Genomic DNA, 54413 nt, shown 5'->3' with positions numbered 1-54413 from the left:
GGTGGCCATCATGCTCGGCTCGGATTTTTCGCGCGAGTCTTACGACAAGCTCTACCACGAGCTCGGGCTGGACCGGCCGCTGCCGGCGCAGTATGCACAGTGGCTGGGCCGTTTCGTGCAGGGCGACTGGGGCAGCTCGTATGTCAGCAAGCAGGACATCTTCGAGCAGGCGGTGCTGCAGGCGCTGCCGGTCACGCTGACGCTGGCCGCGTGTTCGCTGCTGATCGCGCTCTTGGTCGGCATCCCGCTCGGGGTGCTGGCCGCGGTCAGGCGCAACAGCTGGGTCGACCTCGCGGCGAGCGCGGTCGCGATTGGCGGCAACGCCTTCCCGAGCTTTTACCTCGGCGTGGTGCTGATCTGGGTGTTCAGTGTCTCGCTGGGCTGGTTCCCGAGCATGGGCTATGTTTCCCCGTGGAGCGATTTCGGCACCGGTCTGTGGCACCTGGCCCTGCCCGCGCTGACGCTGGGCGCCTGGTACGTGGGGCTGATCGCCACGGTCACGCGCTCGAGCCTGCTCGAGGTGCTGGAGCAACCCTACATGGCGGCGGCCCGCGCGCGCGGCGAGCCCGAGTGGCGCGTGATCCTGGTGCATGGCATGCGCAATGTGCTGATGCCGCTGGTCACTGTGATCGGCCTGCAGCTGGGCGGCATGCTGCGCGGCGCGGTCATGACCGAGGTGGTGTTCACGCTGCCCGGTCTCGGCATGATGATTACCAACGCCGTGCAGACGCGCGAGTACCTCGTGGTGCAGGCCGGCATCATGATGACCGCGCTGCTGTTTATCGCGGTCAACTTCACCGTTGATCAGACCTATTCCATTCTTGATCCAAGGCTGCGCAAACATGGCCGATGAGTTTTTTTCCACCGGCCTGAAAGCCATTGCGGACGAACGGCCACCGGGCCGGCTGCAGCGCGCCTGGAAGCTGCTGCGGCGCCAGCGCAAGGCGCTGGCCGGCGGCGGCATCGTGCTGTTCTTCCTGGTGGTGGCCGTGTTCGCGCCATGGCTGGCGCCTTATCCGCCGACGGAACAGAACTTCGTCGATGCCATGCAAGGGCCATCCGTGGCGCACTGGATGGGCACCGACTCCTATGGCCAGGACATTCTGTCGCGCCTGTTTTACGGCGCCCGCTCGGCGCTCTGGATAGGCTTTGCCTCGGTGGCGCTGGGGCTGCTGGTCGGCGTGCCGCTGGGCCTGTTCGCGGGGCTGCGCGGCGGGCGCATCGAATGGGCCGCGATGCGCCTGGTCGACGGGCTGCTGGCTTTTCCCGAGCTGATCATGGCCATGGCTTTCATGGCCGTGCTCGGTCTCGGCATGACCAACGTGATCTATGCGCTGGCGCTGTCCTTCGTCGGTCCGTTCGCGCGCACCGTGCGGGCCGATGTGCTGCAGGTCAAGTCGCGGCCCTTTGTCGAGGCGGCACGGCTCATGGGCGTGCCCGAGCGCGAGGTGATCCTGCGCCATGTGCTGCCCAACATCGCCTCGCCTATCCTGATCCAGGCCGGCATGCGGGTTTCGATTGCCATCCTGCTGGGTTCGGGCCTGTCCTTCCTGGGTCTCGGCGTGGTGCCGCCGACGCCGGACTGGGGGCTGATGATCAGCGAGGGCCGAGGCTTCATCAGCATGGCGCCGTGGATGTCCGGCATGCCGGGCATCGCGCTGGCCGTCCTGCTTGTCGGCCTGAACCTTCTGGCTGAGGGGCTGCGCGATGCGCTGGATCCGCGCACGCGGGGGGAGGGCGCATGAGCACAGACCTGATGTCCGTCGAACATTTCACGCTTCGGCGCAAGGGGGTGGCGGTGCTCGACGATGTGTCGCTGCGCCTGCCGGCCGGGCAGACACTTGCGCTGATCGGCGAGTCCGGCGCCGGCAAGTCCACACTGGCTTTTGCGGCGATGGGCCTGTTGCGCCCGCCCGAGGTCGCGCTCGAAGGCCGGCTGATGGTCGGTGACACCGATATTGCCAGCGCGCCCGAAAGCAAATTGCGCGGATTGCGCGGTACCCGCATGGGCATGATCTTCCAGGATGCCTCGGCTGCGCTGAACCCCTGCTTCACCGTACTCGATCACCTGTCGGAGCCGCTGCGCCGCCACCGCGGGCTATCACGCAGCGCCTGCCGCACGCGCGCTGTCGAACTGCTGGACAGCGTCGGCATTGCCGACCCGCAGGCGCGCCTGTCGGCCTTTCCGCACGAGCTGTCGGGCGGCATGCAGCAGCGCGTGATGATCGCGATCGCGATGGCCTGCGAGCCTGAGCTCCTGATTGCCGACGAGCCGACCAGCGCGCTCGACGTGACGATACAGGCCCAGATCATGAGCCTGCTGCTCGAGCGCGTGCGCGCGCTTGGCGCCTCGGCCATTTTTGTGTTGCACGACCTGGCGCTGGCGACCCAGGTTGCCGATCGCGTGGCCGTGATGTATGCGGGTCAGATCGTCGAGGAAGGTCCGGCATTCAAGGTATTGAACCACCCGGCCCACCCTTACACGCGTGGCCTGCGCGCCAGCGCGATAGAGTTTGGCGCCGAGCGGCTGGAGCCCATCGCCGGCGTGGTTCCGCCCTTGTCGGCCATGCCGGGCGGCTGCCGTTTTGCGCCGCGCTGTGCCTACGCCACGGCCCAATGCAGTGCTCAGCGGCCGCCACAAGTCACGCATGGCGAGGTGACCCTGGCCTGCTGGCATCTATGAGGAATTTATCCATGCCCCCTGAAGCCGCCAGCGGCGAGCTGCCGCTGTTTTCCCTGCTCGACGTCGAGAAATCCTTTCCGCTGGAGGGCGGGCGCCAGCTCAAGGCGCTGGACGGCATTCGCCTGACGCTGGCGCCCGGCGAATCGCTGGCGCTGGTGGGCGAAAGCGGCTCGGGCAAGTCCACGCTGGTGCGCGTGATGCTGGGCCTGGAGCCGGCCAGCAACGGCCGGGTGATGGTGGGTGCCGCCGACCTGTCGACCTTTGACGCGGCTCGCAAGCGGCAGTTCTCGCGGGAGGTGGCCTACATTTACCAGGACGCACGCGGCTCGCTGAACCCGCGCATGAATGTCGCCGGGCTGCTGGCCGAGCCGGTGCGCCTGCACCGGCTGCGCGACGAGCGCGAGATCCCGGGCCGGGTGGACGAACTGCTCGCGCAGGTCGGCCTGCCCCGGGCCTTGCGCTACAGTTACCCGTCCGAACTCTCGGGCGGGCAGGTGCGCCGCGTCGCGGTGGCGCGTGCGCTGGCCTGCGAGCCTCGGGTGATCGTGGCGGACGAATCGGTGGCCGGCCTCGATGTGTCGGTGCAGGCGCAGCTGCTCAACCTGCTGCGCGACCTGCAGCGCGACCAGGGCCTGGCCATGGTGTTTGTCACGCACGACCTCGGTGTGGCGAGTTACCTGTGCGAGAAAGTCGCGGTGATGTACCTGGGCCGCATTGTCGAGATGGGCGCCACGCGCGAGATCCTCGCAATGCCGCGCCATCCCTATACCCGCGGCCTGATGCAGGCCTTTCCCCGCTTTGATGCGCCGCTGTCGGTGAGCCTGCAAGGCGAGATACCGAGTCCCGCCAATCTTCCGGCGGGTTGCCGCTTCCGCTCGCGCTGCGCGTATGCGCGCGGCGACTGCGCGCAGATCGACCCGCCGCAGACCCTGCTGGACGGCAGGCGCTCCGTGGCCTGCCTGTATCCGCTGTACCTGGCCTGATGGCCGTTCCAAGGAGTACCTGACATGAACCACAACCCCAGCCCTGCGCGCGGCACCCGCGGCATGGTGACCGCGCCGCATGCGCTGGCCACGCAAAGCGCGATGGCCGTTCTGCGCGAGGGCGGTAACGCCATTGAGGCCATGATTGCCGCGGCCGCCACCATCGCCGTGGTCTACCCGCACATGAACAGCATCGGTGGCGACGGCTTCTGGTTGATCGCCCGCCCCGGCGAAGCGCCGCGCGGGCTCGAAGCCTGCGGCGCGGCGGCCGGGGCGGCCACGCGCGAGTCCTACCTCGAGCGCGGTCTCAGGCAGATCCCGTTTCGCGGCGGCGTGGCCGCCAACACGGTGGCCGGCACGATCTCCGGCTGGGATGCGGCATACAGCTGGTCACGCGAAGCGCTGGGCGGCCGCCTGCCGCTGAGTCGGCTGCTGGCTGACGCCATGGTGTATGCGCGTGACGGCATGCCGGTCACGCAAAGCCAGTCGCAGTGCACGGCCGGTCGCGTGCACGAACTTGCCGGCGTGAGCGGCTTTGCCGAGACCTTTCTGCCGGGCGGCCAGGCGCCGGCTGCAGGCGCGCTGTTTCGCCAGCCGCGGCTCGCGGACACGCTGGAGCAACTGGCGCGTGCCGGCCTGGCCGACTTTTACCAGGGCGATCTGGCGCTCAGCATGGCGCGTGACCTGGCCGCGGCCGGCAGCCCGGTGGCGCTGGCCGACCTGGCCGGGCACACGGCGGTCTGGAAGGAGCCCCTGGCCATGGCCCACTCGCTGGGAACGCTGTACAACATGCCGCCGCCGACCCAGGGTCTGGTGTCGCTGCTGATCCTCGGGCAGCTCGACCGGCTATTCGACGCGCAGCGCATGGATCCGCTGGGCGCGTCCTATGTGCATGCCTGCGTGGAGGCGACCAAGCAGGCCTTTAACATCCGCGACAACTTCATCACCGATCCGCGCTGGATGAAAGAGGTACCCGGCCACTGGCTGGGCAGTGCAGCCCTCGACGCCATGGCCGCCCGTATTTCACCCGACCACGTGGCGAACTGGGGTCAGGGCCAAGGCCCGGGCGACACGGTCTGGATGGGCGTCATCGACGGCGACGGCGTGGCGGTGAGTTTCATCCAGAGCATCTACCACGAGTTCGGCAGCGGCGTGGTGCTGGCGGAGTCGGGCGTGCAGTGGCAGAACCGGGGGTGCAGTTTTTCACTGGATGCGCAGGCGCTCAATCCCTTGACGCCCGGTCGCAAGCCCTTCCACACGCTGAACCCGGCGCTGGCCCGGCTGGACGACGGTCGCACGATGGTCTACGGCAACATGGGCGGCGACGGCCAGCCGCAGTCGCAGAGTGCGGTGTTCAGCCGCATCGCGCAGTTCGGCATGAACCCGCAGGCGGCGATCACCGCCCCGCGCTGGTTGCTGGGCCGCACCTGGGGACAGGACAGCGACTCGCTCAAGCTCGAGTCACGGTTTCCGCAGGCCACGGTGGAGCGGCTACGCGAACTCGGCCATGTGGTCGATGTGGTCCAGCCCTATGACGAGGTCATGGGCCACGCCGGCGCCATCATCCTTCATGCGGACGGCAGCTACGAAGGCGGCACGGACCCACGCAGTGACGGTGCCGCAGCCGGCTGGTAGGTCCCGCCTCCCCGCTTAGCGCGCGATCAGCACCGGCACCGGCGACTCGGCTGCCACCTTGGAGGCCACGCTGCCCAGCATGAGCCGGACGATGCCGGCGCGGCCGTGGGAGCCCATGACGACGAGGTCGGCGCCTTCGTCCTTGACCGTCTGGACAATGCCGCTGGCGGCCGATACGTTCTCGGCCATGCGCGCTTCGAGCTGGATCCCCGCGCCCGGCGCACCGCACAGCGCCGCGATCTTGGCATGGGCCTGCGCGGCGTGTTGCTGGGCCGCGGCCATGTAGGCCTGAACGCCCAGGGGGTTGGTCTCGCCGATGCTCAGGTAGGGGTAGGGGTCCACGACATACAGGGCGGTGAGTTTGGCGCCGTGGGTGCGCGCCAGGTTGACAGCCAGTTCGGCCGCGTGGGCAGAGGCTTCGGAACCGTCGGTCGCCAGAAGAATGTTCTTGAACATGGGAGCCTTGTCTGCTGATGATGAACAGGCCCTTATCTTGCGGTGGCGGGCGGCCGCTTTATTGATGTGCATCAAGCCAGACGCACAGGCGCCCCCCTATATTGGCCGCATGACAACCCATCCTGCCGCGCATGACCCGGGCCATTCCAGCGAGCCGCTGACCGGTTTTTCCCAGTGCCATCTGGGCATTCTTTCGAAGCTTCAGGCTTTCGAGGAATTGCCTGCGCTCCAGGCGGCTGCGGCCCAGGCGCGAACCATCGCCACCGACACGCTGGGCTTGTTCCACCACGCGGTGTACGAACATCATGCGGACGAGGAGCGCGAGCTGTTCCCCGCCGTGTTGCGCAGCGCCGGCCGGGGGCGGGAAGCCGATGAGGTCCAGGCCATGGTGCAGCGCCTGACTGCGGAGCACCGCCAGATCGAGGCGATGTGGAAAAAGCTGGAGCCCGCCGTCAAGGCCGTGGCAAAGTCGCAGTCTGTCGATCTGGATCTGGATGCCGTGGAGAAACTGGTTCACGCCTATTCCGCGCATGCGCGTTTCGAGGAGGAGTATTTCCTGCCCCTGGCCGAAACCATTCTCGGCCGCGACGGCAACCACATGGAGGCGCTGGGCCTGTCGCTTCACCTGCGGCACACCCCGCAGCCCGTCGGCCACATCTGAGCCTGTGTCCGGCTCTGCCTCCTGCGCGGGCTGCAGCCGATGCCGCGCCGGTTTACCGGGGGTCCTGCCCGCATCGCTGTACGATAGCCGGTGACGCTTGGGGCGATGGGCTCTGAGGCCGTTTTCCTCACATCGGTGCATTCCATGAAAAGTCATTCAAGCCCCGGCGGACTCGTTTATTCGACCGACGCGGGGCGCATGTGCCCGGCTTGCCGCAAGGCGCTGGCCCAGTGTGTGTGCCGCCAGACGCGGCCGCTGGCCCCGTCCGACGGCATTGTCCGGGTGTCGCGCGAGACCAAAGGTCGCGGGGGCAAAAGCGTGACCCTGGTCAAGGGGCTTGCGTTGCAGGACGCGGCGCTGGTTTTGGTCGGCAAACAGCTCAAGACGGCCTGCGGCTCCGGCGGCACGGTCAAGGACGGCGTGATCGAGGTGCAGGGCGACCATGCCGCGCTGGTGGTGGACTTGCTCACCAAACAGGGCTGGACCGTCAAGCGTGCGGGCGCATGAAGCCGGAAGACCTGCAACTGCTGGTGACGCGCGAGATGCCTTTTGGCAAGTACAAGGGGCGGCTGATCGCCGACCTGCCGGGCAACTATCTGGCGTGGTTTGCCCGGGAAGGTTTTCCCAGGAACGAGATCGGTCGCCTGCTGGCGCTGATGCTGGAAATCGACCACAACGGGCTGGGCGGCCTGCTGGAACCCTTGCGCCGGCGCTGACCCGGGGGCTTGTTTCCGGGCAGCGTCAGGCATACGATGAACAGGCCGCTGTGCGAAGGGCGCACCGCGGCAGTCTTGACGCAGCCGGGAGGCCTTATGCCGCAACTCATTGCATCGGTCGAGGGTGTCGAAATCAAACACGTCTACCTGCACAAGGACCGCACGACGCTGGGCCGGCGGCCGCACAACGACATTGTGTTCAACAACCTGGTGGTCAGCGGCGAGCACTGCGTGTTTGAACTGGAGGGCCTGGCCGACGTGTATGTCGAAGACCTGGGCAGCACCAACGGCACCTATATCAACGGCAAGATGATCAAGTCACGGCAATTGCTGCACGACAACGACATGATCGCCATTGGAAACTTCAGGATCCAGTACCTCTCGGCCTCGGAAGATACCGGCTACCACGAGACGGCGGCGATGAAGCTCGATGGCCACGCTGCGCCGGGGGGGAGTGGGACGTTGCACGCCAGCTTCAAGGTGCTCTCGGGCTCTTCGGCCGGACTGGAGGTGCCTGTGGTCAAGGCGGTGACCACTTTCGGCAAGCCCGATGTCAGCGTCGTGGCCGTCTCCCACCGGCGCTACGGCTACTACGTGGCCCACATGGAAGGCGGGGTCCCGCCGACGCTCAATGGCCAGCCAGTAGGTGCCGATGCGGTGCCGCTGGCCCACAACGACGTGCTGGAACTGGCGGGAACCAGCATGCAGTTTTTGCTCAAGGACAGTTAGCGTCGTGTCGCGGGCAGCTTCTTGGGGCATTCCATACATTTTGAAAATTAATACAAAGGATTAACAGGGTTTTGAGTGCCTTTTTTTATGTAATTCCATACCCAGATCCTCCAGCAATACCAAGAAGAATCAAGAAGAAGAACAGGCTACGCACAGAGCTTGTTTAAAAGGCGCCGCCCCGGCGCCGGTTTCAGGTCCTTTTCACGGTCACTTACCACCGAAGCCGCGTTCCGCAGGAGCGCTAAATTCTCTATCCAGAGACAAATTTTCTATCGAGGCGGAGGCCTAACCTATAGACTATGAGCGTTCATACATTAATCCGGGAAGGCCGCAAACGGCTGGCCATGAGCGAGCCGCAATTTGCTGACGCTGCAGGCGTCAGCCGCGGGGCCGTACAACAATGGGAAAGACCGGACGGCACCGCGCCAAAACGTTCCAACCAGCGCAGGGTGGCAGAACTGCTTGGCGTTTTCGTGGCCGAGTTGATGTCTGGTGGTTCCAACGTCCGCCCGGGTTTTGACGTGCGGGCTGAAGTGCCGCTGATCTCGGAAGTGCAGGCCGGAAACTACACGGTCATTGACAACTTCAATCCCAAGGACGGGCTGGAGAGGGTGCCGGTGACCATTGCCATCAAACGTCACACGTTTGCGTTGCGTGTTCAGGGAGACAGCATGGTTGGCGACAGCATCGATTCCTTCCCCGAAGGCTCTCTGCTGATCGTGGAGCCCGAAATGCAGGCCGTGCCGGGCGACTATGTGATCGCCCTCAACGGCGAGAACAAGACGACCTTCAAGCAGCTCATCATGGATGGTGGCGAGTTGTTTCTCAAGCCGCTCAATGTGCGCTACCCCATCCGTCCCCTGGGCACTGCCGAGATCATCGGTGTCGTGCGCGAATTCACCAAAAAATTCCGCTAGCCGGAACGAGTGACGCAGACCCGGATACCGGGCGCAGTGCGCCATGCGCCAGCCGGGGGTTGACGTATCGGAGACAAAAATAATTCTGTTTTAGATAGAAAAATTATCTTTTTTCCGGGATGTGGGTAGACTCCCCTAAAAAGAGGGAGGACACGTGCTCAATGACTTGACGGAGCGGGTGGGCTTGGGGGCTTTGCTGATGGTGTCTGCGGTGGGCGCCTGCAGCCTGCTTTACAGAAGTCATCTGCGACGTGCAGCCCTCCGCAGCATGAGTGCCCCCAGCCAGTGGCCGATCACGGCGCGCGAGCTGGTCGGCCCGGATGAACACGACGTCTGGCAGTGGTTGTGCGCGGTCTTTGCGGACTACCACGTCATGCTCAAGATCCCGCTGGTGCGCTACACCGCACCCACCACCCCCGCAGAAAGCAAGGTCTGGCACAAGCGCCTGAGCGGCGTCTACTGCACGTTCACGGTATGCGGCGCGGACGGAACCGTGATCGGCTGCGTGGATGTCGTGGGGGAGCGACAGGGCTCCTCACTGGTACGGAGCCAAAGCGCCTGGTCCGTGCCTTTCCGCTGGGGGGCGCCGTCAATTCCTGAGCGCCGGCCGCGCTGCTTCATTTGGTAACCGTTGCGGACGCCATGTTTTGACCGGCGGGGTGTTTGTGATTTATGCTGGCGGCCAGACGCGCGGTTGCATTGGGCAGCGTGCCCACACAAGAAGGAGATACCGTGAACCTATCCACATGGCTGATGACTGCGCTGGGCCTTTCGCTGGGCGTCGGCCTGGGGGTTCTGGCGCATTGGGGCTGGTCACGCCGCCGCGTCGAGCAGAAGTTGCGTTTGCCGGCGCGCTGGCTGCTCAACGCCCGCGGCCTGATGACCAGCGAGGAGCAGGAGGTGTGGAAGTGGCTGCGCACGGCTTTTGCGGATCATGCCGTGATGATCAAGGTGCCTGTCATGCGTTTCACGATTCCGAGCACGAAAAACCGGCCCGAAAACAAGGACCAGCATTGGCACGAACTGCTGGAGGGGGTTTACTGCAGCTTCAGCGTCTGCACCCTGGAGGGCAAGGTGGTCGGCTGTGTCGATGTGCCGGGAAAACGGGGCCTTCCCCGGGCGCAAAAGGACATGAAGGAGAGCCTGTTGCTGGAATGCGGTATTGGCTACACCACGGTGCGCAGTGGCAGCCTGCCCTCGGGCGGCGCCATGCGGGCGGCGTTTCTGGGCGAGGTCCCGATGGCCGAGGCCGAGGCCGAGGAGACCCGTGGCGGCGACAGCAGCTTTCATGCGGCGCTCGATGAGTTCACCAGCGAGAAAGTGCGCGCGGCCAAGGCCGCCGCCCTCAAGGAGATCAAGGACAAACAGGTTGCCGAGCCCGACCCCAGGGAAAAGAACCGCAACATCGGCTTCAACCCGGAGGGCACCGGCTCCTTCATGACCCGAGACAAGCCGGGCCGTTTCGCGACACAGTGGGAAGACTCCTTCACCATGCCGACCGACGGCCCGCGTGCCAGGTAGCACTGACGTTCCTACGGGCGGGGGCGGTCCCCCGAGCCTGTCCAGGCGGCCATGGCCGCCTTTTTTGTGGCCGCTGAAAGACCCGTCCTACAGACAGTCGCGTGCGTGGCGCTGCGCGGCGGGCGTGATATCCCTCAGGCCGGCCGTGTCCGCCTCCCTAGACTGGGGCATCTTTCACCGTTCAGGAGCACGACATGATCAAAACCACCCTCATTTTTCGCGCGCGCCACGCATGGGCCGGCTTGGGGCTGTCCCTGCTCATGGGGGCTGCGCTGGCGCAGGCGCCCATCACGGCAACCGGCACCACGGGCATTGATGCTTCGGGCAATACGCAAAAGGAGCGCGCCGCCTGTATGGAAGGCCGGTCCCAGCAGGACCAGGCCACCTGCCTCAGGGAAGTGAACAATGCCGCAGCCGAAAAACGCAGCGGCAAGCTTGACAACAGCGGCGCCCAGTTTGAGGCCAACGCCCGCCTGCGCTGCGAAGCGCTCACCGGCGAAGACCGCTCGGCCTGTGAGGCCCGTGTAATGGGTTACGGCAATGCCAGCGGCAGTGTCGCCGGTGGCGGGGTGATTCGCGAAGTCGAAACCGTGGTCGTGCCGGCTGGCGCCACGTCGGTTCGCATCGAGCCGCAGACCAATGCGCCGGTGCTGCTGGTACCGGTCCCGGTGCCGCAGAAATAAGTAAAGTACGGCATGGCAGGCCGCTAGGAGCCTGTCGGGCTTGGGGCGTCGAAAGCGAAAATCGGCCCCGGCGAGGACAGTTTTTGCCGGATGTGCAGGCCCATAGCCCAGCTATGGGACAAAAAGACGGTGAAAAATGGACCGCTGCGGTCGATTTGCAGCCGACGATTCCCAAGTCCGACAGGCTCCTAGGCTGGCCGCGCCGACATGACCACCGATGAAAGCAGGCGCCCTTGACTGACAAGACCAGACATTTCTCCATGCTCCGGGAGTTCCACCTCGCGGACTTCCTCACGCTGTGTAATGCGGCCTGCGGGGTCGCGGGTGTTTTTCTGGCCATGCTGTATGCGGTGGAGGGGGCCAAGGCCTGGTTTTATGCGGCGGCGGCGATGGCGCCTGCGGCCTTCATTTTTGACGTGCTCGACGGACGCGTGGCGCGCTGGCGCAGCCAGCATTCGGCGCTGGGGCGCGAACTCGATTCGCTGGCGGACATCATCTCTTTTGGGGTGGCGCCTGCGGCACTGGCGTTCGCGGCGGGTCTGCGTGGCGGCTGGGACTGGATTGCGCTGATCTACTTCGTCTGCTGCGGCGTGAGTCGGCTGGCTCGTTACAACGTCACGGCTGAAACGCTGTCGGCAGGCGCCGACAAGGTGGCCTATTTCGAGGGCACACCCATTCCCACCAGCGTGCTGTTGACCGCCTTGCTGGCGGTGGCGGCCTGGCAGGACCGCCTCGGTGATCAGCTTTACGGCGGTGTCTGGATGGCCGGCCCCTGGGCGCTGCATCCCCTGTCCCTGCTGTTTGTCCTGTCCGGCACCCTGATGCTGAGCAAGACGCTGCGTATTCCCAAGCTCTAAGCCGGGATTCCCGGGTCGGCAGCGCTAGTCATGAGGCTGGATTGGACCCCAGCCCTTGCGGTGATTGCGCTGGCTGCTATCAAAAAGAGAGTGATGGCTGTCGCGTGGTGATCACTGCATTTCACCTTGTCAGCCTTCGCTGACAGTTCCTTTCAGATTCCGCCTATGGCGGACGCCCAGCCGCCCATCAAAAATCACCCTATGTCCAGTCAACCAGATGCCAACCCTGTCCAGCCAGCCTGGCTGTCCAGCGCACCGCCCCGGCGTGTGCTGGGAGCGCTGATCGCTTATGTTTCGGCGGTGTCCGTGGGCATCGCCGCCGCTGCCGTCCTGGCCACTGCGGAGGTTCCGGTGGAAGCCTGGATCGCCCCGTTCTGACTCCTATGTCGTCCACCCATCGTCCCCATCCCTCCGAAAATGGTGAGCCTCTGTCGCCTGGCGGAAAAACCGTGCCGGCACCGGCTGAATTCCCTGTCGAACCTGACCTCGGTCCTGTGCCCCCGCCGGCCCATCCGGAAGAGCCCGGTACGGTTCAGCCCGCCATTTAAGGCCTGGCCATGTTTGTCCCCCTCTCCAAAGCCCAGCAGGCCCTGGCCGACTATGACGAGGCGCGGGCTGACTACATGCGCTTTCTGAGCATGGACCCGCCCGACTACAAGGCGGTCAACGACGCGATGGTGGCCATGGACGAAGCCCATATCCGCTTCAAGCTGGCGATGGGCGACTTCGACCCACCGACCCATCTGCGCCCGCTGTAGCGGTCCTGGCGGGCCGACGCCCACAACCGGTCCATCCAACCGGTCTTCGCCTGGGTGCCTACAATCGCGGCACCACGCCACGCCACGGCCGTCCGGCCATCTACTGAAAGACCCCTGTGCAAGACTGCTTTGACGACATTGCCAAATTCAAGGCAGTGCTGGCGGACCATGGGGTGCCCGGTGCGCTTGCCTTCCTGAACCGGCGCGCGCCGCACCGCTACACGGCCATCTACAAGCTCGACGGTGACGTGATGCTGAACGTGGGCATTCACGACCGGCTCGGCCAGGTGGCGTCCCCGTTGCCACCCACGCCCCGTGACCACTCGCTTTGCAGTTTTGTGCAGGCCGGCCAGGCCTTTGTCAGCGAGGATGTCCTGACCGACGCGCGCCTGGCCACCCATTTTCAGCGCGGGGTGATCAATGCCTATGTCGGCTTGCCTTTGTCGCGCGGCCCCCGGCATCTGTACGGCACGCTGTGCCAGATGGACCCCGAAGCCCGGCACCTGCCGGAAGGCGAATACCGTTTTCTGGAAATGATTGCGCCGCTGCTGCTCGAGCATCTGGACTGACGTGGTTGCCGCACCGGCGGCGGGTGGGTAGGTAGGTAGGTAATCTCCGACAGCCGGAGATTGAGTTGGCCTATGCCGCCAGCACGCCGGCTTGCCCACAATGGATGGCATCAAGGGGCCGGTGCAGCCGACCCTGCACTGTGGATCCACCAAGCCGGAGTTGAAATGCAGGCACACCTCACCAGCTGTCACATGCGCCCCACTGTGGCCCTGGCCGACTACGATTTCCTGCGGGCAACTTACGACATGCTGCTGCGAGCGCCGGTACCCGACCGGCGTGCCACCAACGCTGCCTTCGCCGCGCTGGACGCGGCCCACGCACGCCTGAAAGCGGCACACCTTCAGCAAGCGGTTGGCCTGCAACACCAGGATTTGTCGGCTGGCGACCCCTCATTCGCCGAGGATCCGCTTCCCGCCCACTGAGGCCCGCCAGTCCCAACGATCGCCAGCGCTGAAAACCAGAGACAGGAAAGTTCGTGGCACTCATTACCTATCTCGTCGAGGACAACCAGACCATCCTCGACAACCTGATCGAGACGTTGGAAGAGATCGCTTCGGTGATCGTGGTCGGTCATGCCACCACCGAATCGGAAGCCAGGCGCTGGCTCTCGCTGCATGATGGTCAGTGGCAACTGGCGGTCGTCGACATGTTCCTGCGCGAGGGCAGCGGCCTGGGCGTGCTGGCCGGCTGTCGCCAGCGTGAGCCTCACCAGAAGGTGGTGGTGCTGACCAATTTCGCCACGACCGATATTCGCCAGCGCAGCATGGCGCTGGGCGCCGATGCGGTGTTCGACAAATCCAACGAACTCGACGAGTTCTTCGCCTACTGCATTGCCGAAACCGCCCGCACCGTGCTGCTGCCGGAGGCCTGATGCCTGGGCGTCCGGGATGCAGCTCACCGTTGAATATTGAAAAGGCCACGCAGCCCTTTCCCTGCAAGCGCAAGCAGCTATCAAATAAATAGCATTCCGGCCTTGTCGACCCGGCAACGCCCGATTCAGGGGTTCAGCAGGATGGTGACCAACAGTGAGGCGGCCGTGGTGGCTTTCAGCGCATGTGGTTCGCCGCCGGGCAGAACCATCAGCTCGCCGGCACCCAGCGAGCGCGAAAGTCCGCGGGTGCTGACCACGGCTTCACCCTCCAGGCATTGGATGGTGATTTCGCCAGGGACCTGGTGTTCGGGCACGCTCTGGCCGGCCGCCAGTACCAGGCGCATCAACTGCAGCTTCCCGGTCTTGAGCAGGCTGTGGGTTTTGACTTCATGCAGTTTCCCGGCGAGGGGCTGGACATTGATGACATCGAGTGGATGCGCGTGGTCGAGGGCCATGGTGTTTCTCCGTTGGGTGGTTTTTCCTGTTTTTTCTACAGTACCCAGACTGGCCGCGATTGTCCAGCGTTCCCGCCGGGCCCGGCGCTGGATGTTGGGCCGGTTATTTGAGTACTTCAAGCAGGCGGTCAAGCCCGCCCTCGTTGATGGCGACCATGGCCTGTTCACGCACCTTCGGTTTGGCGTGGTAGGCCACGGAGAGGCCGGCCTCGCCCATCATCGGCAGGTCGTTGGCGCCGTCACCGATGGCGATGGCCTGGGTGGGCTGGATGTCGAGCATGGCGCAGGTTTCCAGCAGCATCTTTTTCTTTTCCTCGCCGTCGCAGATGTCGCCCCAGGGCTGGTCCACCATGCGGCCGGTCAGCAGGCCGTTCTCGACTTCCAGCACGTTCGAGCGCGTGTAGTCGATGCCGAGTTCATCACGCACACGGTCGGTGAAAAAGGTGAAACCGCCGCTGACCAGCAGCACCTTCAGGCCGGCCGCCTTGCAGGCATGCACCAGTTCGGCGGCGCCCGGGTTGAGCTTGAGCCGCTGGTGGTAGACCTCGTCCATGCTGTCCACGCTGACGCCCTTGAGCAGGGCCACGCGCCGGCGCAGGCTCTCCTTGTAGTCGGCGATTTCGCCGCGCATGGCCGCTTCGGTGATGGCGGACACTTCGGCCTTGCGGCCGGCGGCATCGGCGATTTCGTCGACACACTCGATGTTGATCAGCGTCGAGTCCATGTCGAAGGCAACCAGCTTGAAGTCGCTGAGTTTCAGGCCAGGCATGGGGCGTTTGACAGCAAGGCCGGGGAGGGTTTCAGCAAGGGTCATGCGGGCGTGGCTTCCGTGGTGGTTTTGGGTTGTCCGAGGGATTTCAATACATCGCGAACCATTTGCGCCCGGTCCTTGGGTTCCTTGAGTTCGCGTTCGATGCGCAGCTTGTCGTTGCCGGCCAGCTTGATGTGTTTGTTCTTCTGGATCAGATGCATGATCGCCATCGGATCGATGGGCGGGTCCTTCCTGAAGGTGATGTTGATCACGGTGGGCGCAGCATCGACCTTGACCACGCCGTAGGGTTTGGCGATCACGCGCAGGCGGTGCACGTCGATCAGCGTCTGCGCCTGCGCCGGCAGCTTGCCGAAGCGGTCCACGATTTCCTCGAGCAGGTTGTCGATCTGGTCGGTGTTCTTGGCGGTTGCGAGTTTTTTGTAGAAGCTCAGGCGCAGGTGCACGTCGCCGCAGTAGTCGCTCGGCAGCAGGGCCGGCGCATGCAGGTTGATCTCGGTGCTGACGTTGAGCGGGGCCAGCAGGTCGGGCTCGCGGCCGGCCTTGAGCGAAGCCACGGCTTCGTTGAGCATCTCGTTATAGAGCTGGAAGCCGATCTCCATCATGTTGCCGCTCTGGTTTTCGCCGAGTACCTCGCCGGTGCCGCGAATCTCCAGGTCGTGCATGGCCAGGTAAAAGCCCGAGCCGAGTTCTTCCATCTGCTGGATCGCTTCAAGCCGCTGGCTGGCCTGTTTGGTCAGGCCTTCGATGTCGGGCACCATCAGATACGCATAGGCTTGGTGGTGGCTGCGGCCCACGCGGCCGCGCAGCTGGTGCAGCTGCGCCAGGCCGAACTTGTCGGCGCGGCTCATCACGATGGTGTTGGCGCTGGGCACGTCGATGCCGGTCTCGATGATGGTCGAGCACAGCAGCAGGTTGTAGCGCTGCGCCACAAAGTCCTTCATGACTTTCTCGAGTTCGCGCTCCGGCATCTGGCCGTGCGCCACGGCAATGCGCGCCTCGGGCAGCAGGGCCTCGAGTTTTTCTCGGCGGTTCTGGATGGTCTCGACCTCGTTGTGCAGGAAGTAGACCTGGCCGCCGCGTTTCAGTTCGCGCAGCACCGCCTCGCGGATCACGCCGTTGCTTTCGCTGCGCACAAAGGTCTTGATGGCCAGGCGCCGCTGCGGCGCGGTAGCGATCACGCTGAGGTCACGCAGGCCTTCGAGGGCCATGCCCAGCGTGCGCGGGATCGGCGTGGCGGTCAGGGTCAGCACATCGACCTCGGCGCGCATGGCCTTCATCGCTTCCTTGTGGCGCACGCCGAAGCGGTGCTCCTCGTCGATGATGAGCAGGCCCAGGCGCTGGAACTTCACGTCCTGGCTCAGCAGCTTGTGCGTGCCGACCACGATGTCGATGCTGCCATCGGCGATGCCCTTGATGGCGGCGGTGATCTCCTTGCCCGAGCGGAAACGGCTCATCTCGGCGACCTTGATCGGCCATTTGGCAAAACGGTCCACCAGCGTCTGGTAGTGCTGCTCGGCCAGCAGGGTGGTGGGCGCCAGTAGCGCCACCTGCTTGCCGCCGGTGATGGCGATGAAGGCGGCGCGCAGGGCCACCTCGGTCTTGCCGAAGCCGACGTCGCCGCAGACCAGCCGGTCCATGGGGCGCGGGCTGATCATGTCCTGGATCACGGCGTGGATGGCGGCGCGCTGGTCGGCGGTTTCCTCGAAGCCGAAATCGTTGGCAAAGCTTTCATAGTCGTCGGGCGAATAGCGGAAGGCGTGGCCTTCGCGCGCGGCCCGGCGGGCGTAGATGTTGAGCAGCTCGGCGGCGGAGTCGCGCACCTGTTCGGCGGCCTTGCGTTTGGCCTTTTCCCACTGGCCGCTGCCCAGACGGTGCAGCGGCGCCTCGTCGGCGCTGACGCCGGTGTAACGGCTGATCTGCTGCAGCTGGCTGACCGGCACATACAGCGTCGCGTCGTCGGCGTACTGCAGGTGCAGGAACTCGGTGTTGCCCTGGCCCAGGTCCATGTTGACCAGGCCCTTGTAGCGGCCGATGCCGTGGGCACTGTGCACCACCGGGTCGCCGACATTGAGCTCGGAGAGGTCCTTGATCAGCGCCTCGACGTCGCTGACCTGTTCCTGCTTGCGGTTGCGCCGCCGGGTGACGACACCCGCGGCAAACAGCTCGGTTTCCGTGACGAAGTCAATGTCGCCGGCCAGCCAGCTGAAGCCGGTGTTCAGGGCCGCCGTCGCAATGCCGAGTTTTTCGCTGCTGGTCTGGAAGTCTTCCAGCGAATCAAAAGCCGGCGGACTGACGCTGCTGGCGCGCAGGAAATCGAGCAGGCTTTCGCGCCGGCCGTCGCTTTCGGCCAGCAGCAGCACCCGCTGCGGCGTGTTGCGGATGTGTGCCTTGAGGCGTGCCAGCGGGTCTTCTGCGCCGCGCACGACGGACATGGGCGGTAGTGAATTGAATTCGGCGTAGGGGGAGCCCTCACCCCTGCCCTCTCCCAGAGGGAGAGGGAGTAAATCCCCGGTAATCCCCTCTCCCTCTGGGAGAGGGCTAGGGTGAGGGCTTCGCGCCTTCAACGCCAGCTGCGCATAGTCGTTGGCACGTGCGTAAAACTGCTCGGTGCCGAGGAACAGCGCTTCCGGCGGCAGGGCGGGGCGGTCCGGCGCGCCCTGCACCAGGCGGTAGCGGTCCTTGGTGTCCTGCCAGAAACGCTGGAAGGCCGGCTCCAGGTCGCCGTGCAGCACCACGGTGGCGTCGGTGCCGAGGTAGTCAAACACGGTCGCAGTGTCGTCGAAGAACAGGGGCAGGTAATACTCGATGCCGGCCGTCGCCACGCCGTTGCCGATGTCCTTGTAGATGCGGCTTTTGGTCGGGTCGCCGTCCAGCAGTTCGCGCCAGCGGTTCCTGAACTTGGCACGCGCGTCATCGTCCATCGGGAACTCGCGGCCCGGCAGCAGGCGCACTTCAGGCACCGGGTACAGGCTGCGCTGGCTGTCGGGGTCGAAGGTGCGGATGGAGTCGATCTCGTCGTCGAACAGGTCCACGCGGTAGGGCACGGCCGAGCCCATGGGGAACAGGTCGATCAGTCCGCCGCGCACCGCGTATTCGCCGGGGCTGACGACCTGCGAGACATGGGTGTAGCCGGCCAGGGTCAGCTGGCTCTTGAGTCTGGCCTCATCGAGCTTTTGCTTGACCTTGAAGTGAAAGGTGTAGCCGGCCAGGAAGGACGGCGGCGCCAGGCGGTACAGCGCCGTGGTGGCCGGTACGATGACCACGTCGGCGCCGGTCTCCTTGTCGTGCTGGCTGATGCGCCACAAGGTGGCCAGCCGCTCGCTGATCAGGTCCTGGTGGGGCGAGAAGGTGTCGTAGGGCAGGGTTTCCCAGTCGGGAAACAGCGCGCAGCGCAGGGCCGGTGCAAAAAAGGCCAGCTCGTCGAGCAGGCGTTGCGCCGTGGCCGCGTCCGCCGTGACGATGGCCGTGAGCCGGCCGGCGGCTTTTTCCCTCAGGCCCAGCTGCGCCAGCAACAGGGCGTCGGCAGAGCCGGCGGGTTGCGGCAGGGTGTAGCGTTTGCCAGGGAGCAGTTTGGGTAAATCCATGAAACAGTCGGAATAAGGTGACAGGAAAGCGGCGGAAAAAAGGAAAACACCCCAAACGGTGCAGAGTGGGGTGTGAACGGCCCTGGCTGGCCTTTGAAGCCCCGATTTTAGAATCTATGATCAAGCCATGACGCCGATCCCGCCGAAATCCCTGGTTCCCCGCTTTTTTGCGCTGATTCCGTGTGCGGGCCAGGGCATGCGCGCCATGGGTGACAACGCGGCGCAGGGCGCGGCCTTGCCCAAGCAGTACCAGCCGATCGCCGGCGTGCCCATGGTGCAGCACACGCTGCAGGCTTTTGCCGGGGTGGCTCGCATTGATTCCTGCCTCGTGGTGGTGGCCCCCGGTGACGATTTTTTCAGCGGGCCAGCCCAGGCCGGCTATGAGGTGGCGCCCTGCGGCGGTGCCACACGGGCCGCCAGCGTGCTCAATGGCCTGCAGCAGCTGGCTGCCAGCGGCGCCGAACCCGATGACTGGGTGCTGGTCCACGATGCGGCGCGTTGCCTGGTCACGCCCGCGCTGATCGAGCGCCTGATCGATGCCTGCCACTGCGACCCGGTGGGCGGCCTGCTGGCCCAGCCGGTGCCCGACACGCTCAAGCAGGGTCGGGACGAACGCGTGGTCGCCACCGTGGACCGCTCGGACAAATGGCTGGCCCAAACACCGCAGATGTTCCGCCTGGGCGCCCTGATGCAGGCCCTGAAGATGGCGCAAATCCTGGGTGAGCCGGTGACCGACGAAGCCAGTGCCATGGAAGCGGCCGGCGTGGCGCCGCAGCTGGTGCGCGGCAGTGCCCACAACTTCAAGGTCACCTACCCGGAAGATTTTTTGCTGGCCGAGGCCCTGATCAAAAGCCGGGCCAAGCCGCGTGCCCGCAAGGCTGCCGCCCCAAAAACAGCGCCTGCCACAACCCTCACTGATGAAACCGCGCCATGACGCTGCCTGATTCCGTTGCGCCCCCATTCCGGATCGGTGAAGGCTGGGATACCCATGCGCTGGTGCCGGGCCGCACGCTGATCATTGGCGGCGTGACCGTGCCGCACAGCACCGGCCTGCTCGGCCACTCGGACGCGGACGTGCTGATCCACGCCATCATCGACGCCCTGCTCGGCGCGGCCGGGCTGGGCGACATCGGCAGCCATTTCCCCGACACCGATGTCCGCTTCAAGGGGGCGGACTCGGTGGTGCTGCTGCGTGAAACCGGCCGCCTGCTGGCCGAACGCGGACTTCGCATAGGCAACATCGACAGCACCGTGGTTGCGCAGGCCCCCAAGCTGGCCGCCTACATCCCGGCGATGCGCCAGTGCCTGGCCGATGCGCTGGGCCTGGACGGGTCGCGTATCAACGTCAAAGCCAAAACCGCTGAAAAACTGGGTCCGGTAGGGCAGGGGCTGAGCATCGAAGCACGTGCCGTGGCGCTATTGTTTTGATAGCCGCTTGCGCCCGTCGGATAAGGGCTGAGAGGCGATTTTATGCATAAAGTGCACGCAACGAGCGACCGGTGAGATTTCTCCCTGTCGGCTGGGGCCGCGGGTCCGCAGGCGCAGCGCCCCCTCGGGGAGCGTGGGGGCTAACCCCTTCTTAGCTTGATGTGCGCAGCCAGTCCGCCCGAACTGGTGTTGGCCAGCGCGAACACGCCGCCCATGCGGTGCAGGGTTCGCTCGACAATCGCCAGGCCCAGGCCGGCCCCGGTGGCGGCGGTGCGGGCCGCGTCGCCGCGAAAAAAGGGCTTGGTCAGGTTGTTCAGGGCCTGCGGCGCGACGCCGGTGCCGTGGTCGCGCACCTTGATCAGCACCCACTGGTCGCGTTCCTTGGCCGCGATGTCCACCACGGCGATGCCGGTTTCCGGCGTCTTGCCATAACGCCGCGCGTTTTCCAGCAGGTTGGCGATCACGCGGGACAGCTCAACCTCGTCGGCCAGCACCACAACCTGGCCTGGAAGCGACACATTGACGCGCATGTCGGTGTATTCGCCCACGGAATAGACGGCCGCCTCGATGATGGCATTGAGCGACACCGACGCCAGCTGCGGCGGGTCGGGCCGGGCGTAGTCCAGGAACTTGTCGATGATGGCGTCGAGCTGGGTGATGTCGGCGGCCATGTGGGCCCTGGCCTCCGGGTCGGCCACGCTCATTTCTGTTTCCAGCCGCAGCCGCGCCAGCGGCGTGCGCAGGTCGTGCGAAATGCCGGCCAGCATGATGACGCGGTCTTCCTCGATCTTGGAGAGCTGCTCGGCCATGCGGTTGAAGCCGATGTTGACCTCGCGGATCTCGCTGGTCGCCACCTGCTCGTCAAGCAGGCTGGCGTCGAAGTCGCCGTCGCGCATGCGGCTGGCCGCAAACGACAGCTGCTTGAGCGGCCGGTTGATGAGGCGCGCAATCAGCGCGGCGCCGACCAGCGACAGGATGGCCGCCGTGATCAGCCAGATCAGCCAGGTGCCGCCCTGCAGGGGGCCCAGCCGCGAAGGGTCGGTCAGCAGCCAGTAGGAGTCGCCGTCGATGTTGAAGCCGACCCACAGGCCGGGGACGCCGTTGACGGAGCGGGCCACCACCGTGCCTTCGCCCATGCGTGCCGTCAGTTCGTCGCCAATGCGCTCGCTGAAGGGATCGTTGACAAAGTGCTCGAACTTGTCGCGCGGTTCGCGCGGCGAGATGCGCACGCCTTCTTCCTCGGCCAGGGTCTTGATCAGCCAGACCCGGGTGATGGAGTCGGAGTATTTCAGCGCCGCACGGCTCAGGTTGACCAGCGAGGCGAGCTGCCTGGCGCTTTGCACGGCGCGCGGCTCGAATTCCAGCGCCCGGAAGGTCTGCAGCCAGGCGACGATGCAGCCAATCAGCAGCAGCGACAGGAACAGGAAGGTGCGCCAGAACAGGCTCAGGCCGACGCGCGGGCGCATCTCCAGCGGCGCGGGAGCGGTTTCCAGTGCGGCGGGGGCAGTTTCCAGGTGGACGGCGCGCGTGCCTTGCATTCGGGGACTCGGGGACGGGAGAGGTGGGTCGGCCCGGTCAGCCTGAGGGGAGTCTGGCGTCCGGTGGCAAGTGGCGCTTTAGTTCGTGCCGTCCGGCACGAAGACGTAGCCTATGCCCCACACGGTCTGGATGTAGCGGGGCGCCGCAGCGTCCACCTCGATCAGCTTGCGCAGGCGCGAGACCTGCACGTCCAGGCTGCGGTCAAAGGGCTCGAACTCCCGGCCACGCGCCAACTGCGCCAGTTTTTCGCGGGACAGCGGCTGGCGCGGGTGCCGCACCAGCGTCTTGAGCATGGCGAACTCGCCGGTGGTCAGTGGCAGTTCCTCGCCGTTTTTCTGCAGGGTGCGCAAGCCCATGTCGAAGCTGAAGGGCCCGAAATTGACCACTTCCTGCTCGCTGGAAGGCGCGCCCGGGACTTCGACCGCGGGACGGCGGCGCAACACCGCATGGATGCGTGCGAGCAGTTCGCGCGGATTGAACGGCTTGGCCAGGTAGTCGTCGGCGCCGACCTCGAGGCCGACGATGCGGTCCACGTCTTCGCCCTTGGCGGTCAGCATGATGATGGGGGTGCGGTCGTTGGCAGCGCGCAGGCGCCGGCAGATGGACAGGCCGTCTTCGCCAGGCATCATCAGGTCGAGCACGATCAGGTCCACGGCGTCGCGCATCATGATGCGGTTCAGGGCCTTGCTGTCCTCGGCCAGGATGACTTCAAAACCTTCCTGCGTCAGGTAGCGGCGCAGCAGGTCGCGGATGCGGGCATCGTCGTCAAGAATCAGGATCTTGTCAGCGCGGGTTGAGTTGCTAGCTTGTGTCATAAGGCGATCGTAATTTGTAACAGAGCCGATTCTGCGGGCTAAAAACGCGGATTCGAGATTTTTCGTGCACTTTGACAGACTGTTACAAAAGTTGCAGTTGTGGGCAAGCGCGATAAGGGATAGATGCGTGCCAATGGCAGGCTTGGGCCTTTGGATGGCAACCATTGGCGGCCGATGCTGACAGGCCGGACATTGAAAGCTGCTTATCGTTTCGCCGGTGGTGCGGTTTGTTGCGCGCGCCAGCTGTTTATTAATTCAACTGAAAGTGACGCCTTGAAAAAAGCCACCCATCTTTTCGCCGCCTGCGCGCTGCTGGCCGCAAGCACCGGCCTGTTTGCCCAGAACCAGCTGCCCGGACCCTTTGCCCCGCTGCAAAACGTCGCGCAGCTGTCGGCCAGCGCGGCCGTCGAAGTGCAGCAGGACCTGCTGTCCATCGCGATGACGACCACCCGGGACGGCAGCGATGCCGCCACGGTGCAAAACCAGCTCAAGCTGGCCCTGGAAGCGGCACTGGCCGAGGCCAGGAAAACCGCCCAGCCCGGCCTGATGGATGTGCGCACCGGCAACTTCAGCCTGTACCCGCGTTACGGCAAGGACGGCAAGATCAACGGCTGGCAGGGCAGCACCGAGATGGTGCTGGAAGGCCGCGACTTTGCGCGCATCACGGCGGCGGCCGGCAAGGTCCAGACCCTGAGCATGGGCAACGTCGGTTTTGCGCTGAGCCGCGAGGCCCGTGCCCGCGTCGAGGGTGATGCACAGGCGCAGGCGATCGAGCGTTTCAAGGCCAAGGCCAGCGAGATCGCCCGGGGTTTCGGTTTTTCCGGCTACACGCTGCGGGAAGTCGCCATCAACGCCAACGACCAGGGCCCCATCCGTCCGCGCATGATGGCCATGGAAGCCAAGGCCGCGATGTCGGATTCGTCGATTCCGGTCGAAGCCGGCAAAAGCACCGTGCTGGTCAACGTGTCGGGCTCCGTGCAGATGAAGTGACGACGTGCGCCAGGCTGCGATCCGGTCGGGCGTGCCGGACGCGGCGGAAGGGCATTTGCCTGACAGACGGAAACAGGGCCGGCCCGTAAGCTGGTGGGCATGAATGTTCATTTTCTGGCGCAGGACGCCGCGCGCCGAGGCCCCCTGCTGATTGTCATCAACTCCGGCTCGGGCCACCACAACAGCGACGACGAACAGGCTGTGATGGCCCGCGTGTTCACGCAGGCCGGCCGCGAGTTCGAGTTCCTGCCGATGGACAAGCCCGACCAGATCGATGAGGTGGCGCGTGGCGCTGTCCGGCAGGCCAAGGCCCGGGGTGGCGTGGTGGTGGCTGCAGGTGGCGACGGCACCATCAATGCCGTGGCCCGCGCCGTGCTGGGCAGCGGCTGCCCCTTCGGCGTCCTGCCGCAGGGCACCTTCAATTATTTCGGCCGTGTCCATGCGATCCCGCAGGAGACCGAGGCGGCAGCCAAGGCCTTGGTCGGCGCCAGCGTGTCGCCGGTCCAGGTCGGCCAGGTCAATGGCCGGCTGTTTCTGGTCAATGCCAGTCTGGGCCTGTACCCGCAACTGCTGGAGGACAGGGAAGCCTGGAAGCAGCAGTTCGGCCGCAGCCGCCTGGTGGCTTTTGTCTCGGGCATGGCCTCGCTGCTGCAGATGCGCAGCCAGCTTCAGCTGCAGATCGAATCGGCCGGCCAGGTGGCCGCCCTGCGCACGCCGACCCTGTTTGTTGGCAACAACCACCTGCAGCTCACGCGCGTGGGCATTGCCGAAAAAGACGCCAATGCGGTGGTTCACGGCCAACTGGCCGGGGTGGTGGTGCGCCCCATTGGCACGCTGGCGCTGTTCGGCCTGCTGCTGCGCGGCCTGCTGGGGCGGCTCGGCGATGCCGACAACATCAACAGCTTTTCGTTTCGCCGCCTGACGGTCACGCCGCGCGGGCGCCGGCGCGTCAAGGTGGCCACCGATGGCGAGGTCAGCTGGATGCAGGCGCCGCTGGTGTTCGAGGTGGCCGACCAGCCCCTGCTGCTGCTGGTTCCCGCGCTGGCCGACCGGGTGGAAGTGGTCTGATGAAGAAGCTGCTGCAGATCTCCGACCCCCATTTCGGCACGGCGCAGCCGCCGGTGATGGAGGCGTTGGTGGCGCTGGTGCGGCAGCAGCGCCCCGACGTGCTGGTGCTGTCGGGCGACATCACACAGCGCGCAACGTCGGCGCAGTTTGACGCGGCCCGGGCGTTTTGCGAGCGCCTGCAGATTCCGCAGTTGCTGGCCCTGCCCGGCAACCACGACATCCCGCTGTTCAACCCCTGGCAGCGCCTGGTCACGCCTTATGCGCGTTACCTGCAGGCCTTCGGGCCCGAACTGGAACCGGTGCTGGACACCGCCTGGCTGCAGCTGACCGCGGTGAACACCACGCGGCGCTGGCGGCACAAGAATGGCGAGGTGTCGGACCGGCAGATCAAGCGGGTGGCCGCGCGCCTGCGCCAGGCCGGGCCCGGGCAGCTGCGCGTGGTGGTGGTGCACCAGCCGGTGTATGTGCTGCGCGCCGCGGACGAACACGACCGCCTGCGCGGCTGGGAGCCCGCGGTGCGCGCCTGGGCTGCTGCCGGCGCGGACATCGTCATGGGGGGCCATATTCACCTGCCGTATGTCTGCGAGTTGTCCTCCTGCGTGGACGGCCTGCCGCGGCGCCTCTGGTGCGTGCAGGCCGGTACCGCGCTGTCCTCACGCATCCGGCGCGAGGCGCCCAACTCCGTCAACCTGCTGTCATGCGACCCGGCCGCCCCCGCCCTGCAAGGCCGGCTCGAACGCTGGGATTACCGCAGCTCTGGCGGAGCGGGGAGTTTTGAAGTGGCGCACACCAGCGAGCTGCTGCCCGACCGGCCTGTCAGCGGCTGAACCGGGGCGGGGTCCGATGGGCGGCCGGATCTACAGGGGAAATCAGGCCTGAGCCATTGTTCCTGTTGTGCAGTTAGCTATTTATTTGATAGCGTCTGACGCCGGCGCGGCCATCGACCCGCCGGCTTGCTCCCGGTGCACCGCGTCCAGCAGCCACTGCCGGAACCCGATCAGCGGCTCGAGATGGCGGCGCGACTCGGGGTAACACAGGTAGTAACCCATCTCGTCCATGTAGCCGTCCTTCAGGGGGGCTGAGACCAGTCCGGCCGCGATGTCGTCCTGGACCAGGCAGCGCGGCACCAGCGCCAGGCCCATACCCGCCATCACGGCGCGGATCAGGCTGTGGAACTGGTCCAGCTGCGGCCCCATCAGCGTGTTGACGCCGGCTACTTCGTGGGCTTCGCACCAGCGCGTCCACGCGTGCGGCACGCTCACGTGCTGCAGCAGCGTGAAGCCCGCGATGTCCTGCGCCTGGCGCAGGGCCGGCTGGTCCGGTGAGGCCGGTGGTGCAATCAGCACGACGTCGCGGCCGGCCAGGTAGTCGGCCACCGCCCCTGGCCAGGTGCCGTTGCCGAACAGGATGGAGCAGTCCAGGTCGGCCCGCTGGAAGTCGTAACCCTGCAGGTAGGGCACAAAATGCAGCGCAATCCGCGGCTGCGCTTTCTGGAACTCGGGCAGGCGCGGGATCAGCCATTTCGCGCCGAACGTGGGCAGCGTCGACAGGTGCAGCGCGCCGCCGCCATCGGCGCTGGTGATGAGGTCGAGTGTGGCGGCCTCAAGTTGCGCGAGCAGGGGCCGGATGGCTGCTTCGTAACGCACGCCGGCCGGGGTCAGGGTAAGCCGCTGGCGTATCCGTTCGAACAGCAGCACGCCGGTCATCTGCTCGAGCTCGCTGATCTGTTTGCTGACCGCGCTTTGTGTCAGGTGCAGGGCCTCGCAGGCGCGCGACACACTGCCGAAACGCGCGGTGGCGGTGAAGGCCTTGAGCAGGTGAATCGGCGGCTGGAGTCGTTTCATAAATTGATTTTATAGCGATGTTATTCCAATATGGAATGAATTGAGTCGAATACTTCACCTGTTTCAGGCCGCGCCACCGTCGGGTGTCATTCACAATGGCTTTACAGATTTACTTCATGGAACTCACATGCAGCGACGACACCTTATTGCACTGACAGCCACTTCATTACTTCCAGGACTGGTTTTGGCGCAAACCAGCAAACCCGTGCGGCTGGTGGTTCCCTTTCCTCCGGGTGGAGCGACCGACATCACCGCGCGCGTCCTGTCCGAGCCGCTGGCGCGGGTTCTGGGGCAGCCGGTGATCGTAGAAAACCGCGGTGGCGCCGGCGGCTCCATCGGCATGGCGGAAGTCGCCCGGGCCGCACCCGACGGGCTGACACTGGGCGTGGCCACGCTGTCGACGCATGGCGTCAATCCCGCTGTCTACAAGAAATTGCCTTACGACCCGATCAAGGACTTTGTTGCCGTGACCGAGCTGGTCAAGGCGCCGGGTGTGGTGGTCGTCAATGCCGCCCTGCCAGTCAACAACTTTGCCGATTTGATCAAGTACCTCAAGGCCAACCCGGGAAAGCTCAGCTACGCCTCGCCCGGTAACGGCACCATCGGCCACATGTGGGGCGAGCTGTTTAAAAGCACGACCAACACCTTCATGGTCCACATTCCCTACCGTGGCGCCGGCCCGGCCCTGAACGATGTCGTCGGCGGGCAGGTGATGGTGTATTTCGACCAGGTTGCCGCTTCGCTGCCTTTCATCCAGTCCGGCAAGCTCAAGGCGATCGCCGTGTCCTGGGACAAACGCCTGGAAGTGCTGCCCAACACGCCGACCTACGCGGAGCTGTCGCTGTTTTCCAGCAACGATCCGTCCTGGTTTGGCCTGGTGGCGCCCGCCGGCACCGCACCGGCTGTGGTCAACCGCCTCCAGCTGGCCGTGGTCAAAGCCCTGCAGGAGCCTGGCGTGCGCGCCAAGCTGAGTGCACAAGGGCTGTTTGCCTCCGGATCGTCGCCGGCCGACTTTGCGGCCCAGATCAGGAAAGAAATCGACAAGATGCAGCGTATCGCGAAATTCGCAAAGATCAGCCTGGACTAAGCCGACCCCGGCCGGCTGCGAACCGCCTGGGCGGTGCGGCCGGCACCCATGCATCCCCCGGCCGCAACATGGCCTTGGTCGACACGCCATCAAGGGGGTGCCGACCCGATCACAATCAGAGCCATGAACCCATTCCTTCGCTATTTGCCCGGCACGACGGCCCTGGTGCTCGATTCACCCCATAGCGGAACCGCTTACCCCGAGGACTTTGTCTTTGGCTGCGAGTTGCTGACCCTGCGTCGCGCCGAAGACACCCATGTCGAAAAGCTCTACGACTTCGCACCCGCGCTGGGCGCGGGCTGGGTCGAGGCCTTCTTCCCGCGCAGCTACCTCGACGCCAACCGCGACACCACCGAGATGGACGTCAGCCTGTTTGACGAGGCCTGGCCCGACCCTGTGTCCACCGATGCCAAGGTGATGAGCAAGGTGCGTCTGGGCAAGGGCCTGGTCTGGCGCACCACCGACGATGGCGTGCCGATTTACCAGCGCAAGCTCAGCGTGGCCGAGGTGCAGGCGCGTATTGCGCGCTGCTGGGAGCCCTACCACGCCGCAGTGGCCCAGGCCATCGACAGCGCGCACCAGCGCCACGGCTACAGCATCCACCTCAACTGCCACTCGATGCCGGCCATCGCGTCCAGCCACGCCACCGAGTTCCCGGGCGAGGCGCATGCCGACTTCGTGGTCGGCAACCGCGATGGTTCCACGTCCAGCGAGCCGCTGGCCCGGCTGGTGTGCGAGCACCTCCAGGGCCTGGGCTACAGCGTTTCCTACAACCACCCCTACAAGGGCGTGGAGCTCGTGCGCCGTTATGGCGAGCCGCAGCAGCAGCGCCACAGCATCCAGCTCGAGGTCAACCGCAAGCTCTACATGGACGAGCAGACGCTGGACATGCACGAAGGGGCTGTGCCTTTGAAAGCCAGCCTGCAATCGCTGGTGCAACTGCTGCTGCAAACAGACCCGCGCAAGCTGTAGCCGCCCTGATGAGTGGCAGGGCTCGCGGATAATTGCGGGCCATGATCACCTTGTTCAGCGACCTGCACGCATTGCATGCGCCCGCCTTCGAATTTTTCCGGGGCGAGCGCGTGCCCTGTTTTGAAACCCCGGCGCGCGCCGCGTTTGTCCAGCAGCGCCTGCTGCAGGGCGGCCACGAGTTGCGCGAGCCGCATGTCGACAGCCGCGTGCTGCTGGGCCAGGTGCACAGCGCGCCTTACCTCGCGTTTCTCGAGCACGCCTGGGACCACTGGCTGAGCCTGGAGCCCGGCAACGCGGCCCGCCAGCCTTTCCCGTCGGTCTGGCCGGTGCGCACCCTGCGCAGCGACGTCGAACCGGCCAACTTCATTGCCCGCCTGGGCCTGTATTCGATGGACAACGGTTCGCCGCTGTCAGCCGGCACCTGGCTGGCTGCCAAGGCCGGGGCGGACGCCGCGGCCAGCGCGGCGGCGCTGATGGGTCAAGGTGCACGCGCGGTGTTTTGCTGCAGTCGCCCGCCCGGCCACCATGCGGGCGCCGACTTCATGGGCGGCTACTGCTTTCTGAACAATGCCGCCGTCGCTGCGCAGGCCTTGCGCGATGGCGGCGCAGACCGCGTGGCCGTGCTCGACGTGGACTACCACCACGGCAACGGCACACAAAGCATTTTTTACGATCGCGCCGACGTGCTGTTTGTCAGCCTGCACGGCGACCCGCTGACCGAGTACCCGTTTTACCTGGGCCATGCCGACGAGGCGGGCAAGGGCGCCGGCCTGGGCTTCAACCTGAATCTGCCGCTGCCCGCGGGCGCGCCGGCCAGCGCCTGGTTCGAGGCGCTGGAGCAGGCTTGCCGGCGCATCACGCGGCATGGCGTGCAGGCGCTGGTGGTGTCACTGGGGCTGGACACCTTCGAGGGTGACCCGATCTCCACCTTTGCGCTGCAGGCGGCCGACTTCGGCCGGCTGGGCCGGCGCCTGTCGGCGCTTGGCTTGCCCACGGTGTTTGTGCTCGAGGGCGGTTATGCGGCCGAGGCGCTGGGCACCAATGCGGTCCAGGTCATCGACGGTTTTGAACAGGGGGCATAGATGGACAGCGTGGATGTGGTGGTGATAGGCGCGGGTGTGGTCGGGCTGGCGGTGGCCCGCGCGCTGGCGCTGCAGGGGCGCGAGGTGATGGTGCTGGAAGCGGCGGACGCCATAGGCACCGGTACCAGTTCGCGCAACAGCGAGGTGATCCACGCCGGCATTTATTACCCGCAGGGCTCGCTCAAGGCGCGGCTGTGCGTGGAAGGCAAGGCGTTGCTGTACGAGTATGGCGCGCAGCGCGGCATCGGCCACAGCCGCTGCGGCAAGCTGATCGTCGCCACCCATGCATCGCAGATTCCCCAGCTGCAGGCCATCATCGCCAAAGCCGCCGCCAACGGGGTGCCTGACCTGGTGCTGCTCACGCGCGAGCAGGCGCAGGCGCTGGAGCCCGAGCTGGATTGCGTGGCGGCCGTGTTGTCGCCCAGCACCGGCATTGTGGACAGCCACGCCCTGATGCTGGCGCTGCAGGGCGACCTCGCGAACGCCGGCGGCATGGTGGTGCTCAATTCGCCGCTGGCCCGGGCGCACTGTAGGCCATCAGCTATTGTTCTGGTAGCAGAAGATGGCACCGAACTGGCGGCGCAAAGCGTGGTCAACGCCGCCGGCCTGCATGCGCAGGTGCTGGCCAGTCGCTTTGCGGGGCTGGACGCGCAGCATGTGCCGCCCAGCCATTACGCCAAGGGCAACTACTTCACGCTGTCGGGCCGTTCGCCGTTCAGCCGCCTGATTTACCCGGTGCCCGAGGCGGCCGGCCTGGGCGTGCACCTGACCCTGGACCTCGGCGGCCAAGCCAAGTTCGGCCCTGATGTGCAGTGGGTGGATTCGCCCGACGACCTGGTGGTGGACCCGCGCCGCGGCGACGCGTTTTACGCCGAGGTGCGCAAGTACTGGCCGGGCCTGCCCGATGGCGCGCTGCTCGCCGGTTATGCCGGCATACGCCCCAAGATCCAGGCGCCCGACCAGCCGGCCCGGGACTTCCTGATCCAGGGCCAGGCCGAACACGGTGTGGCGGGCCTGGTCAACCTGTTCGGCATCGAGTCGCCGGGTCTGACCAGCGCGCTGGCGATAGGCCGCCATGTCAGCGAATTGCTCAAAAAAAATAGCTGAAAGCACCCGTCTTGTGGGCGCTGCAGCTGTTTTTGATGGGGAAAGCCTAGCCGCGTTTGCCGCTCACCATGCGGTAGATGAACAGCAGCAGCATGGCGCCCAGCACGGCCGCGATGAAACCGGCGGACTCGCCGACCTGGTACAGGCCCAGCGCCCCGCCCAGGTAGCTGGCAAGGACCGAACCGACGATACCGATCAGCACCGTGATGATGAAGCCGGACGGGTCACGCCCCGGCATCAGGAATTTGGCGACCAGGCCAACGATAAAGCCAATAAGAATGGTCCAGAGAATGCCCATGAATGTGTGTTCCAGAAAAAAGGTTGAAGGGAAGGCTGGCGCGGAAGGGCCGCTCAGTCGCGCAGGTCGGCCGGGACTGTTCCGCCGTTGGCGGCCAACTTGTTCATGACCTGGCGGTGCAGCCAGATGTTCATGGCGGCGCTGTCGCTGGTGTCGCCGGTGTAACCCAGTTCTTTCGCCAGTTCCTTGCGCTCGCCCAGGCTGCTGTCGAGGTCCAGCAGCTTCATCAGGTCAACAATGGAGGTCTTCCAGTTGAGCTTTTGCGGGTTTTTCTGCGCCATGTCGTTGAGCAGCGCTTCCACGTCGACCTGCGCCATCGGGGCGGGGGCGGCAGTGGCGGCGGCCGCTCTGGCCGCTCCGGCTGCCGCTGCGGCAGCCGAGACGTCATCGCTACTTGGCGCCGCCGGGGCGGGCACTTGCGCGGCGTGGGCCGACGGAAAAATTTTGCCGAAGATCTTGCCGAGAATGCTCATGGTGGTTCCAGTCGAAGAAGTAAAGCATTCATGATGGCGCGGGCGCCCGGCAGGCCACAGAGGACGCCGGCGTATCTGCGTGTAGGAAAGCGGCGGGTGCGCGGGCCGCGAACTCGTGTCCAATAGGGGGTATGGAAACCGCCACCGAGATTGAAAAACGTCTGACCGACCTGGAGATCAAGGCCAGCTTCAGCGAAGACCTGCTCGACGAACTCAACCAGGTCATCGTCCGCCAGCAGCAGCAGATCGACCTGCTGATGCGCGAGCTCAGCCAGCTGCGCCAGCAACTGCCCGAGGCCGGCGCCGCCACCCTGACCCGCGCCGGCGACGACCTGCCGCCGCACTACTGAAACAACCGCATGGCCACCGCAAAGAGCATCACCACCGACAACTACAAGCTTTTTCCGTCGCCGCGCAACCGGCACCGGAGCATCTTCCTGCACCAGGTGTTTGTGCCTTACCCCTACATGCTGATCGACATGGACGGCTACAACTTCAAGGGCAAGGCCAGCCTGTTCGCGGCCTGCCGAACGACTGACAACAAGATGGGCCAGCTGGTCACGCTGGAGTTGCCCGACGACGAGTTGCGGTTCAAGCAACAGTTTGTGCCCGATTGAGGCCGGGCGCAGGCCCACGCCGGGGACGTCTGGATGGAACAGCTATCTACGCGCCGCAGCGCCTGCTGAAGGTGGGCCGCCAGCCTCGCTCGTTGGCTGTGGTGGTACTGCCATTCATAATCGAATCAGCCGAAAGCCCATGTTGGGCGGGCACAGTCAGCTATCAAATAAATAGCAATGATGCAGCCGCCAGCCCGTCGCACAGCATGCCGGCTGAGGCGTGCAAGCGGTCGCTGGCAGTGCCCGGGCGCCTGTCCCCGCCAAGCCCGGGGGATAGCCCACAATACGGCTTGTCATTCGGGCATCCTACAATCGGAGGAGAAGTCATCGTCCATCCAGCAAGGAGATTCCCGACGTGCCCAATATCGCTACTGTTCTCAAAGCCGAAATTTCCCGGGTTGCCCGCAAGGACGCCCGCGCGGAAACCCAGCCGCTGAAAAAAGCTTCGTCGCAATACCGCACCGATATTGCCGCCCTCAAAAGGCGTGTGCTGGCACTCGAAAAGCAGCTGAGCCGCGTGCTCAAGTCCGGCAGGAAGGCTTCTGCGCCCGAGGAAACCGAAGAGGGCGCCGGCAGCGGATTGCGCTTCAGCGCCAAGGGGCTCGCCGCCCAGCGGCGCCGGCTCGGGCTGACCGCGGCCGCGACTGCGAAACTCCTCAACGTGTCGGTGCAGTCCGTTTACAAATGGGAAGAGGGCAAGACCCGTCCCCGCGCCAGCCAGCTGCCGGCGATTGCGAGCCTGCGGAAAATGGGCAAGCTGGAAGCGGCAAAGCGGCTGGCAGAATTGCCGGGATAGCGTCCACTATCAATTCATGAGCGTGTTACGCCACATGTTCCACCGCACAGGCCCGCGAGGCATGGATTGCGGGTCAAGCCCGCAATGACAACTTCAGGCGTCATCCACGTTTCCGTTTGTCATCCCGGCTCAACGCCGGGGACAGGTTTCTCGGTATTCGCGCCTTAAGTAAGTGCCATTCGCCCTAACGGCTCTTTTTGATCGTCAGCGCCGCTTCCGTGACGAGACCAGGCCCCTTGTAGATCAGCCCGGTGTAGATCTGCACCACGTCGGCGCCGGCCTCGATCTTGGAGACGGCGTCCCGGCCGCTCATGATGCCGCCCACGCCGATGATGGGGAAACCCTTGCCAAGCGCCGCGCGCAGCTGGCGGATGACGCGGTTGCTGGCGGCCAGCACCGGCGCACCGCTGAGGCCGCCGGCTTCTTCGGCATGTGGCATGCCCCTGACGGCGTCGCGGCTCAGCGTCGTGTTGGTGGCCACCACGCCGTCCATGCCGTGGCGTTTCAGGGTGGCGGCAATCACCTCGACCTGCGCCTCGTCGAGGTCGGGCGCAATCTTCACAAAAATCGGCACGTGTTTGCCATGCTGCCGGGCGAGGGCTTCGCGGCGCTCGGCAATGCGGCCCAGCAGGGCGTCCAGCGCCTCGTCGCTTTGCAGCGCACGCAGGTTTTTGGTGTTGGGGCTGGAGATGTTGACGGTCACGTAGTCGGCATGCGGGTAGACGCCATCGAGACAGATCAGGTAGTCGTCCACCGCGTTCTCTATCGGCGTGGCGGCATTCTTGCCAATGTTCAGGCCCAGCAGCAGCGGGCTGGCGCCGCGCTGGCGGCGGAACGTGGACTTCTGCACATTGGCGAGGAAGGCGTCCAGCCCGTCGTTGTTGAAGCCGAGCCGGTTGATCAGTGCATTGGCCTGCGGCAGGCGGAACATGCGTGGCTTGGGGTTGCCCGGCTGCGCTTTCGGCGTGACGGTGCCGACTTCGACAAACCCGAAACCCATGGCGGCCAGCCCGTCAATGCAGCGCGCATTCTTGTCGAGCCCGGCGGCCAGCCCGACGCGGTTGGGAAACTTCAGGCCGGCCAGGGTGAGGGGGTCGTCCACGCGGCCCGAGCAGTAGGCCAGCGCCAGCGGCGTGCGTTGCGTGCCGGCCAGCGAGGCCATGGTCAGTTCATGGGCGGTTTCCGGATCCAGCCCAAATAAAAAAGGGCGGGCGAGGGCGTAGGGGAGCAGGGACATTGGATAATTTGTGTTGTTCTGTGCGGCAGCCCCCATTGTCGCAAACCCCATTCATCCCTTTCATTTCCGGACCGACATGACCCAAGACGAACTCAAAACACTGGTTGGCCAGGCCGCCCTGGCCTATGTCGAACCCGGCAGCATTGTTGGTGTCGGTACCGGCTCCACGGTCAACAAGTTCATTGACGCGCTGGCCGGCATCAAGGACACGATTGCCGGCGCGGTGTCCAGCTCGGTGGCCTCCACCGAACGCCTACAGGCGCTCGGCATCACGGTGTTTGAGGCGGCCGATGTCGAGGAACTGGCGGTCTACATCGACGGCGCCGACGAGATCGACCGCGCCGGCTACATGATCAAGGGTGGCGGCGCGGCGCTGACGCGCGAGAAAATCGTGGCCGCCCAGTCGCGCAAGTTTGTCTGCATTGCCGACGAATCCAAGCTGGTGCAGACGCTGGGCGACTACCCGGTGCCGGTGGAAGTCATTCCGATGGCGGCGCAGCGCATCCGGCGCCAGTTTGCGGCGCTGGGCGGCAGCGCCACCCTGCGGCTGAAAAACGGCGCGCCGCTGGTCACCGACAACGGCCAGCACATTCTGGACGTGACCGGCCTGAAGATCACCGAGCCGCTGGCCTTCGAGTCCGAGGTCAACCAGTGGCCCGGGGTGGTGACGGTCGGGGTGTTTGCCTTCCAGAAGGCGCATGTCTGCCTGCTGGGCACGGAGGTGGGTGTCAAGACCCTGGTGTTTTAAATCTCGCGGAAGCGGCGGGCCGGATGTTGTAGAGTTGTACGACAAATTTTCCGGATCACCATGAGCCACCGTTTCCAGTCCATCACGCCCGGCGTTCACTTGTCCGAACAGGTCGCCGAGGCCCTGTCGGCCGAAATTCGCGCCGGCCGGCCGGCGGCGGGCGACAAGCTGCCGACCGAGGCCGCGCTGGTCGAGCAATTCGCAGTCAGCCGCACCGTAGTGCGCGAGGCCGTCTCGCGCCTGAAGTCGCTGGGTCTGGTGGAATCACGTCAGGGCAGCGGGGTGTTTGTGAAGCGGGCCGCCTTTGCGCCGCTGAACTTCGACACCCGTTCGGCCGCGTCCATGCAGGCGGTCATCCAGATGGTGGAGGTGCGCCGCGCGCTGGAGGCCGAGGTCGCCGCGCTGGCCGCGCAGCGCCGCACGGCGGCCGATATCAAGCGCATCCGCCAGGCGATGTCCGCCCTCGACAAGGCGGTCAAGGCCGGCGGCGACGGTGCCGACGAAGACGTGGACTACCACCGCGCGATTGCCGACGCGGCGCAAAACCCGTTTCTGATCAGCACGCTGGACTACCTGCGCCAGTTCCTGCGCGGCGTCACGCGGGTCACCCGGGCCAACGAGGCGCGCCGGGCCGACTTTGCCGGGCAGGTGCGCGAGGAGCACGAAGCCATTACCCAGGCGATCGAGGCCGGCGACCCCTTGCAGGCGCGCCAGGCCGCCGCCCGCCACATGGACAACGCGATCCGCCGCATCGAGCAGGCCGACCCGGCTTTCTGGCAGCAGGAGGGCGTGCAGCTGGCCAGCGCCCTTCTTTCCGACGCCCTTCGGCACTGAGCCGTTCGCCTGGTCCTGACTCGGGAAAACCTGAAGAGGATCAATTGCGGGCAAGTTGTATGATGACCATATAAATATGTCCTGCGTTCGAGGTCCTGTCGGCTTCTTGGCCGCAGACCCTGTGGGCGCCTTCATGGCGGCCGACGCGACAACCTGAACGCGTGCAGCGGATTTCAAAATTCAAAAATGACCTGGGCTGAAGGAGCGATGTGATGAGTCTTGTAGCAGGTGTGATCGGTCTCGGTGCCATGGGCAGCGGCATGGCGCAATCGTTGCGCCGCGCCGGTTATCGGGTGCATGTGTTTGACGTGCGGCCCGGGGCGGCGCAGGCCTTTGCCGAAGGCGGCGGTGTGGCCTGTGCCTCACTGGCCGAACTGGCGGCGGCCTGCGACGTGCTGGTGTCGGTGGTGGTCAATGCGGCGCAGACCGAGGCCGTGTTGTACGGCCCCGGGGGCTGCGCGGCGGCCATGAAGCCCGGCAGCGTGTTTGTGATGTGCTCCACGGTGGACGCCAATTGGTCCATGGCGCAGGAAAAACGTCTGGCCGACCTCGGCCTGCTCTACATCGATGCCCCGATCTCCGGCGGCGCGGCCAAGGCCGCCAGCGGCGAGATGACGATGATGACCTCCGGTGCGCCGGTAGCGTATGCGAAGGCCGAACCGGTGCTCAATGCCATGGCCGCCAAGGTCTACAAGCTCGGTGACGCGGCCGGCGCCGGCAGCAAGGTCAAGATCATCAACCAGCTGCTGGCGGGCGTGCACATCGCCGCGGCCGCCGAAGCCATGGCGCTGGGCCTGCGCGAAGGGGTGGACCCGGCCGCGCTGTACGAGGTGATCACGCACAGCGCGGGCAACAGCTGGATGTTTGAAAACCGCATGGCCCATGTGCTGGCGGCCGACTACACGCCGCTGTCGGCGGTGGACATCTTCGTGAAAGACCTCGGCATCGTGCTCGACATGGCGCGCGCCAGCAAGTTTCCGCTGCCGCTGTCATCAACCGCGCACCAGATGTTCATGCAGGCCTCGACGGCCGGTTTTGCGAAAGAGGACGACAGCGCGGTGATCAAGATTTTTCCGGGCATTGAACTGCCGAAAAAACCATGAGCAAGATCGAGCGCCGCGCCGGGCCGCCCCAAGCACACGAAGTGGCGAGCGTTGAGGCTCCCTCCCCACCAGCCGGGGCCGCGGAACCGGCTTTGCCGGGCCGCAGGCGCAGCGCCCCCTCGGGGGGCAGCGACGCACACGAAGTGGCGAGCGTGGGGGCTCTATGTTTAGGCTGTATTGCGGACGATTTCACGGGCGCGACCGATCTGGCCAACAACCTCGTGCGTGCCGGCATGCGGGTGGTCCAGACCATTGGCGTTCCTGCCGGGCCCTTGGGCGCTGACGTGGATGCCGTGGTGGTCGCGCTGAAGTCGCGCACGGTACTGCCCGACCAGGCCGTGGCCGAATCTCTGGCCGCCTTGGCCTGGCTGCAGGCCCAGGGCGCGCAGCAGATCTATTTCAAGTACTGCTCGACCTTCGACAGCACGGCCCGCGGCAACATCGGCCCGGTGACCGAAGCGCTGATGGACGCGCTGAACACCGGCTTCACGATCGCCACGCCGGCTTTCCCCGACAACCAGCGCACGGTGTTCAAGGGTTATTTGTTCGTTGGTGATGTGCTGCTCAATGAAAGCGGCATGCAGAACCACCCGCTGACGCCGATGGTGGACGCGAACCTGGTGCGGGTGCTGCAGTCGCAGACAAAACGGCGTGTCGGCCTGATCGACCACAAGGTCGTGGCGCGCGGCGCGGCGGCGGTGCGCGAGCGCATGGCGCAGCTGCAGGCAGAAGGTGTGGGCGTGGCCATCGTGGACGCGGTGTCCAATGAGGACCTGCTGCGCCTGGGTCCGGCATTCCAGGGCATGCCGCTGGTCACGGCCGGCTCCGGTGTGGCCATCGGCCTGCCGGCCAATTTCGGCATCACGCCATCGGACCAGGCCAGCCGTTTGCCGGCCGCCCGCGGCCTGCAGGCGGTGGTGTCGGGCAGTTGCTCGCTGGCGACCAACCGGCAGGTGCTGGACTTCATGAAGCAGGGCCATCCCACCCTGGCGATCGACCCGCTGCGCATCGCCTCGGGCGCCGATGTGGCGGCTGAGGTACTCGCCTGGGCCCAGCCTTTGCTCGCGCGTGGCCCGGTGCTGGTGTATTCCACCGTCGACAGCGGCGACGTGAAGGCGGTGCAGGGCCGCCTCGGGGTGGAAGAAGCCGGCGCCATGGTCGAACGCACACTGGCCGCGGTGGCGCGCGGCCTGGTGCAACTGGGCGTGCGGCAACTGGTGGTGGCCGGCGGTGAAACCGCGGGTGCCTGCGTGCAGGCGCTGGGCATCACGCAGATGCAGATCGGCCCGCAGATCGATCCCGGTGTGCCCTGGTGTCATGCTGGAATAGAGCCCCCACGCTCGGCACTGCGTGTCCTCGCTGCCCCCCAAGGGGGCGTCGCCGACCTTGGGGCGGCCCGGCGGTCGTCGGCCATGTCCGGCGATGACGGTCTGCACCTTGCACTCAAGTCGGGCAACTTCGGCACCGACGACTTCTTCACCAAAGCCTTTACGATGCTGGCATGAACTACGACCCCCACGTTTGCCGCGCTGCGGCTGCACTGCCCCCCAAGGGGGCCTATGCCCCCCTTGGGGCGGCCCGGCGGGCGGCATGACTGTATTGACCGAAAACCAGGCCCGGGAAGAGATCTGCCGCGTCGGTAAAAGCCTGTTCGACCGCGGTTATGTGCATGCCACGGCCGGCAACATCAGCGTGCGGCTCGACGCCTCGGCGGGGGGTGGTTTCCTGATCACGTCGACCGATGCCTGCCTGGGTTTCCTCGACCCGGCGCGGCTGGCCCGGCTCGATGCCGATGCAAAGCAGCTCAGCGGCGACACCGCGAGCAAGACCATCGCGCTGCATGCCGGCATTTACGCGGCAGCCTCCGCATTTGACCCGGCGACGCGCTGCGTGATCCACACCCACAGCACCCATTGCGTGGCGCTGAGCCTGCGTGCCAGCGGCGAGGAGTTGCTGCCGGCACTCACGCCTTATTTCGTGATGAAGGTCGGCCATGTGCCTGTCATCGACTACCACCGGCCGGGCGACCCGGTGGCGGCGGCGCTGGTGGCGCAGGCCATCACGCGTTACGGCCGGCGGGGCACACCGCTGCGCGCGGTGATGCTGGCGCGGCTGGGGCCCAATGTCTGGCACCACAGCCCCGCCGCGGCCATGGCCGTGCTGGAAGAACTCGAGGAAACCGCCCGGCTCCTGTGCCTGGACGGCGCCCCGGTCCAGCCTTTGAGCGCTGCGCAGATCGACGAACTGCGCCAGACCTTCGGTGCCCGCTGGTAATTCATTTGTTGAGTCAAATCGACCTGTAGCCCTTTATCTACCTGCGCAAGCAGCTATTCATTCCCTAGCATTTTCAAGAAGACGACCATGCCGAAATTCGCCGCCAACCTGTCCATGATGTACCCCGAGTTGCCGTTCCTGGACCGTTTTGAAGCGGCCGCGAAAGACGGTTTCAAGGCGGTGGAGTTTCTTTTTCCTTATGCCTTCAGCAAGGATGAACTGGCCGCACGCCTGAAAGGCAACGGCCTGCAGCAGGTGTTGTTCAACGCGCCGCCGGGCGGCACCGATGCAGCGTCCATCGCGCAGGCCTGGGAGAAGGCCGGCGACAAGGGGACGGCCGCCGTGCCGGGCCGCGAGGCGGAATTCCGCGCCGGTGTGCTGCTGGCCCTGGCCTATGCCGAGGCGCTGGACTGCCCGCGCATTCACCTCATGGCCGGCCTGGTCGCCGCAGGGCAGGAGCGCGAGGATCTGCGGCCGGTCTATGTGGCCAACCTGCGCTGGGCGGCGGCCGAGGCGGCGAAACACGGGCGTGACGTGTTGATCGAACCGATCAACACGCGCGATGTGCCGCGATTTTTCCTGAACCGGCAGGACCATGCGCACGAGATCGTTGCCGAGGTGGGTGCGCCCAACCTCAAGGTGCAGATGGACCTGTACCACTGCCAGATCGTCGAGGGGGATGTGGCGACCAAGATCCGCCACTACCTGCCGACCGGGGCCGTCGGCCATTTCCAGATCGCCGGTGTGCCCGAGCGGCACGAGCCCGACATCGGGGAGCTCAACTACCCGTATCTGTTCGCTGTGATCGACGAGGTCTCCGCGGCCTGCGGCTGGGACGGCTGGATAGGCTGCGAATACAAGCCGAAACAGGGCGGCCAGCCCGGCGGCACGTCGGCAGGCCTCGGCTGGCTGCTTCGCTGACCGCCACCGGTGCGGTGTCCCGTTGAATCGTTAAAAGCGGATGCCGGCAGGATTGCTCGGCGGAGGGGTCACCGGGGTGGAAGGCGCGGCCGGCGTGGCGGGGCGCGCTGCCGTGGTGGTGGCCGGTGCGGGCGTCGGCGCCACCGTCACCAGGGGGGTGGCCGGGGCCTGGCGGTAGCTGGCCGGCAGCACCGACGATTTGGGGTAACCCGCCGCGTCGAGGAACTGCGTCCATTCCGCATCCGAGAAACCCTTGAGCTGCTGGCTGCCTATGGTCAGAAAGGGCAGGGAGCTGTCGCCGCTGATGCGCTGCAGCGCCTGAGCGTCTTCATTGGTCGAGACGGTTTTTTCCGTGAAGGGAACCCCGCGCGTGGTCAGCAGGGAACGGGCCGAGGCGCAGGGGCCGCAGTTCTCGCTCGTATACAGCGTGACCGGGTACTGGCCGGCCACCTTGCGCAGCTCGAACGGCAGCGAGGCCGTGGCGACGCCACGGGCGCCGTCGGCACCGGCTGCCGTCACCCTGGCATTGCTCGTCGCTGGGGGCGGCTTGTCGGAAAAGGTCACCTTGCCGTCCGGGCCGACGATGCGGTAGACCGGCTGGGCCTGGGAAAGAGAAGAAAATGTGCCGGCAGCCAGCGTCAATACTGCGCTAACTGCTGCAAATTTGATAGCGTTCGAGGTCATGCATCACTCCGTTTGAGGTCACTCACGCCATGCCCTGGTGCCGCAGCAGCGCGTCGATGGAAGGCTCGCGGCCGCGGAAGGCCTTGAACGACTCCATCGCCGGGCGGCTGCCGCCGGCCTCCAGAATGGCCTGGCGGTATTTTCTGCCAGTTTCCAGATTAACGGGGCTGGACCCGGCATCGGCGTCGGTGTTTATACCTGCAGGTGTGGCGCTTTGTGCACTTTCCTCGAAGGCCGCATAGGCGTCGGCAGAGAGGACTTCGGCCCATTTGTAGCTGTAATAGCCGGCTGCATAACCACCGGAAAAAATGTGGCTGAATGTATGCGCGGTGCGGCTGTAGGGCGGCGGGGTGATCACGGCGTATTCCTCGCGCACGCCGGCCAGCAGCGCCATCACGTCGCCGCCCGGTTGCCACTCGGTATGCAGTAGCATGTCGAACAGCGAAAACTCGATCTGGCGCAGGGTCTGCATGCCGCTCTGGAAGTTTTTGGCCGCCAGCATCCGGTCGAACAGGACGCGCGGCAGCGGCTCACCGGTGTCCACATGGGCGGTCATGTGTTTGAGCACATCCCATTCCCAGCAGAAGTTTTCCATGAACTGGCTGGGCAGCTCGACCGCGTCCCATTCGACGCCGCTGATGCCGGACACATCGCGCTCGTTGACCTGGGTCAGCATGTGGTGCAGGCCGTGGCCGAATTCGTGGAACAGCGTGGTCACGTCGTCGTGTGTCAGCAGGGCGGGCTTGCCGCCCACGCCGTCGGCAAAGTTGCAGACCAGGTGGGCCACCGGCGTCTGCAGCGTGCCGGTGTCGGGGCGCAGCCAGCGGGCACGCACATCATCCATCCAGGCGCCGCCGCGTTTGCCGGTGCGCGCCGGACGGTCCAGGTAGAACTGCCCCACCAGTTCGCCCGGCAACGAGCGGTCGCTTGTTGCTTCCGGGTAGCGCTCGATGCGGTAAAACTCGACGCCGGGCGTCCACACGGGAGCGGTGTCGGGACGGATCGCCACCTCGAACAGCGTTTCGACAATCCTGAACAGGCCGGCCAGCACCTTGGGGGCGGTGAAATATTGTTTGACTTCCTGCTCGCTGAAGGCGTAACGCGCTTCCTTGAGTTTTTCACCGATCCAGGTGAAGTCCCAGGGCTGCGGGTCTTTCAGGCCCAGCTTTTCCGCGGCAAAGGTGCGCAGGTCGGCCACGTCCTTGAGGCCGTAAGGCTTGGCACGCTGGCCCAGGTCACGCAGGAAGCTGATCACCTGCTCGGGCGAATCGGCCATCTTGGGGACCACCGAGACCTCGCCGAAATTGCGGTAACCGAGCAACTGCGCTTCCTCGAGCCGCAGCGCGAGGATTTCCTGCATCACGGCACTGTTGTCGAAGCGGCTGAATTCCGGCGGCGACTGGTCGCTGGCGCGCGTGCTGTAGGCCTTGTACAGGGTTTCGCGCAAGGCGGAACTGTCGGCAAACTGCATGACCGGCAGGTAGCAGGGCATCTTGAGCGTGAGCTTGTAACCTTCCTTGCCCTCGGCTTCGGCCTGCGCGCGGGCCGTCTGGAGCACGTCGGCGGGCACACCGGCGAGTTCGTCTTCCCGGGCGTAGTAGGCGTAAGCATCGGTGGCGTCGAGCGCGTTTTCGCTGAATTTCTGGCTCAGTTCGGCCTGGCGCTCCTGGATGGCGGCAAACCGTTCCTTGGCCGCGCCCACCAGCTCGGCGCCCGACAGCACGAAGTTGCGCACGGCATTTTTGTGTGCCTGGCGCTGTTCGGGGTTCAGCGGCGCCACATCGATGGCCTTGTACTTGGCATAAAGCCGTTCATCGGCGCCCAGGCGGGTCCAGAACTCGGTGACGCGCGGCAGGGCGGCGTTGTAGGCGGCGCGCAGTTCGGGGGTGTCCGCCACGCTGTTGAGGTGGCTGACCGCGCCCCAAGCCCGGCCCAGGTTTTCGGTGGCCACGTCCAGCACACCGGCAATGTCCGCCCAGCGCGCCGGAAAGTCCGGCGCGGTGACGCGTTCGAGTGCAGTTTCGGCCTGTGCCAGCAACACGTCGACCGCAGGGCCCACATGCTCGGGCGCGATGCGGTCAAACAAGGGAAGGCCGGAGAAATCGAGAAGCGGGTTGGAGGCGTTCAATGTGGTCAAGGTGGTCATGTCCATCAGTTGTGGGCGCAGGCACCCAATCTAAAGGGGGAAGCGCGCGACAAAAAAGGAAATGCCGCGCTGGGCGGCCAGGGGCCAAGGGCCAAGGGCCAAGGGCCGGGCGGATCACGCCGCTGCCGGCTCAGCCCTGGGCGCGTTTTTTGGCGCTTTGCTGCTTTTTCGGTTTCGCACGTTTGACGGTGCCGCCCGGCGTCAGGCGCTGGTTGCCCAGCACGCGCAGGGTCTTGACTTCGGGGCGCTGGCCGTAACGCGCGCTGTTTTTCAGCACCTTGACGTCGCGCGGGCCCGGCATGCGGTCCTCGTTGACCTTTTTTTCCTTTTCAGGCATCGGGCGCCACAACACCAGCAGCTTGCCGATGTGCTGGATGGGCGCGGCGCCGAGCTCGTCGGCCAGGGCCTGGAACATGGCCTCTCGTGCGGGGCGGTCGTCCGACTGCACGCGGACCTTGATCAGGCCGTGCGCCTTCAGGGCCAGGTCGATTTCCCTTTTGACAGCGGCGGTCAGGCCGTCCGAGCCGACCATCACGACGGGGTCCAGGTGGTGCGCTTCGGCGCGGTGGTCTTTGCGCTGGGCAGGGGTAAGTAGTATTTGAGCCATGCCCTGATTATCCTAGAAGCCGCCGCTGCCGTTGATTTATCGTTGCGGATGCCGCAGCGCCCGGCTTTCGGTAAGAGGACAATACGGGCATGAAAGTAAAAACCCAAAGCAAAAAGGTCAACAAAGCGTGGCTGAATGACCACGTCAACGATACCTACGTCAAGCTGGCCAAAAGAGAGGGTTATCGGGCCCGCGCGGCCTACAAGCTCAAGGAAATCGATGAAACACTGGGCCTGATCAAGCCCGGCCACTGTGTGGTGGACCTGGGCAGCGTGCCCGGCGCCTGGAGCCAGTACGCGCGCCGCAAGCTCTCGCCAGCGGGCGCGGCGGCCGGCGAACTCAATGGGCGCATCATCGCGCTCGACATCCTGCCGATGGACCCGGTCGAGGGGGTGGTGTTCATCCAGGGGGACTTCCGGGAGCCGGAGGTGCTACAGATTCTGGAGCAGACTTTAGCCGCCGACAAAGGCTTTACCAAGGTTGACGTGGTGATTTCCGACATGGCGCCGAACCTCTCGGGCATTGAATCGGCCGACGCCGCCCGCATTGCCCACCTGGTGGAGCTGGCGGTGGACTTTTCCGTGCAGCACCTCAAGCCCGAGGGTGCGCTGGTGGTCAAGCTCTTCCACGGCGGGGCCTACAGCCCGCTGGTCAAGCTGTTCAAGGAGACCTTCAAGGTCGTCAAACCCGTCAAGCCCAAGGCCTCGCGTTCGGAGTCGTCGGAAACCTTTCTGGTCGGCATGGGGCTCAAAAACAGGCCGGCCGAAACGGCCTGAGCTTGCTGAAACGCAATAAATACCGCAATCCCGCTTCAAACCAAGGGGTGTCCCAGGTTTGTTATGCGGCTTTTGCCCTTGAAACGCCTAAAATCAGGCGCATGTGCCTTGTGTTCCTCTATCGGAGACATCCTTGAACAATCAGTGGTTTTCAAAAATTGCAATCTGGCTGGTGATCGCCATGGTGCTGTTCACCGTTTTCAAGCAATTTGATACACGCGGTGGCGCCGGTACGAATTACCTTGGCTATTCGGAGTTCCTTGACGAGGTCAAGGGCAAACGCATCAAGTCCGCGACCATCGCGGAAGGCCAGGGCGGCACGGAAATTTCGGCCGTCACGACCGACGATCGCCGCATCCGCACCACGGCCACCTACCTGGACCGCGGTCTGGTCGGCGACCTGATCGCCAACGATGTCAAGTTCGACGTCAAGCCGCGTGAAGAAGGCTCGCTCCTGATGACCCTGCTGGTCAGCTGGGGTCCGATGCTGCTGCTGATCGGCGTCTGGATCTATTTCATGCGACAAATGCAGGGCGGTGGCAAGGGCGGGGCCTTCAGCTTCGGCAAATCCAAGGCCCGCATGCTCGACGAGTCCACCAACACCGTGACCTTTGCCGACGTTGCCGGCTGCGACGAGGCCAAGGAAGAGGTCAAGGAAGTGGTCGACTTCCTGAAAGACCCGCAAAAATTCCAGAAACTGGGTGGTCGCATTCCGCGCGGCCTGTTGCTGGTCGGCCCTCCGGGCACCGGCAAGACCCTGCTCGCCAAAGGCATTGCCGGCGAAGCCAAGGTCCCGTTTTTCTCTATTTCCGGTTCTGACTTCGTCGAGATGTTTGTCGGCGTGGGCGCGGCCCGTGTGCGCGACATGTTCGACAACGCCAAGAAAAACGCCCCCTGCATCATCTTCATCGACGAGATCGACGCCGTGGGCCGCCAGCGTGGCGCAGGCCTGGGCGGCGGCAACGACGAGCGCGAGCAGACGCTGAACCAGATGCTGGTCGAGATGGACGGTTTTGAGACCAATGTCGGCGTGATTGTGGTGGCTGCCACCAACCGGCCCGACATCCTGGATTCCGCCTTGCTGCGTCCCGGCCGTTTTGACCGCCAGGTGTATGTAACGCTGCCCGACATCCGTGGCCGCGAGCAGATCCTCAATGTGCACATGCGCAAGGTGCCGCTCGGCCAGGACGTCAATGCCAGCGTGATCGCCCGCGGCACACCCGGCATGTCCGGCGCCGACCTGGCCAACCTCTGCAACGAAGCCGCCCTGATGGCTGCACGCCGCAATGCGCGCACCGTGGAAATGCAGGACTTCGAAAAAGCCAAGGACAAGATCCTGATGGGCCCCGAGCGCAAGAGCATGGTCATGCCCGAGTCGGAGCGCCGTAACACGGCCTACCACGAGTCGGGCCACGCCCTGCTCGGCAAGATGCTGCCCAAGTGCGACCCGGTGCACAAGGTCACCATCATTCCGCGTGGCCGCGCGCTGGGCGTCACCATGAGCCTGCCGGCCCAGGACCGCTACAGCTACGACCGCGAGTACATGCTCAGCCAGATCAGCATGCTGTTTGGCGGCCGGATTGCCGAGGAGGTGTTCATGCACCAGATGACCACCGGTGCCAGCAACGACTTCGAACGCGCCACCGCGCTGGCCAGGGACATGGTCACGCGTTACGGCATGAGCGAGGCGCTGGGCCCCATGGTCTACGCCGAAAACGAAGGCGAAGTGTTCCTGGGGCGTTCGGTCACCAAGACCAACAACATGAGCGAGGCGACCCTGAAAAAGGTCGACGAAGAGGTGCGCCGCATCATCGACCAGCAGTACGCCCAGGCGCGCAAGCTGATCGAGGACAACCAGGACAAGATTCACGCGATGGCCAAGGCCCTGCTGGAGTGGGAGACCATCGACGTCGAGCAACTCGACGACATCATGGCCGGCAAGGAGCCGCGCCCACCGAAAGACTGGACACCGCGCAACCCGTCGGTGGGCGGCAGCGGTGGTCCCAGCGGCGGCACGCCGGCGGTCGCGACCGACCCGGCACCCACGGTGGCCTGAGCGCCGCCATCCACATGACAACCGGGGCACGTCCCCGGTTTTTCTTTGGCTCGAAAATACCCAATGCTCTGGCAAACCTCGCGCTTTCAAATCGACCTTGACCAGCCCCGCGTGATGGGCATCGTCAACGTCACCCCTGATTCGTTCTCGGACGGCGGTAAATACTTCTCGGTGGGAGGTGCGCAGCGGTCCGCGTTTGTGCATTGCGAGCAGCTTGTCAAGCACGGCGCCGACATGCTGGACATCGGCGGCGAGTCCACCCGTCCCGGGGCACCGCCTGTGCCGCTCGACGAAGAGCTGGCTCGCGTGCTGCCGGTCGTGCGCCATGCGGTGACCCTGGGCGTGCCGGTCTCGGTGGACACCTACAAGTCCGAAGTCATGGCCGCGGTGCTGGACCTGGGGGCTGACGTCATCAACGACATCTGGGCGCTGCGCCAGCCCGGCGCAGCCGCCGTCGTGGCCGCGCATCCCACGTGTGGCGTTTGCCTGATGCACATGCACCGTGAACCGCAGACCATGCAGGCCGCACCCATGGAAGGCGACGTGGTGCCGCAGGTGCTGGCTTTTCTGGCCCAGGCCGCCGCTGAGCTGCGCGCGCTGGGCGTTGCTGCCGACCGCATCGTGCTGGACCCGGGCATCGGTTTCGGCAAGACGGTGGCGCAGAATTTCGCCTTGCTGGCGCGCCAGCGCGAGCTGCTGGCGGCCGGTTATCCGCTGCTGGCCGGCTGGTCGCGCAAGTCCTCGCTGGCCGCTGTGAGCAGCAGCTCGCTGGCCCAGGTGGCCCAGCTCGACATCATCGACCGCATGGTGCCCAGCGTCACCGCCGCCGTGCTGGCCGTGGACCGCGGTGCGCGGGTGGTGCGGGTCCACGATGTGCGCGAAACCGTGCAGGCACTGAAGGTTTGGCTGGCTGCCACGGCGCCGCAGCCTACAAGCGGGCCGGTCGGCGCACCTTAGAATTTCCGTTCACAGCGACTTCGACACAGATCATCCAGGGACATCCATCCATGACCAGAACATACTTCGGCACCGACGGCATTCGCGGCACGGTGGGCCAGGCGCCGATCACGCCCGATTTTGTGCTCCGCCTGGCGCATGCGGTCGGCCGCGTGCTGAAAAAGACCGAGGCCCGGCCCACCGTTCTGATTGGCAAGGACACCCGCATTTCCGGCTACATGCTCGAGAGTGCGCTGGAGTCGGGTTTCAACTCTGCGGGTGTTGACGTGGTATTGCTCGGGCCCTTGCCGACACCGGGCGTGGCCTACCTCACGCGCACGCAGCGTGCCAGCCTGGGCGTGGTGATCAGTGCCAGCCACAACCCCTTTCCCGACAACGGCATCAAGTTTTTCAGCGCCCAGGGCGCCAAGCTGCCGGACGCCTGGGAGCAGGAAGTCGAAGCCGTGCTGGAACAGGCGCCGGTGTGGGCGGATTCGCCCAACCTCGGCAAGACGCGCCGGCTCGACGATGCCGCCGGCCGCTACATCGAGTTCTGCAAAAGCACCTTTGCCCATGACCTGACGCTCAAGGGCATGAAGATCGTCGTTGATGCGGCGCACGGTGCGGCCTACCACATTGCACCGGAAGTCTTTCATGAGCTGGGGGCCGAGGTCATTGCCATCGGCTGCGCACCCGACGGCATGAACATCAACCACGAGGTCGGCGCGACCCATCCCGAGGCGCTGATCAAGGCCGTCACAGCCTATGGGGCGGATTACGGCGTGGCGCTGGACGGCGACGCCGACCGGCTGCAGCTGGTGGACGCCCAGGGCCGTCTTTTCAATGGCGACGAAGTGCTGTACCTGATGGTGGCCGAACGCCTGGCGCGCGGCGAGAAGGTGCCTGGCGCCGTCGGTACCCTGATGACCAACATGGCCGTCGAAGTGGCCCTGAAAGCGCGAGGCGTCGAGTTTGTGCGCGCCAAGGTCGGTGACCGCTACGTGCTGGAAGAACTGGAGAAACACGGCTGGCTGCTCGGCGGCGAAGGCTCGGGCCATCTGCTGGCGCTGGACAAACACAGCACCGGCGACGGCCTGATCAGCGCGCTGCAGGTCTTGCAGGCCTGTGTGCGCAGCGGCAAAAGCCTGGCGCAACTGCTGGCCGACGTCACGCTGTTTCCCCAGACCCTGATCAACGTGCGCTTGCAGCCCGGGCAGGACTGGAAAAGCAGCGCAGCCCTGGCAGACATGAGCCGCACCGTCGAAGCCGAGCTTGGCGACAGCGGCCGGCTGCTGATCCGCGCCAGCGGCACCGAGCCGCTGCTGCGCGTCATGGTGGAGGCGCGCGACGCCGCGCAGGCCCTGGCCTGTGCCGAGCGGGTGGCGGAGACGGTCAGGCGCTGACCCCGTTTTTTTGAATCAATAGTGCCTCTGGCCCAGAGTAGCCGGGCTCAAGCAGCTATAAAAAGCATAGTGACGCGTCTCCTCTGCAGGCGCAGGGATTGATTGTGTCCAGCACATGAATCCATGACATGGATCAAATTTTTTCAGGCAGGTTTGCGTAAGCTGGCGCTTTACCCCTGCCGGAGCCATGAACATGCCGAATCTTGAATGGTCTGACGCGCTGGCGCTCGACCTGCCCGCGATGGATGACACCCACCGGGAATTTGTCGACCTGCTGGCGCAGGTGGAAAACGCCGCAGACCACGCGCTGCTGGCCCACTGGCGCGTCTTGCTGGACCACACCGATGAACATTTCGGCCGTGAAGACCGCTGGATGCAGGACACGCGGTTTTCATCGTCCAACTGCCACAGCGTGCAGCACAAGGTTGTGCTGCAGGTCATGCGTGAAGGCCTGGCCGGCGGCGAGGCCGGCAAGCTCGGCATGCTGCGCGACATGGCGCGTGAACTTGGGCTCTGGTTTCCCCAGCATGCCCAGACCATGGATGCGGCGCTGGCCCTGCACCTGCGCGGCATCGGTTACGACCCGGTCACGGGCGTGGTGGCCATGCCCGCGGCCTTGCCCAGGGACATCATTCACGGCTGCGGCGGCGCCAGTTGCACCGATACCCAGGCGCCCGCAGCCACCGCCCAGGCGGCATGAGCACCGCGCCTGCCGCTGCGGCCGGCACCATGGGCGTACCGCGGCACCGCCTGCACGAGGATGTGCAGGCCCTCACCACGGGCACCCTGTTTGTGGCGCTGGGCGTGGTCATGTTTGGCCATGCCGGATTGTTGACGGGCGGCACGGCCGGCATCGCTTTCCTGATTCACTACGCCACCGGCCTGAGTTTCAGCCTCGCGTTTTTTTTGGTGAACCTGCCCTTTTATTTCTTTGCCTGGCGGCGCATGGGGCTGGCCTTCACCCTCAAGACCTTTGCGGCCGTGGGCCTGCTGTCGCTGTTTACCTGGGTCCTGCCGCAGGGGCTGGCCTTCGGCTACCTGTCACCCGCGCTGGCGGCGGTACTCGGTGGACTGCTCTGCGGCGCGGGCATGCTCATCGTGTTTCGCCATGGTGCCAGCCTGGGCGGGCTGAACATCGTGGTGCTTTACCTGCAGGACCGCCTGGGCTGGCGCGCCGGCAAGGTGCAGATGGTCATGGACGGCCTGATCGTGCTGGGTGCGCTGTGGGTGACCGACTGGCAGCGGGTGGCGCTGTCGGTGCTGGGCGCCGTGGTGCTGAACCTGGCCCTGGCCATCAACCACCGGCCCGGCCGCTACATGGCGATGTAGCTGCTTTTCTTCAGGGCCGCACCTCGGCCCCAAAGTCTATTTACCGGCGCGTTTGGCGTCCTGATCCATCTTGCCCATGAACAGCATGAAGAAAAACACGCCCATGCCAATCATGAAGGCAATGCCGATCACGGTCATGATGCCGTAGTCGGTGGAGAACAGGTCAGTCAACAATTTCATGGTGGTCGCTCCTTGGTAGTGCTGCCACTATGGCCTGCCGGCCTGAAACACATACTGACGCACGTCAACAATGTGTGCCTGAAGCCGCCTTCCAGGCCCGGGATCCGTGTTGATCCTTATAAGGTTCAGGCCTGCAGCCAAATGACGACGTGCGCTGGGTGCTACTGAAAACGGAGCGTGGCCGGATCACTCAGGGGGATGGCTCCGCCTGCCAGCCGCCGCCGAGCGACTGGATCAGCGCCACGGCGGTGGTCTGGCGGTCGGCCATGGCCTGCACCAGTGCGCGGCGCGCGCTCAAAGCGGTGGCCTGCGCGGCAATGACTTCGGTGTAGCCGACCTGGCCGCTGCGGTAGCGGTTGAGCACCTGCTGCTCGACCTGGTCGGCCGATGCGGAGGCCTGGCGGCGCAGCTCCTGCTGGGTGAGCAGCACGCGGGTGGCGGCCAGCTGGTCCTCTACATCCTGGAAGGCGGCCAGCACGGTTTGCCGGTAACGTGCCACGGTTTGTGCGTGGGCCGCCTCACTGCCTTCCACGCGGGCGCCCGTGGCCCCGGCATTGAACAGCACCTGCGCGGCCGACAGGCCCAGCGACCAGACCGTGCTGGACGCGCTGAACAGGTCCGCCACGCGGCTGGCGCCCAGGCCATAGGAGGCACTCAGGGACAGCTTGGGGTAATAGGCGCTTTTGGCGATGCCGATCTGCTCGTTGGCGGCCGCCACGCGGCGTTCGGCCGCGGCGATGTCGGGCCGGCGCTGCAGCAGCGTTGACGGCACACCCACCGGAACCTCGGGCACGGAAGGCTTCCACGCCGCACGGGCGAGCGAGAAATTGCCCGGGGCCTCACCGACCAGCACCGCGATCGCATGCTCGAGCTGCGCGCGTTGCCGCACCAGGCCGGCATCGTCGGCCTGGGCATTGGCCAGCTGGGTTTGTGCCTGGAGCACATCGGTCTTGCCGACAATGCCGGCGTTGTAGCGGTTCTGTGCAATTTCCAGCGCGCGTTGGTAGCCCTTGAGGGTGTCCTCGAGCAGGCCTTTTTGCGCGTCCAGCTGGCGCAGCGAAAAGTAGTTGATGGCCAGCTCGCCTTGCGCCGACAGCTTGGCCGAGGCCAGGTCGGCCGCGCTGGCCTGGGCGCCCGCGCTGGCGCCATCGACCGCACGGCCAAGACGGCCCCAGACGTCGGGCTCCCAGCTGCCGCCTATGCTGAGCTGGTAGTTGTTGCCGGCACGCCCGCCAGAGCTGCTGGTCGTGCTTGTGCTGCCGCTACTGCTGCCACTGCTGCCGGAGCGGGTGGCGCCACTGCCCAGCGTGACCGCCGGAAAGAGGGACGCGCGCTGCTCGCGCACCAGGGCACGGGCCTGGGCGTAGGCGGCGACGGCGGCGGCGACGTTCTGGTTGGACACCTCGACCCGCGCGGCCAGCTGGTCGAGCACCGGGTCACCGAACAGCGACCACCAGGGGCCACGTTCCAGCGCATCGGCCGGTGCGGCGGGCACCCAGCCTTCGGCTTCCTTGTAGCTGCTGACCTCTGGCGTGAGCGGCCGCTGGTAGGTGGGGCCAACGGCGCAGCCGCCGAGCAGGACGACAAGCGCAGCGGCGATGGGGTAAAGCGTGAATCTGGATCGCATGGCGGGCCTCATTGCAGTTGCAGCGGCACACCGGGCGGTGGCGCGCTGGCATCATCGGGATGACGGCTCAGGTGGCGCTCGGACGGGCTGCGGCGGCGCAGCTTGTCGAGCAGGATATAGACCACCGGCGTGGTCAGCAGCGTGAGCAGCTGGCTGGCAATCAGGCCGCCGATGATGGAGATGCCCAGCGGTCGGCGCAGCTCGGCACCTTCGCCAAAACCGATGGCCAGCGGCAGCGCGCCCAGGATGGCGGCCAGCGTGGTCATCAGGATGGGCCGGAAGCGCAGCAGGCAGGCCTCGCGCACCGCATCGACGGCCGACAGGCCGCGCGAGCGCTCGGCCTCGATCGCGAAGTCGATGATCAGGATGGCATTTTTCTTGACGATGCCGATCAGCAGAAAGACACCGATCAGCGCGATGATGGAAAACTCCATCTTGAACAGCATCAGCGCGAGCACCGCGCCCACGCCGGCCGAGGGCAGGGTGGACAGCACCGTGATCGGGTGGACCAGGCTTTCGTACAGGATGCCGAGCACGATGTAGATCACGATCAGCGCCGCCAGGATCAGCAGCGGCTGCTCGTTTTGCGATTGCTGGGCGCTGAGTGCTGTCCCTGAAAAACTGCCGCGCACGTTGTTGGGCAGGCGGATCTCGGCCTCGGCCTGTTTGACGGCGTCCTGGGCCTGGCTGAGCGGGATGCCCTCGGCGAGGTTGAAAGACACGGTGGTGGAGAGTTCGCCGTCTTCGTGGCTGATCGATGCAGCCGTCGGGTTTTCGCTGAAGCTCGCAATCGCCGAGAGCGGCACCATGGTGGTGACCGCAGCGCTCAGCGCCTGGCCCGAGGAGGGATCGCGCAGCGCCGGGTTGACCACGCTGGTACTGGTGGCCGGGGCGGCCGCGGCGAGTGTTGTGCCGCTGCCGCCGCGTGCGGGAACATAAATGTCCTTCAACGATTCCGGGCTCTGGATGTAACGCGGCGCCACGCCCATGATGACCTTGTACTGGTTCAGGTCGGCATAAATGGTGGCGACCTGGCGCTGGCCGAAGCCGTTGTACAGCGCGTTGTCCACATCCCGCGAACTGATGCCCAGCCGCGCTGCGCTGTCCTTGTCCACGGTGACCATGGTCTCCACGCCGTTTTCCTGCTGGTCGGTGTCCACGTCGGTCAGCGCCGGTTGCAGTTTCATCTGCTCGGCCAGGCGTGTCGCCCAGACCTTCAGGTCGGCGGCGTTGTCGCTCTTGAGGGTGTACTGGTAGGTGGAGTTGCTGGCCCGCCCACCACCGCGCAGGTCCTGCACCGGGTTCAGAAACAGGGTGATGCCGGTGATCTGCGCCAACTGCGGGCGCAGCCGCGCGATCACCGCCTGGCCCTTGTCCGTGCGCTGGCTCACCGGCTTGAGGTTGATGAACATGAAGCCGCCGCCGGCGCGCGAGCCGCCGGTAAAACCGACCACGGTATCGACCGCCGGGTCGGCGCGGATGATGTCCACCAGCGCCTTGAGCTTGCTCTGCATGGCTTGGAAGGAAATGCTGCGGTCCGCGCGTATGCCGCCGCTGATCTGCCCGGTGTCCTGCTGCGGAAAGTAGCCCTTGGGGATGGCGACGAACAGGTAGACATTGAGCGCAATGACGGCCAGCAGGCTCAGCATCACGATCACCCGGCTGGCCAGCGCCCAGTCCAGGCTGATCTCGTAGCCGCGGTGCAGGCGCCTGAACGCCGCCTCGAACCAGCGCGCCACCCGCCCGGGCGGCGTCGTGTGTGCGTCGGGCTTGAGCAGCCAGGCGCACATCATGGGGGTGGTGGTCAGCGAGATCAGCAGCGAGATCAGCACCGCCGCCGACAGCGTCACCGCAAACTCGCGGAACAGCCGGCCGGTTTGGCCGCCCATGAAGAGCAGCGGGATGAACACCGCCACCAGCGACAGGCTGATGGACAGCACGGTAAAGCCCACCTCGCGCGCGCCCAGCAGCGCGGCCTTGAAACGGTCCATGCCGGCCTCGATGTGGCGGCTGGTGTTTTCCAGCACCACGATGGCGTCGTCCACCACAAAACCGGTGGCCACCGTCAGCGCCATCAGGCTCAGGTTGTTCAGGCTGAAACCGAGGAAATACATCACGCCGAAGGTGCCGAGCAGCGAGACCACGGTGGCCACGGCCGGAATCACGGTGGCGCGCGCGCTGCGCAGAAAGGCGCTGACCACCAGCACCACCAGCGCAATCGAGATCAGCAGCGTGATTTCGATCTCCTTGAGCGAGGCGCGTATCGAGTTGGTGCGGTCCGACGCGACTTGCAGCACCACATCCTGCGGCAACTGGGCCTGCAGCTCGGGCAGCAGGGCGCGCACGCCGTCCACCGTGGCAATCACGTTGGCATCGGGCTGGCGCGTGACCAGCACGATCACGGCCGGCTCGCCATTGAACAGGCCCAAGGTGTTGATGTTCTCCACTCCGTCCACCACCTCGGCCACGTCGCGCAGGCGGATCGCCGCATTGTTGCGCCAGGCCACCACCAGGTCGCGGTAGTCAGCCGCCTTGCGCCCACCGCTGGCCGTGCTGGCGCCCGAGTAGATCTGCAGGCGCTGGCC

59 protein-coding genes (2 of these 59 cut by a window edge) are annotated in these 54413 nt (G+C 65.5%); 43 read left to right on the top strand and 16 right to left on the bottom strand.

Features of this window, described 5'->3' with window-relative positions; all coding sequences use genetic code 11:
* The 5 genes in view from B7G52_RS02560 to B7G52_RS02540 are tightly spaced (at most 24 nt apart) and all read left to right on the top strand, a layout consistent with a single transcriptional unit that may run on beyond the window.
* A protein-coding gene (locus tag B7G52_RS02560; protein WP_205853020.1) for an ABC transporter permease crosses the window boundary here: on the top strand, window positions 1-853 show its 3' portion. It extends 140 nt beyond the left edge of the window; only the last 853 of its 993 coding nucleotides appear in the window; the start codon falls outside the window, past its left edge; it ends in the stop codon at window positions 851-853.
* On the top strand, window positions 843-1745 hold the full coding sequence (locus B7G52_RS02555) for an ABC transporter permease (protein WP_096695994.1): 903 nt from the start codon (window positions 843-845) through the stop codon (window positions 1743-1745). Before B7G52_RS02560 ends, B7G52_RS02555 begins: the two co-directional genes overlap by 11 nt.
* Window positions 1742-2683 (top strand): ABC transporter ATP-binding protein, encoded by a 942-nt coding sequence (locus tag B7G52_RS02550; RefSeq protein ID WP_096695993.1) that lies wholly within the window; start codon window positions 1742-1744, stop codon window positions 2681-2683. The genes B7G52_RS02555 and B7G52_RS02550 overlap by 4 nt, the downstream gene beginning before the upstream one ends.
* An 11-nt stretch (window positions 2684-2694) precedes the next feature.
* Window positions 2695-3666 (top strand): ABC transporter ATP-binding protein, encoded by a 972-nt coding sequence (locus B7G52_RS02545; RefSeq protein WP_205853019.1) that lies wholly within the window; start codon window positions 2695-2697, stop codon window positions 3664-3666.
* A gap of 24 nt (window positions 3667-3690) precedes the next feature.
* Window positions 3691-5301 (top strand): gamma-glutamyltransferase family protein, encoded by a 1611-nt coding sequence (locus B7G52_RS02540; protein WP_305790836.1) that lies wholly within the window; start codon window positions 3691-3693, stop codon window positions 5299-5301.
* Between the two features lie 15 nt (window positions 5302-5316).
* On the opposite strand, the gene B7G52_RS02535 is transcribed toward B7G52_RS02540, so the two are convergent.
* Complete coding sequence (locus B7G52_RS02535) at window positions 5317-5757, bottom strand: universal stress protein (RefSeq protein WP_096695989.1); 441 nt, start codon at window positions 5755-5757, stop codon at window positions 5317-5319.
* A 109-nt stretch (window positions 5758-5866) separates the two neighbouring features.
* Here B7G52_RS02535 and B7G52_RS02530 point away from each other — a divergent pair, with 109 nt between their 5' ends.
* From B7G52_RS02530 to B7G52_RS02470, 14 genes are all read left to right on the top strand, one after another.
* Window positions 5867-6418 carry a hemerythrin domain-containing protein gene (locus tag B7G52_RS02530; RefSeq protein ID WP_096696079.1) on the top strand — a complete coding sequence of 184 codons (552 nt, stop codon included), beginning with the start codon at window positions 5867-5869 and terminating at the stop codon, window positions 6416-6418.
* 144 nt (window positions 6419-6562) lie between these two features.
* Window positions 6563-6925: a translation initiation factor Sui1 gene (locus tag B7G52_RS02525; RefSeq protein ID WP_096671473.1), complete on the top strand. Its 363-nt coding sequence runs from the start codon at window positions 6563-6565 to the stop codon at window positions 6923-6925.
* Complete coding sequence (locus tag B7G52_RS02520) at window positions 6922-7134, top strand: DUF3820 family protein (protein WP_096695987.1); 213 nt, start codon at window positions 6922-6924, stop codon at window positions 7132-7134. The genes B7G52_RS02525 and B7G52_RS02520 overlap by 4 nt, the downstream gene beginning before the upstream one ends.
* Before the next feature lie 96 nt (window positions 7135-7230).
* A complete protein-coding gene (locus B7G52_RS02515; protein WP_096695985.1) occupies window positions 7231-7863 on the top strand; it encodes an FHA domain-containing protein in 633 nt (210 codons plus the stop codon).
* A gap of 344 nt (window positions 7864-8207) precedes the next feature.
* The gene (locus B7G52_RS23940) at window positions 8208-8780 is read left to right on the top strand and encodes a LexA family transcriptional regulator (protein ID WP_240523290.1); all 573 of its coding nucleotides are present in this window, start codon (window positions 8208-8210) and stop codon (window positions 8778-8780) included.
* Between the two features lie 268 nt (window positions 8781-9048).
* Entirely contained in the window at window positions 9049-9408 is a 360-nt protein-coding gene (locus B7G52_RS02505) for a hypothetical protein (protein WP_096695984.1), read from the top strand.
* 104 nt (window positions 9409-9512) lie between these two features.
* Complete coding sequence (locus B7G52_RS02500; protein WP_096696075.1) at window positions 9513-10301, top strand: DUF2726 domain-containing protein; 789 nt, start codon at window positions 9513-9515, stop codon at window positions 10299-10301.
* Between the two features lie 194 nt (window positions 10302-10495).
* Complete coding sequence (locus B7G52_RS02495) at window positions 10496-10984, top strand: hypothetical protein (RefSeq protein ID WP_096695982.1); 489 nt, start codon at window positions 10496-10498, stop codon at window positions 10982-10984.
* A 260-nt stretch (window positions 10985-11244) separates the two neighbouring features.
* On the top strand, window positions 11245-11841 hold the full coding sequence (locus B7G52_RS02490) for a phosphatidylcholine/phosphatidylserine synthase (protein WP_096671494.1): 597 nt from the start codon (window positions 11245-11247) through the stop codon (window positions 11839-11841).
* Between the two features lie 201 nt (window positions 11842-12042).
* Entirely contained in the window at window positions 12043-12219 is a 177-nt protein-coding gene (locus tag B7G52_RS23520) for a hypothetical protein (protein WP_170954658.1), read from the top strand.
* A 179-nt stretch (window positions 12220-12398) separates the two neighbouring features.
* Window positions 12399-12599 (top strand): hypothetical protein, encoded by a 201-nt coding sequence (locus B7G52_RS02485; protein ID WP_096695979.1) that lies wholly within the window; start codon window positions 12399-12401, stop codon window positions 12597-12599.
* Between the two features lie 116 nt (window positions 12600-12715).
* Entirely contained in the window at window positions 12716-13168 is a 453-nt protein-coding gene (locus tag B7G52_RS02480; protein WP_096695977.1) for a hypothetical protein, read from the top strand.
* A 165-nt stretch (window positions 13169-13333) separates the two neighbouring features.
* A complete protein-coding gene (locus tag B7G52_RS02475) occupies window positions 13334-13591 on the top strand; it encodes a hypothetical protein (protein WP_205853018.1) in 258 nt (85 codons plus the stop codon).
* A 53-nt stretch (window positions 13592-13644) separates the two neighbouring features.
* The gene (locus tag B7G52_RS02470; protein ID WP_096695975.1) at window positions 13645-14040 is read left to right on the top strand and encodes a response regulator; all 396 of its coding nucleotides are present in this window, start codon (window positions 13645-13647) and stop codon (window positions 14038-14040) included.
* 125 nt (window positions 14041-14165) lie between these two features.
* Here the strand turns inward: B7G52_RS02470 and B7G52_RS02465 are convergent, their stop codons facing one another.
* The 3 genes from B7G52_RS02465 to mfd all read right to left on the bottom strand — a co-directional run bounded on the left by B7G52_RS02465 (window position 14166) and on the right by mfd (window position 18851).
* Window positions 14166-14495 carry a cupin domain-containing protein gene (locus tag B7G52_RS02465; RefSeq protein WP_096695973.1) on the bottom strand — a complete coding sequence of 110 codons (330 nt, stop codon included), beginning with the start codon at window positions 14493-14495 and terminating at the stop codon, window positions 14166-14168.
* Between the two features lie 103 nt (window positions 14496-14598).
* On the bottom strand, window positions 14599-15309 hold the full coding sequence (gene serB / locus B7G52_RS02460) for a phosphoserine phosphatase SerB (RefSeq protein WP_096695972.1): 711 nt from the start codon (window positions 15307-15309) through the stop codon (window positions 14599-14601).
* Window positions 15306-18851, bottom strand: coding sequence for a transcription-repair coupling factor (gene mfd / locus B7G52_RS02455; protein WP_096695971.1), 3546 nt, complete (start codon window positions 18849-18851; stop codon window positions 15306-15308). The genes serB and mfd overlap by 4 nt, the downstream gene beginning before the upstream one ends.
* Before the next feature lie 127 nt (window positions 18852-18978).
* Here mfd and ispD point away from each other — a divergent pair, with 127 nt between their 5' ends.
* Entirely contained in the window at window positions 18979-19785 is an 807-nt protein-coding gene (ispD, locus tag B7G52_RS02450) for a 2-C-methyl-D-erythritol 4-phosphate cytidylyltransferase (protein WP_096695969.1), read from the top strand.
* On the top strand, window positions 19782-20279 hold the full coding sequence (gene ispF, locus B7G52_RS02445) for a 2-C-methyl-D-erythritol 2,4-cyclodiphosphate synthase (protein WP_096695967.1): 498 nt from the start codon (window positions 19782-19784) through the stop codon (window positions 20277-20279). Before ispD ends, ispF begins: the two co-directional genes overlap by 4 nt.
* A gap of 140 nt (window positions 20280-20419) precedes the next feature.
* Here the strand turns inward: ispF and B7G52_RS02440 are convergent, their stop codons facing one another.
* Together B7G52_RS02440 and ompR are read right to left on the bottom strand one after the other, a co-directional pair.
* On the bottom strand, window positions 20420-21817 hold the full coding sequence (locus B7G52_RS02440) for an ATP-binding protein (RefSeq protein WP_096695965.1): 1398 nt from the start codon (window positions 21815-21817) through the stop codon (window positions 20420-20422).
* Between the two features lie 78 nt (window positions 21818-21895).
* Window positions 21896-22633, bottom strand: coding sequence for a two-component system response regulator OmpR (ompR, locus tag B7G52_RS02435; protein ID WP_096695963.1), 738 nt, complete (start codon window positions 22631-22633; stop codon window positions 21896-21898).
* A 273-nt stretch (window positions 22634-22906) separates the two neighbouring features.
* Here ompR and B7G52_RS02430 point away from each other — a divergent pair, with 273 nt between their 5' ends.
* From B7G52_RS02430 to B7G52_RS02420, 3 genes are all read left to right on the top strand, one after another.
* Window positions 22907-23623, top strand: coding sequence for an SIMPL domain-containing protein (locus tag B7G52_RS02430; RefSeq protein ID WP_096695961.1), 717 nt, complete (start codon window positions 22907-22909; stop codon window positions 23621-23623).
* Window positions 23624-23722: 99 nt separating this feature from the next.
* A complete protein-coding gene (locus tag B7G52_RS02425; protein ID WP_096695959.1) occupies window positions 23723-24691 on the top strand; it encodes a diacylglycerol kinase family protein in 969 nt (322 codons plus the stop codon).
* The gene (locus tag B7G52_RS02420) at window positions 24691-25518 is read left to right on the top strand and encodes a metallophosphoesterase (RefSeq protein WP_096695957.1); all 828 of its coding nucleotides are present in this window, start codon (window positions 24691-24693) and stop codon (window positions 25516-25518) included. Before B7G52_RS02425 ends, B7G52_RS02420 begins: the two co-directional genes overlap by 1 nt.
* 81 nt (window positions 25519-25599) lie before the next feature.
* Here B7G52_RS02420 and B7G52_RS02415 read toward each other — a convergent pair whose 3' ends face one another.
* Window positions 25600-26535: a LysR substrate-binding domain-containing protein gene (locus B7G52_RS02415; RefSeq protein WP_096695955.1), complete on the bottom strand. Its 936-nt coding sequence runs from the start codon at window positions 26533-26535 to the stop codon at window positions 25600-25602.
* Between the two features lie 127 nt (window positions 26536-26662).
* Between B7G52_RS02415 and B7G52_RS02410 the strand changes: the two genes are divergently transcribed.
* From B7G52_RS02410 to B7G52_RS02395, 4 genes are all read left to right on the top strand, one after another.
* On the top strand, window positions 26663-27622 hold the full coding sequence (locus B7G52_RS02410; protein WP_096695953.1) for a tripartite tricarboxylate transporter substrate binding protein BugE: 960 nt from the start codon (window positions 26663-26665) through the stop codon (window positions 27620-27622).
* 123 nt (window positions 27623-27745) lie between these two features.
* Window positions 27746-28594, top strand: coding sequence for an N-formylglutamate amidohydrolase (locus B7G52_RS02405; RefSeq protein ID WP_096695951.1), 849 nt, complete (start codon window positions 27746-27748; stop codon window positions 28592-28594).
* Between the two features lie 41 nt (window positions 28595-28635).
* Entirely contained in the window at window positions 28636-29676 is a 1041-nt protein-coding gene (locus B7G52_RS02400) for a histone deacetylase family protein (RefSeq protein ID WP_096695949.1), read from the top strand.
* Complete coding sequence (locus B7G52_RS02395; RefSeq protein WP_096695948.1) at window positions 29677-30783, top strand: NAD(P)/FAD-dependent oxidoreductase; 1107 nt, start codon at window positions 29677-29679, stop codon at window positions 30781-30783.
* 46 nt (window positions 30784-30829) lie between these two features.
* On the opposite strand, the gene B7G52_RS02390 is transcribed toward B7G52_RS02395, so the two are convergent.
* A complete protein-coding gene (locus B7G52_RS02390) occupies window positions 30830-31081 on the bottom strand; it encodes a GlsB/YeaQ/YmgE family stress response membrane protein (RefSeq protein WP_096671385.1) in 252 nt (83 codons plus the stop codon).
* A 53-nt stretch (window positions 31082-31134) separates the two neighbouring features.
* Entirely contained in the window at window positions 31135-31554 is a 420-nt protein-coding gene (locus B7G52_RS02385; RefSeq protein WP_096695946.1) for a DUF3597 domain-containing protein, read from the bottom strand.
* A 131-nt stretch (window positions 31555-31685) separates the two neighbouring features.
* Here B7G52_RS02385 and B7G52_RS02380 point away from each other — a divergent pair, with 131 nt between their 5' ends.
* The 3 genes from B7G52_RS02380 (at window position 31686) to B7G52_RS02370 (ending at window position 32967) form a co-directional block, all read left to right on the top strand.
* Complete coding sequence (locus tag B7G52_RS02380; RefSeq protein WP_096695944.1) at window positions 31686-31904, top strand: SlyX family protein; 219 nt, start codon at window positions 31686-31688, stop codon at window positions 31902-31904.
* A gap of 9 nt (window positions 31905-31913) precedes the next feature.
* A complete protein-coding gene (locus B7G52_RS02375; RefSeq protein WP_096695942.1) occupies window positions 31914-32171 on the top strand; it encodes a hypothetical protein in 258 nt (85 codons plus the stop codon).
* Window positions 32172-32526: 355 nt separating this feature from the next.
* Window positions 32527-32967 carry a DNA-binding transcriptional regulator gene (locus B7G52_RS02370; protein ID WP_170954657.1) on the top strand — a complete coding sequence of 147 codons (441 nt, stop codon included), beginning with the start codon at window positions 32527-32529 and terminating at the stop codon, window positions 32965-32967.
* Between the two features lie 184 nt (window positions 32968-33151).
* On the opposite strand, the gene B7G52_RS02365 is transcribed toward B7G52_RS02370, so the two are convergent.
* Window positions 33152-34204: a quinone-dependent dihydroorotate dehydrogenase gene (locus tag B7G52_RS02365; RefSeq protein ID WP_096696073.1), complete on the bottom strand. Its 1053-nt coding sequence runs from the start codon at window positions 34202-34204 to the stop codon at window positions 33152-33154.
* Window positions 34205-34280: 76 nt separating this feature from the next.
* Between B7G52_RS02365 and rpiA the strand changes: the two genes are divergently transcribed.
* The 6 genes from rpiA (at window position 34281) to otnI (ending at window position 40084) form a co-directional block, all read left to right on the top strand.
* The gene (gene rpiA / locus B7G52_RS02360; protein WP_096695938.1) at window positions 34281-34952 is read left to right on the top strand and encodes a ribose-5-phosphate isomerase RpiA; all 672 of its coding nucleotides are present in this window, start codon (window positions 34281-34283) and stop codon (window positions 34950-34952) included.
* Between the two features lie 60 nt (window positions 34953-35012).
* Entirely contained in the window at window positions 35013-35786 is a 774-nt protein-coding gene (locus tag B7G52_RS02355) for a FadR/GntR family transcriptional regulator (protein ID WP_096695937.1), read from the top strand.
* 212 nt (window positions 35787-35998) lie between these two features.
* Complete coding sequence (ltnD, locus tag B7G52_RS02350; protein WP_096695935.1) at window positions 35999-36889, top strand: L-threonate dehydrogenase; 891 nt, start codon at window positions 35999-36001, stop codon at window positions 36887-36889.
* A gap of 152 nt (window positions 36890-37041) precedes the next feature.
* Entirely contained in the window at window positions 37042-38394 is a 1353-nt protein-coding gene (gene otnK, locus B7G52_RS02345) for a 3-oxo-tetronate kinase (protein WP_096696071.1), read from the top strand.
* Window positions 38395-38488: 94 nt separating this feature from the next.
* Window positions 38489-39163, top strand: a complete 675-nt coding sequence (locus tag B7G52_RS02340; protein ID WP_096695933.1) for an aldolase — start codon at window positions 38489-38491, stop codon at window positions 39161-39163.
* An 87-nt stretch (window positions 39164-39250) separates the two neighbouring features.
* Window positions 39251-40084 (top strand): 2-oxo-tetronate isomerase, encoded by an 834-nt coding sequence (otnI, locus tag B7G52_RS02335; protein WP_096695931.1) that lies wholly within the window; start codon window positions 39251-39253, stop codon window positions 40082-40084.
* A gap of 30 nt (window positions 40085-40114) precedes the next feature.
* Here otnI and B7G52_RS02330 read toward each other — a convergent pair whose 3' ends face one another.
* The 3 genes from B7G52_RS02330 to B7G52_RS02320 form a co-directional block, all read right to left on the bottom strand.
* Window positions 40115-40768 carry a glutaredoxin domain-containing protein gene (locus tag B7G52_RS02330; protein WP_096695929.1) on the bottom strand — a complete coding sequence of 218 codons (654 nt, stop codon included), beginning with the start codon at window positions 40766-40768 and terminating at the stop codon, window positions 40115-40117.
* 22 nt (window positions 40769-40790) lie between these two features.
* Window positions 40791-42914 (bottom strand): M3 family metallopeptidase, encoded by a 2124-nt coding sequence (locus tag B7G52_RS02325; RefSeq protein WP_096696070.1) that lies wholly within the window; start codon window positions 42912-42914, stop codon window positions 40791-40793.
* 130 nt (window positions 42915-43044) lie between these two features.
* Complete coding sequence (locus B7G52_RS02320; protein WP_096662791.1) at window positions 43045-43521, bottom strand: YhbY family RNA-binding protein; 477 nt, start codon at window positions 43519-43521, stop codon at window positions 43045-43047.
* Window positions 43522-43610: 89 nt separating this feature from the next.
* Between B7G52_RS02320 and B7G52_RS02315 the strand changes: the two genes are divergently transcribed.
* The 6 genes from B7G52_RS02315 to B7G52_RS02290 all read left to right on the top strand — a co-directional run bounded on the left by B7G52_RS02315 (window position 43611) and on the right by B7G52_RS02290 (window position 50021).
* Window positions 43611-44297 carry an RlmE family RNA methyltransferase gene (locus tag B7G52_RS02315; protein WP_096695927.1) on the top strand — a complete coding sequence of 229 codons (687 nt, stop codon included), beginning with the start codon at window positions 43611-43613 and terminating at the stop codon, window positions 44295-44297.
* 133 nt (window positions 44298-44430) lie between these two features.
* On the top strand, window positions 44431-46353 hold the full coding sequence (gene ftsH, locus B7G52_RS02310; protein WP_096695925.1) for an ATP-dependent zinc metalloprotease FtsH: 1923 nt from the start codon (window positions 44431-44433) through the stop codon (window positions 46351-46353).
* Between the two features lie 63 nt (window positions 46354-46416).
* Window positions 46417-47310 carry a dihydropteroate synthase gene (gene folP / locus B7G52_RS02305; protein WP_096695923.1) on the top strand — a complete coding sequence of 298 codons (894 nt, stop codon included), beginning with the start codon at window positions 46417-46419 and terminating at the stop codon, window positions 47308-47310.
* Between the two features lie 50 nt (window positions 47311-47360).
* On the top strand, window positions 47361-48692 hold the full coding sequence (glmM, locus tag B7G52_RS02300; protein WP_096695922.1) for a phosphoglucosamine mutase: 1332 nt from the start codon (window positions 47361-47363) through the stop codon (window positions 48690-48692).
* A 193-nt stretch (window positions 48693-48885) separates the two neighbouring features.
* Entirely contained in the window at window positions 48886-49392 is a 507-nt protein-coding gene (locus B7G52_RS02295) for a hemerythrin domain-containing protein (RefSeq protein ID WP_096696068.1), read from the top strand.
* Entirely contained in the window at window positions 49389-50021 is a 633-nt protein-coding gene (locus tag B7G52_RS02290) for a YitT family protein (RefSeq protein WP_096695921.1), read from the top strand. The genes B7G52_RS02295 and B7G52_RS02290 overlap by 4 nt, the downstream gene beginning before the upstream one ends.
* 36 nt (window positions 50022-50057) lie before the next feature.
* On the opposite strand, the gene B7G52_RS02285 is transcribed toward B7G52_RS02290, so the two are convergent.
* From B7G52_RS02285 to B7G52_RS02275, 3 genes are all read right to left on the bottom strand, one after another.
* On the bottom strand, window positions 50058-50201 hold the full coding sequence (locus B7G52_RS02285; RefSeq protein ID WP_096695920.1) for a DUF3149 domain-containing protein: 144 nt from the start codon (window positions 50199-50201) through the stop codon (window positions 50058-50060).
* Window positions 50202-50391: 190 nt separating this feature from the next.
* Entirely contained in the window at window positions 50392-51828 is a 1437-nt protein-coding gene (locus tag B7G52_RS02280) for an efflux transporter outer membrane subunit (protein WP_240523289.1), read from the bottom strand.
* A gap of 8 nt (window positions 51829-51836) precedes the next feature.
* Window positions 51837-54413: the 3' portion of an efflux RND transporter permease subunit gene (locus B7G52_RS02275; protein WP_096695916.1), read on the bottom strand. Its footprint extends 669 nt past the window's final position; 2577 of the gene's 3246 nt are visible here — the last part of the coding sequence; its start codon lies beyond the right edge, outside the window; its stop codon occupies window positions 51837-51839.

This window comes from Polaromonas sp. AER18D-145 (genome assembly GCF_002379095.1).
GTDB lineage: Bacteria > Pseudomonadota > Gammaproteobacteria > Burkholderiales > Burkholderiaceae_C > Polaromonas.
This window is presented reverse-complemented; position numbering and strand designations above follow the sequence as displayed.

What these genes read in the sequence shown, in the direction of transcription:
- B7G52_RS02555 (WP_096695994.1), top strand. Translation starts at nt 843, where the DNA reads ATGGCCGATGAGTTTTTTTCCACCGGCCTGAAAGCCATTGCGGACGAA.
- B7G52_RS02550 (WP_096695993.1), top strand. Translation starts at nt 1,742, where the DNA reads ATGAGCACAGACCTGATGTCCGTCGAACATTTCACGCTTCGGCGCAAG.
- B7G52_RS02545 (WP_205853019.1), top strand. Translation starts at nt 2,695, where the DNA reads ATGCCCCCTGAAGCCGCCAGCGGCGAGCTGCCGCTGTTTTCCCTGCTC.
- B7G52_RS02540 (WP_305790836.1), top strand. Translation starts at nt 3,691, where the DNA reads ATGAACCACAACCCCAGCCCTGCGCGCGGCACCCGCGGCATGGTGACC.
- B7G52_RS02535 (WP_096695989.1), bottom strand. Translation starts at nt 5,757, where the DNA reads ATGTTCAAGAACATTCTTCTGGCGACCGACGGTTCCGAAGCCTCTGCC.
- B7G52_RS02530 (WP_096696079.1), top strand. Translation starts at nt 5,867, where the DNA reads ATGACAACCCATCCTGCCGCGCATGACCCGGGCCATTCCAGCGAGCCG.
- B7G52_RS02525 (WP_096671473.1), top strand. Translation starts at nt 6,563, where the DNA reads ATGAAAAGTCATTCAAGCCCCGGCGGACTCGTTTATTCGACCGACGCG.
- B7G52_RS02520 (WP_096695987.1), top strand. Translation starts at nt 6,922, where the DNA reads ATGAAGCCGGAAGACCTGCAACTGCTGGTGACGCGCGAGATGCCTTTT.
- B7G52_RS02515 (WP_096695985.1), top strand. Translation starts at nt 7,231, where the DNA reads ATGCCGCAACTCATTGCATCGGTCGAGGGTGTCGAAATCAAACACGTC.
- B7G52_RS23940 (WP_240523290.1), top strand. Translation starts at nt 8,208, where the DNA reads ATGAGCGAGCCGCAATTTGCTGACGCTGCAGGCGTCAGCCGCGGGGCC.
- B7G52_RS02505 (WP_096695984.1), top strand. Translation starts at nt 9,049, where the DNA reads ATGAGTGCCCCCAGCCAGTGGCCGATCACGGCGCGCGAGCTGGTCGGC.
- B7G52_RS02495 (WP_096695982.1), top strand. Translation starts at nt 10,496, where the DNA reads ATGATCAAAACCACCCTCATTTTTCGCGCGCGCCACGCATGGGCCGGC.
- B7G52_RS02490 (WP_096671494.1), top strand. Translation starts at nt 11,245, where the DNA reads ATGCTCCGGGAGTTCCACCTCGCGGACTTCCTCACGCTGTGTAATGCG.
- B7G52_RS23520 (WP_170954658.1), top strand. Translation starts at nt 12,043, where the DNA reads ATGTCCAGTCAACCAGATGCCAACCCTGTCCAGCCAGCCTGGCTGTCC.
- B7G52_RS02485 (WP_096695979.1), top strand. Translation starts at nt 12,399, where the DNA reads ATGTTTGTCCCCCTCTCCAAAGCCCAGCAGGCCCTGGCCGACTATGAC.
- B7G52_RS02475 (WP_205853018.1), top strand. Translation starts at nt 13,334, where the DNA reads ATGCAGGCACACCTCACCAGCTGTCACATGCGCCCCACTGTGGCCCTG.
- B7G52_RS02465 (WP_096695973.1), bottom strand. Translation starts at nt 14,495, where the DNA reads ATGGCCCTCGACCACGCGCATCCACTCGATGTCATCAATGTCCAGCCC.
- serB (WP_096695972.1), bottom strand. Translation starts at nt 15,309, where the DNA reads ATGACCCTTGCTGAAACCCTCCCCGGCCTTGCTGTCAAACGCCCCATG.
- mfd (WP_096695971.1), bottom strand. Translation starts at nt 18,851, where the DNA reads ATGGATTTACCCAAACTGCTCCCTGGCAAACGCTACACCCTGCCGCAA.
- ispD (WP_096695969.1), top strand. Translation starts at nt 18,979, where the DNA reads ATGACGCCGATCCCGCCGAAATCCCTGGTTCCCCGCTTTTTTGCGCTG.
- ispF (WP_096695967.1), top strand. Translation starts at nt 19,782, where the DNA reads ATGACGCTGCCTGATTCCGTTGCGCCCCCATTCCGGATCGGTGAAGGC.
- B7G52_RS02440 (WP_096695965.1), bottom strand. Translation starts at nt 21,817, where the DNA reads ATGCAAGGCACGCGCGCCGTCCACCTGGAAACTGCCCCCGCCGCACTG.
- ompR (WP_096695963.1), bottom strand. Translation starts at nt 22,633, where the DNA reads ATGACACAAGCTAGCAACTCAACCCGCGCTGACAAGATCCTGATTCTT.
- B7G52_RS02425 (WP_096695959.1), top strand. Translation starts at nt 23,723, where the DNA reads ATGAATGTTCATTTTCTGGCGCAGGACGCCGCGCGCCGAGGCCCCCTG.
- B7G52_RS02420 (WP_096695957.1), top strand. Translation starts at nt 24,691, where the DNA reads ATGAAGAAGCTGCTGCAGATCTCCGACCCCCATTTCGGCACGGCGCAG.
- B7G52_RS02415 (WP_096695955.1), bottom strand. Translation starts at nt 26,535, where the DNA reads ATGAAACGACTCCAGCCGCCGATTCACCTGCTCAAGGCCTTCACCGCC.
- B7G52_RS02410 (WP_096695953.1), top strand. Translation starts at nt 26,663, where the DNA reads ATGCAGCGACGACACCTTATTGCACTGACAGCCACTTCATTACTTCCA.
- B7G52_RS02405 (WP_096695951.1), top strand. Translation starts at nt 27,746, where the DNA reads ATGAACCCATTCCTTCGCTATTTGCCCGGCACGACGGCCCTGGTGCTC.
- B7G52_RS02400 (WP_096695949.1), top strand. Translation starts at nt 28,636, where the DNA reads ATGATCACCTTGTTCAGCGACCTGCACGCATTGCATGCGCCCGCCTTC.
- B7G52_RS02395 (WP_096695948.1), top strand. Translation starts at nt 29,677, where the DNA reads ATGGACAGCGTGGATGTGGTGGTGATAGGCGCGGGTGTGGTCGGGCTG.
- B7G52_RS02390 (WP_096671385.1), bottom strand. Translation starts at nt 31,081, where the DNA reads ATGGGCATTCTCTGGACCATTCTTATTGGCTTTATCGTTGGCCTGGTC.
- B7G52_RS02385 (WP_096695946.1), bottom strand. Translation starts at nt 31,554, where the DNA reads ATGAGCATTCTCGGCAAGATCTTCGGCAAAATTTTTCCGTCGGCCCAC.
- B7G52_RS02380 (WP_096695944.1), top strand. Translation starts at nt 31,686, where the DNA reads ATGGAAACCGCCACCGAGATTGAAAAACGTCTGACCGACCTGGAGATC.
- B7G52_RS02375 (WP_096695942.1), top strand. Translation starts at nt 31,914, where the DNA reads ATGGCCACCGCAAAGAGCATCACCACCGACAACTACAAGCTTTTTCCG.
- B7G52_RS02365 (WP_096696073.1), bottom strand. Translation starts at nt 34,204, where the DNA reads ATGTCCCTGCTCCCCTACGCCCTCGCCCGCCCTTTTTTATTTGGGCTG.
- rpiA (WP_096695938.1), top strand. Translation starts at nt 34,281, where the DNA reads ATGACCCAAGACGAACTCAAAACACTGGTTGGCCAGGCCGCCCTGGCC.
- B7G52_RS02355 (WP_096695937.1), top strand. Translation starts at nt 35,013, where the DNA reads ATGAGCCACCGTTTCCAGTCCATCACGCCCGGCGTTCACTTGTCCGAA.
- ltnD (WP_096695935.1), top strand. Translation starts at nt 35,999, where the DNA reads ATGAGTCTTGTAGCAGGTGTGATCGGTCTCGGTGCCATGGGCAGCGGC.
- otnI (WP_096695931.1), top strand. Translation starts at nt 39,251, where the DNA reads ATGCCGAAATTCGCCGCCAACCTGTCCATGATGTACCCCGAGTTGCCG.
- B7G52_RS02330 (WP_096695929.1), bottom strand. Translation starts at nt 40,768, where the DNA reads ATGACCTCGAACGCTATCAAATTTGCAGCAGTTAGCGCAGTATTGACG.
- B7G52_RS02325 (WP_096696070.1), bottom strand. Translation starts at nt 42,914, where the DNA reads ATGACCACCTTGACCACATTGAACGCCTCCAACCCGCTTCTCGATTTC.
- B7G52_RS02320 (WP_096662791.1), bottom strand. Translation starts at nt 43,521, where the DNA reads ATGGCTCAAATACTACTTACCCCTGCCCAGCGCAAAGACCACCGCGCC.
- B7G52_RS02315 (WP_096695927.1), top strand. Translation starts at nt 43,611, where the DNA reads ATGAAAGTAAAAACCCAAAGCAAAAAGGTCAACAAAGCGTGGCTGAAT.
- folP (WP_096695923.1), top strand. Translation starts at nt 46,417, where the DNA reads ATGCTCTGGCAAACCTCGCGCTTTCAAATCGACCTTGACCAGCCCCGC.
- glmM (WP_096695922.1), top strand. Translation starts at nt 47,361, where the DNA reads ATGACCAGAACATACTTCGGCACCGACGGCATTCGCGGCACGGTGGGC.
- B7G52_RS02295 (WP_096696068.1), top strand. Translation starts at nt 48,886, where the DNA reads ATGCCGAATCTTGAATGGTCTGACGCGCTGGCGCTCGACCTGCCCGCG.
- B7G52_RS02290 (WP_096695921.1), top strand. Translation starts at nt 49,389, where the DNA reads ATGAGCACCGCGCCTGCCGCTGCGGCCGGCACCATGGGCGTACCGCGG.
- B7G52_RS02285 (WP_096695920.1), bottom strand. Translation starts at nt 50,201, where the DNA reads ATGAAATTGTTGACTGACCTGTTCTCCACCGACTACGGCATCATGACC.
- B7G52_RS02280 (WP_240523289.1), bottom strand. Translation starts at nt 51,828, where the DNA reads ATGCGATCCAGATTCACGCTTTACCCCATCGCCGCTGCGCTTGTCGTC.